Raw genomic sequence first — 56,162 nt, 5'->3', positions numbered from 1 at the left:
ACGCGCGTGGTGAAGGCCGGAGTGGCCACGTAGCGCGCGAGCACGCCTTCGACCTCGTCCGTGCGCCAGGTGGCGCGTAGCGCGGTGCGATAGGGCTCCTCGGCGATGCGGGCGCGCAGCCGCGCGATGTCGTGCACCATCGGCTTGCGGGTCGCCACGAGCAGCAGGTCACCGGAGTGAACCTGCCAGGTCTCCACGGCCTCGAACTCCGAGGCCAGCGTCGCATAGGCGCTCTGCACCGTGAGGGCGTCCACTTCGTATGCCTGGAGCCACTGGACGAAGATGCCGCCCTCCGCCATGCGCTCCTTCACGGCTTGATAGAAATCACGCGTGAAGAGGCTGGAGATGCCCGCGCGATAGGGATTGGAGGGCTCCGAGAAGATGATGTCGTAGCGCTGCCGGGTGGTCAGCAGCACCTCTCGTGCATCGGCGATGACCGTGTGGACCTTCGGGTTGTCCATCACGTTCGAGTTGACCGCATGGCACCGCCGGGCGACCTCGAGGATGGCGGGCTCGATCTCCACCACGTCCACCCGCTCCATGTTGGGAATGGCGCCCAACCAGCCCGCCGTGCTGCCGGTGCCCAGGCCAATGACGAGCGAGTTCTTCGCGTCCGCGTGAAGCAGGGCGCCGAGCAACCCGCTCATCACCTGCGTGGGGGCGTCTCCAATGGCGTTGCCGTCCACCTTGCCGTTGACGATGAAGGAGAGGCCATTCGCGGAGTTGAGCGCGACGCTGCTTTCGACGCCGTCCTTCTCCCAGACGATGCCGCGGGCCTTTTCGCGCACCCAGGCATCGATGTGGTTGATGGTCGGGTCCTTGAGCCCGGAGCGACCCGCGCCGACGCTGCCATGCCGCCACGCCGCGGTGGGGCCGTGGGCCGTCAGCAGCACGAGCGCGAGCGCGGCTACGGAGATGGGTATCCACAGGCCCGCTCGCAGTCGCTCGACACGCAGCGAGAGCGTGGCCGAGGCGAGCCCCAGCACGGCGAGGATGCCCGCGACGAGCTGCCACGTCACCGGCGCCGTCAGGAGGGGAATCACGCCGAAGCCACCCGCGAGCGAGCCGACGATCGAGCCCACCGTGTTCCAGGCGTAGACCTGACCCACCTGCTTGCCCACGTCGTGACTTCCCTTGCCCACGAGCGCGAGGAGCAACGGGAACTGGATGCCGGAGACGAACGCGGCGGGAAGGATGACCACCGCGCCCACCAGCGCCCAGCCCATCATCATCCCACCGAAGCCGATGCCTCCCAGAGGGCGCAGCAGCGCGGCGACGACTGCCAGGCGATCTCCCATCGCGAAGGGCAGGGCGATGAACAGCGCCTCCGCCGCGCAGGTGAGGGCGAACCCGGACAGCGTGGCGGGGCGGTGACGGAAGACGATGGAGTAGGTCGCGCCACCCAGGCCGATGCCCAGGAGCGCCATCGCGAGGATGAGGCCGAAGGTGAAGGTCGTCCCGCCGAGAATCGGGCCGAGCATCCGGTACCACACCAGCTCCATCAGCAGGAACGCGAAGCCGACCAGCATCGCGGACACGAGCGCGAACTGGGGCGCGTAGCGCGTGGCGGAGAGGGGAACCGTGAGCGGTGCGGCAGGGCTCGCGGCCACGGGGGCGACGACCTCGGTCGACGGGGCCTCCGACTTCGGGGGCGCGGTGCCCTCGGCGGGCTCCATCGACCGGCTCACGCTGCGCGCGGTGATGGCGACGGCGGCATTGAGGAGGCAGGCGATCCACAGGGTGGTGCGGTTGCCGTAGACCTCCAGCAGGAAGAAGGTGGAGAGCGCCGCGCCGGTGACGGCGCCGAGCGTGTTCACGCCGTAGAGGACGGCGAGGTGGCGGCGGGCCGGGTCCTCATCCGACTGGACCGCGCGAGCCGCGGCCGGAAGCGTTCCGCCCATCAGCACCGTGGGCACGGCCAGCACGAGCGCGGAGAGCACCAGCCGGACCACCGTGCCCCCCGCGATGCCGAGGATGGTGGTGCCGCCGACGCCGATGTACACCGCGCGCGCCAGCTCGACGAGGAAGGGGCTCAGGGCCGCGGTGCCGGCGATGAGCAACTCCAGGTTGGCGTAGAAGTTCAGGGGACGCGGCTGCCGGTCCGCGCGAGCGCCGAGGAGGACTCCCCCCAGGCCCAGGCCCGCCATGAAGATGGCCAGGACGGCCGCCGACGCCGCCGTACTGGCGCCGAAGATGAGACGAAACTCCCGCAGCCAGACCGTCTGGTAGACAAGGGCGCACAGGCCCGAGCCAAACAGCAGCGGGGCCACCCTCGACACACGCGAAATCATCAAGCGGTTCTCTCGTCGGACTGGGCTGCCTCGAGAAGTGAGGCAGGCCGGGCGCGACGAAGTGTCGCAGAGATCACAGCGGCTTGGCCACAATGCCCGACCCCTCGTCCGCTCGGGGGGCGTCCGCTCGGTGGCTCCGAGGAGGGGAGGAGGCCCGACGTGAGCGGCCTGACTACCTCGCGGGCGCCGGGGCCTGCTCGACCCCCGCCTGGGTTCCCGTTTCGGGGGCGCGGCCCCCTTCGGCGGCCCGACGCTCCTCGCGACAGAAGGCCAGGCGCTCCTGGATGACGGCCAGGGGGACGGCCATCTCCAGCGTGAAGGAGTCTCCGTCGGGCTTCACCTTGGCGAAGTCGAGCAGTTGGGCCAGGTCCTTGTCCTCACCCGCCTGGGCCTTGATGCGCGCGAGCGAGAGCGCGGCGCCCAGGGACTTGCCCAGGTCCGTCACGTCGTCGGCGCTCGGGCCCTTCACCTCCGCCACCAACGCCACGTCCGAGCTGGCGTCCAGGTGCAGCTCCACGTTTTGGGCCACGTCGCGCAGCCGCTGGGCCAGCGCGGCCTGCTCCGGAGGAAACAGCCGGGCGATCATCTCCACGGAGAGCACGCCGTACATCTCGCCATACGTGCTGCTCTCGGAGATGGCGGGGGGCTCGTCCGGCCCGCGCCCCTCCACGCGGTCGATGGCCGCCTTCACCTCGTCTGGCGACTTGCCCACCACGAGCAGTTGGTTGTTCCACGTCGCGATGGCGGACGTGTCCCGCCGCTTCACGGTGGTGCCGTCCGGGTTGGTGACGCTGGACTCGCCCGCCTCGTACACCCTCGCGCCCTGGCCGTAGTCGGCGGACACGCGCTCGCCCAGCAGTTCCTTGAACCGCGCGTTCTCGAAGTTGCCCGACAGCATCATCCCCTCATCCGTGACGACCAGCCGGTCCAGGTCCTGGAGCGGGTCCACGCCGCTCTTCTGGCGGAACTCCTCCAACTGCTTGCCGCCGTCCCGCATCAGGCAGTCCAGCAGCAGCCCGCCGATGGGCGAGTGCCTCAGCGCGTTCGCCTCGATGATGACCGCCGTCTTGCCCGGTCCACGCGGCAGCGCCGCGAGGAGCGGGTCCCTGGGACGCGAGGGCTCGGCCGCCGTCCCCGAGTCCGTCGGTGCCAGCGTCGGAAGCACCTGGGTCCTCCGGCGCTCCGCGCGCTCGCGGTCCGGCGCGCGCATCCGTCGGGGAAAGTCCACCTCGAGGGCCGCGGCCCCTTTCTCTTCGCCCTGGCCCAGGAACATCAGCAGCGCGGCCACGACGAACAGCAGCGCCGCCATCACCAACCACACCCGCCGCTTCTGGCGCTTCTCCATGTCAGTAATCCTTTCCTTCAAACCGCCAGAAGCCCACCGCGAGCGCCCCCAGCCCGAACACGAACACGCCCAGGAGCAGTGTCCCCAGTGAGCGCACTTCCAGGGGCGTGGAAGACGCGATGTCTCCCGCCGCTTCCGCCAGCGCGGACAGTCGGGGCAGCACCAGCGTCACCGCCAGGAAGGCGCTCCGGCTCAAGCCCTCCTCGAAGAAGGTCGAGATGTCCTGCCGGTGTCCGGCGATGATGCCTCCCACCATGAAGGCGAAGCCCGCGGCCGCGCACAGCGCCGCGCTGCGCACCAGCGTCGCGGTGGTCAACATCACCGCGTAGACCGCCGCGAAGCCCACGCACGCCATCAGCCCCGCCACCAGCGGCCCCACCGTCCAGTACCCCGCCTTCACACCGAAGATGAGCACCAGCCCCGTGGTGCCATACAGCGTTCCGCCCAGCGCGAGCGTCATCACCCCGAGGAAGGTCCCCGCCAGCAGGTGCCAGCGCTGGATGGGCAGCGCGAGCAGGTGCTCGATGCGCCCCGGCGACATCAACCCCGGCGCGAAGTCCGAGCACGCGACGATGCCGAACAGGATGCCGCCATAGAACACGATGAACGCCGCCGCCTGGTACACCGGGCGCAGCGCCACGTCGATGGACTGGATGTTCCCGCGAAGCTCCTTGCCGAACAGGCGCGAGGCCGCCAGGGCCCCGTCGATGACCTCCAGGCGCAGGCTCACGGCCACCACCGCCAGCACCAGGGTGATTCCCACCATGAACGCGAGGATGAACTTGCGCGACGCCGCCTCGCGCAACACGTACCCGGCGATTCCCAGCACCGGTCTCATGCCGCCACCTCCACCCGCGACGCCCCGGCGCCCACGGTGCCCAGCAACACCGACTCCAAATCCATGCCGTCTCGCCGCAGCTCCACCAGCAGCGCCCCCGCAGCGCGCGCCCGGTCCAGCGCGACATTGAGCACCGCGGGGTCCCCCGCGTCCACGTGGTACACGCCGTCGGCCCGGCCCTGCACGAAGCCCGCCTGCGTCAGCGCCTCCACGCTCACCCCGGGCGCGAAGCGCGCCAACCACCGCGACTCGCCCCTCACCAGCTCGTCCAGTCGCCCCTCACGCAGCACGCGCCCGTCCGCGAGGATGGCCACCCGATCACAGACGCGCTCCGTCTCCGCCAGCAGGTGCGAGTTCAGGAAGAGCGTCGTGCCCCGCTGGACCTCTTCCTGGAGGATGCGCCGCACCTCCATGCGCCCCATGGGGTCGATGCCGTCCGTGGGCTCGTCCAGCACCAGCAAGTCCGGCTTCCCGATGAGCGCCGCCGCCAGACCCAGCCGCTGACGCATGCCCTTGGAGTACCCACCAATCTTCCGGCCCACGGCATCCGACAGGCCCACCCGCTCCAGCAGGCGCAGGTTCCCCGCCGAATCCGGTGCCAGCCCCTTGAGCCGGCCCACCGTGGCGAGGAACGCCGTGGGCGTCCATGCGTGGGGCAGGTGCAGGCGCTCGGGCAGGTAGCCGATGCGCGCTCGGATGCGGGCGTCCTCGGGGGAGCCCCCCAGTACGCGCACGGTGCCCTCCGTCGGCTGGACGATGCCGAGGATGCTCTTGATGAAGGTCGTCTTGCCGGCGCCGTTGGGGCCAATCAACCCGAAGGCACTTCCTTGGGGAACCGACAAGTCCATGCCCTTGAGGGCAACGGTCCCTGTCTTCCGGAAGGCGCGGCGATACGTCTTGCTCAGGTTCGTCACTTCGATGGCGGGTGTGCTGTCTGTCACGGTCACGAATGTAGACGAGCGGGGCGGGCGGCGATTGCTTCCGAGCGGACGGTCGGAAAGGGCGGCCGGGCGGGCGCACGCCGCTGTCTTCCGCGACGGCGTTTTCGCGGCCCTGGGAAATGGGTTTCGCACGCCTGCCGTCCCTGCCGCGCCGCGACACCTCGTCGTTTCGCCAGCTTGCGGTGGGGTTGCGGGTGGTCCGTCCCGTGCAATCCCCCACGGCACACCCCAGGCAGGAGGAATGATGACGTACGAAGAACGCGTGGAGCAGCAACGGGACGAAGCCCGTCGGGAGCTGGTGGCCGCCGAGCGCGGCCTGTCGGCGGGCACCGAGGCGGCGCGGGTGCGCTACGCGAGGGCGCTGCACGAGGCGGACATCGCGGAGGTGCGGGCCCAGCGCCACGCCCGGGAGCGGCTGCGCCATCAGTACAGCTGGCGGCCCGCCGCAGGGTGAGCGGCCGGGCGGCCCCACGGAAACGATGAAGGTCGGGCGTCGTCGGTTTATATCGGCGTCCACCATGGCCCATCCCGTCCATCGCCCCCGCCGCCTGCGCCGTTCGCCCGTCCTGCGTGAGATGGTCCGCGAGACGCGCCTGGACCCGGGGGACTTCATCTACCCCCTCTTCGTCGTGGAAGGCCGGGACGTGCGCCGTCCCATCACCTCCATGCCGGGCATCTTCAACCTGTCCGTGGAGCACGCCGTCGCCGAGGCCCGCCAGGCGAAGTCGCTGGGCGTGCCCTCCGTCATCCTCTTCGGCATCCCCGACCACAAGGATGCCCTCGGCTCCCAGGCTTACGCGCGCGACGGAATCGTCCAGCGCGCCATCCGCGAAATCAAAGCCGCCGAGCCCGACCTCCAGGTCATCGCCGATGTGTGCCTGTGCGAGTTCACCGACCACGGCCACTGCGGCGTGCTGGAGGGGGGCCACGTCGTCAACGACGCCACGCTGCCCCTGCTCGCGCAGATGGCCGTCACCTGCGCCCAGGCGGGCGCGGACATCATCGCGCCCTCGGACATGATGGACGGCCGGGTGGGCGCCATCCGCCGCGCGCTGGACGAGGTGCGCCTGACCGACATCCCCATCCTCTCCTACGCGGCCAAGTACGCCTCCGGCTACTACGGCCCCTTCCGCGAGGCCGCCCAGAGCGCTCCCAAGTCCGGTGACCGCCGGGGCTACCAGATGGACCCGGGCAACGTGCGCGAGGCCCTGCGCGAAGTGGCGCTGGACGTGGAGGAGGGCGCCGACATGCTGATGGTGAAGCCCGCGCTGGCCTACCTGGACGTCATCCGCGCCGTGCGCGAGCGCTTCGACTTGCCGCTGGCCGCCTACAACGTCTCCGGCGAGTACGCCATGCTCAAGGCCGCCGGGCAGAACGGTTGGATTGACTACGAGCGTGTCATGCTGGAGACGCTCACCGGCATCAAGCGTGCCGGCGCGGACCTCATCATCACCTACCACGCGCTGGAAGCCGCGAAGCTCCTGTAGGCAACAGCCGCCGCCCCCGCGCGCGGGTTGCCGCTTGATCCGCCGCGGGTGTTGCGTCCAAATAGCTCGCGCACGATGCCCACCAAGAAGAAGCGTCCCAGACGCAAGTCGGAGAAGCCCCCGCCCCAACGCAGGCGCGGCTCGGCTCGGCGCCCCGGTACCGGGCGTTCCCCCGTGGTTCGTACTTCTGTTTCGTTGCAGTACAAAGTGGTGGAGCTGTCCACGGTGGACGAGGGAGCGCTGGAGCGCACCCTGAATGAGTGGACGGCGAAGGGCTGGAACCTGGACGGCGTGCAGTTCGCGATGCGCGAGTCCTCCAAGCGGCCAGCCATGGCGTTCCTCTTCTTCACTCGTGAGGGTGTGGCGGCGGAGCCGGACGTGGACGCCGCGCGCTCCAAGCTCTTGCGGCTGTCCGAGTCGGGACCGACGGCGGCGGGGAATGCCTGGGCGCCCGCCTCGGGTTCCCACGCTCCGTTCCATCCGTTGAGCGCGCATGAGCGGCTCGCGCGGCTGGCGGGGTTGGACGAGCCGGAGCCGCACGAGGAGGGTCTCACCTTGGAGCCCGAGGAGTGAGCGCGCAACGCGAGCGGATCTTCATGGCCTCCAGCCGGGGAGGTGGGCGTGCGCTGCGGCTGGTGGTGGAGGACGCCGCGCCGGGTTCGCCGTATCCCAAGGCGTCGCTGTGGCTGCGGCTGGGCGCGCGCGTGGTGGACGTGGGCGTGGCCTGGGGCCTGTACGTGGTGTGTGGCGCGGCGGGCGCCGTGGTGGCGCTGCTGTTCCTCCTGCTCGCGGACGGGATGATTCAGGGCCAGAGCGTGGGCAAGCGCATCTTCGGCGTGAAGGTGATGCATCTGCCCACGCGCTCGGCGGCGCGCCACCGGGACAGCACGCTTCGCAACGCACCGCTGTCGCTCATCGTCCTCCTGGGGATGATGCCGGCGCCGCTGGGCGCGGTGGCGGCGGTGGCGGGGCTCGTCGTCATTGGCGGCATCGAGGCGTGGCGCGTGGTGAGAGACCCGCTTGGCTGGCGGCTCGGTGACACCTGGGCGCAGACGCAGGTGGTGGATGGGAAGGTTGTGGCGGGCGCAACCGTTGCAGCCCGCGACCCCGTGGCGCACCAGCGTGCACCGGGCAGACTCATGTCCGCGGCGAAGATGCGCCGCGGTCGCTCGCTCAAGAAGAGAAGGGGGCTCCCGTGCGCATCGCGCTGACCCACAACCTGCGGCTGTCTGATTCGGAAGAGGAAGCGGAGTTCGATACCCAGGAGACGGTCAACGCGTTGGCGGCGGCCATCGAGCGGCTGGGGCATCGGCTGGAGCGCTTCGAGGTGAGTGGTCCCGCCTCGCGCACCGTGGCGCGGCTGGAGGCCTACAGCCCCGACCTCATCTTCAACACCGCCGAGGGACGCCGGGGGCGCTTCCGCGAGGCGTTCTATCCCGCGCTCTTCGATGAGCTGGGCTTCCCGTACACGGGCTCGGACGCGTACGCGCTGGCGGTGACGCTGGACAAGCAGCTCACCAAGCTCGTCCTGGCCAAGCAGGGCATCCGCACTCCGGGCTGGCAGTACGTGGAGAAGCTCAGCGAGCTGACCGCGGAGAACCTGCGCTTCCCCGTCATCGTGAAGCCCAACTTCGAGGGCTCCTCCAAGGGCATCACCCAGGACTCCATCGCGGAGACGCTGGACGAGGTGCGCGCCAAGGTGGCCATCGCGCTGGAGAAGTACCCGGCGGGCGTGCTGGTGGAGGAGTACATCCCCGGCCGCGACCTGGCGGTGCCCTTCCTGGCGGCGGTGGACAACGACTACGACGGCGTCCTCACGCCGGTGGAGTACGTGGTGGACCCGGCCGTCACCGCGGGCCGCCGGTACGCCATCTACGACTATGAGCTGAAGACGAAGAAGGACAACGCCGTCACCGTGCGCGCTCCGGCGCAGATTCCGCTCCGCACGGCGGAAGACATCCGGAAGATGGCGCAGAAGATCTACCAGGCGCTCGACTGCCGGGATTTGGGCCGCATCGACTTCCGGCTCAGCGACGCGGGTGTGCCGTACTTCCTGGAGATCAACGCGCTGCCCAGCCTGGAGCCGGGCGCGGGCATCTACGCGTCGGCGGAGCTGGACGGCCTGCACCTGGATGGCGTCATCAACTCCATCATCCAGAGCGCGGCGAAGCGGTACAAGATCAAGGACTCCGCGCGGCGGCAGGGCAAGCCCGCTCGCAAGACGGGGCCCTTGCGCGTGGGCTTCACCTACAACGTCAAGCGCGTGAAGCCCATGGCCAACGCGGAGGCGGTGGAGGACAGCGAGGCGGAGTACGACTCGCCCAACACACTGCAGGCCATCCGCGAGGCGATTGCGTCCTGGGGCCACGAGGTCATCGACCTGGAGGCCACCGCGGAGCTGCCCACGGTGCTCTCCAGCACGCCGTTGGACATCGTCTTCAACATCGCCGAGGGCTTCAAGGGCCGCAACCGCGAGAGCCAGGTGCCCGCGATGCTGGAGCTGCTGGACATCCCGTACACGGGAAGCGATCCGGCCACGCTCTCGATTGCCTTGGACAAGGCGCTGGCGAAGAAGATCGTCCGTCAGGCGGGCATCCTCACGCCCAACTTCCAGTTGATGGCCACGGGCAAGGAGCGGCTCAACAAGGAGTTCACGTCCTTCCCGCTCATCGTGAAGCCGGTGGCGGAGGGCAGCTCCAAGGGCGTCGTCACCAAGAGCGTCTGCCACAGCGAGGCGGAGCTGCGCGAAGTCGTGCGCGAAATCGCCGGCAAGTACCAGCAGCCCGCGCTCATCGAGGAGTACATCGGCGGGCGCGAGTTCACCGTGGGCCTGCTCGGCGAGCGCCGTCCGCGCGTGCTGCCGCCCATGGAGATCGTCTTCCTGGACAAGGGCGAGAAGAACCCCGTCTACAGCTTCCAGCACAAGCTCGATTGGACGGACCGCATCCGCTACGACGCGCCCGCCAAGCTGGAGCCCTCGCTGCTGGAGAAGCTGCGCACGGCGGCGCGAAGCTCGTTCATGGCGCTGGGGTGCCGCGACGTCGCGCGCATCGACTTCCGCATGGACGACAAGGGGCGCATCTACTTCATCGAGTGCAACCCGTTGCCGGGCCTCACGCCGGGCTGGAGCGACCTGGTGCTCATCGCGCAGGGCGCGGGCATGGACTACCGCGCGCTCATCGGCGAAATCATGGCCCCCGCCATCCGCCGCTACAAGGAGCGCGAGGCCCGCCGCGCCGCGACCGAGCACGCCTCCACCGTGCCGCACCACCACCACAAGGCCCACCCGCTGGACGAGCCCGGCGCGCTCGTCCCGGCGCCTGTCGCGGCTCCTGTCGTCACCACGCCCAACGGCAACGGTGGCAACGGCAACGGGGGGAACGGCAACGGTACGACTTCGCAGCACGGTGACGCGCCCCCGCGCATCGAAGCCAAGGCCTGACGACAGCGCGTGAAGCCCCGGATGTTCGGGGCCTCGCGGACCTGCACGCGGCCCGCTCCCGTTTTCACGCGGAGCGAGGCCGCGTTTTCATTCGTGCGCCTGAAGTTATTACGCGTTCGGAGTGGTTGACGGTGGGTGATGGTCCGCTAGTGTGCCCGGCATGGTGCACATCCCCGAGTACAAGGGACCGCGGGTTCGCGCTCGCGAGCTGGGTCTTCCGCTGGGCCGCTTCAAGCCCGGGAAATACAACGCCATCACCGACGTGGAGGGCGTGCTCGTAGGCCATTGCACGCTCATCAAGGGCGAGGGCCCGCTGAGACCGGGCCACGGTCCGGTTCGCACGGGTGTGACGGCCATCATGCCCAACATGGGCAACATCTTCATGGAGCGGATGACGGGCGGAGGCTTCGTGCTCAACGGCGCGGGCGAGGTCTCCGGCATGACGCAGCTCATGGAGTGGGGCCTCATCGAGACGCCGATTCTTCTCACCAACACCATGGCGGTGGGCGCGGTGTCGGACGGCGTGGCGCGCCACCTGGTCGAGCGCTACCCGGGCATCGGTGACGAGCACGACGTCATCATCCCCGTCGTTGGCGAGTGCGACGACTCCTGGCTCAACGACATCTCCGGCCGGCACGTGCGCGAGGAGCATGTGTTCGAGGCCATCCGCAACGCCGCCTCCGGCCCGGTGGCCGAGGGCAACGTGGGTGGCGGCACCGGCATGGTGACGTGCGACTTCAAGGGCGGCATCGGCACGTCCTCCCGCAAGCTTCCGGAGGTGCTCGGCGGCTACACGCTGGGGGTGCTGGTGATGTCCAACTTCGGGAAGATGCACAACCTGCGCGTGGGCGGCCTGCCCGTGGGGGAGGTGCTGGCGGAGAAGTTCAAGGGCGCCCCCACCCGAGGCAAGACCTACGGCTCCATCATCGCGGTGGTGGCCACGGACGCGCCGCTCTTGAGCCATCAGATCAACCGCCTGTGCAAGCGGGTGGGCCTGGGCATCGGCCGGGTGGGCAGCTACGCGGCGCACGGCTCGGGGGAGATCGTCGTCGGCTTCTCCACCGCGAACATCATCCCGCGGCGCACGCAGAAGATGGTCTACAAGCTCAAGCTCCTGCTGGATCAGCGGCTGGATCCGCTCTACGAGGCGGTGATGGAGGCCACCGAGGAGGCCATCCTCAACGCCATCTGCATGGCCACCTCCATGACGGGGGCCAACGGGAACCACTGCCCGGCGCTCCCCCTGGACGAGGTCCGCCGCTTCGTGGACGCCTGCAAGCCCATCTTCGCCTCGGTGAAGAAGCGGCCCCAGCAGAGCAGCGCCCCCGCCTCACGGGAGAAGCCCACCGACGAGGACCGGGAGGGGGAGGTGACGGTGTCCACCGCCCGACCCACCCAGGTCCGGGGGGCGGAGGGGATTCCCTTCCCGACCCGGCCCGCCCCGGAGGTCGATTCCGGGGGGGAGCCGGGGGCCGAGCAGGCCCCTTCCCAGCCTTCGGAGGGTTCCTCTTCCGGCAGCCCCTCGGGTTCTGATAGTTAAGCGCCTCTTTTCACGTCTCCACACCGGAGCACAGGAGTCAACGATGGCCCGCAGCAAGAGCAAGCACCGCCGCGTGCAGATGAAGATCAAGCAGGCCTGGAAGAAGCGGGCCAAGAAGAACAAGGCCGAAGCGAAGGCCGCCGAGAGCAAGAAGAAGTAGGCCCGTCCTCCGTTGGCGGCCCGTGGCGCTATTCCCGGGTCGCCGAAAACGGAACGATGACGCTGCACCGCTGGGGCGCCGTTCCGCTCGGGCGAGAGTAGTTACCGGTATACGTCCCATCGAGTCGCGCCGTGCCGCCGTCCCCCTCGAAGGACGTGTAGCGACCGGCGAGGCTCAGGGTGTCCATCCTCCCGCCATCCATGGCTCCGCCCAGGGAGCCGGCGAGGGTGAATGAGCCCTCCGCGGACACGTTCCCCAAGAGTCCCACGCCCTCCAGGTTGCCAATGAGCCTGTCGCCGGAGCGGGTGATGTCCAGCGGCCGTCCCCGGGGCAGCTCCACGCCCAGCAGGGTGCAGTCGGCTGGTACGCCGCCGTCGCCGAAGGCCATCCGGTAGCGACCTTCCAGGGGCGGACACTCGGTGCAGGGGGTGGCGCCGTCTCCACAACCCGGGGCGGCCAGGCCCATGGCAAGGGCGAGGACCGCGACGCCAGTCAGGGTGAAACGTCCAGAATTCAGGGTCGGTGTTTTCATGTGCGGGATGTCGGACTTCCCGTCGGGAAGCGCGATTCCTAGGTTGGGGGTGGTCGGTGGGCTCGTCGGGCGGGGTGGGGTGGGGCGGTGGCTGATTCGCGGCGGTGGTCGAACTACGTGTTCGCGGCGCTGTTTGCGCTCGCGCTGATTCTGTTCTCCAGGATTCTGTTGCCGTTTCTGATGCCCGTGTTGCTGGGCGGCTTCCTGGTGGTCCTGTTCATGCCGGTGCAGGACTACCTGTGTCAGAAGCTGCGGGGCCGCAAGCCCCTGTGCGCCGGGTTGTCCACCCTCACGGTGTTCTTCCTCATCCTCGCACCGCTGGCGCTGGTGGGGTGGATGGTGGCGCGTGAGGTGTTCCAGTTCGTGGGGCAGGCGCAAGATTTGTTGGAGCAGGTGGACCTGCGCCACCAGTTCGCGTCCAGTCTGCCCCGGGGTTTGAGCCGTTACATCCGGTTGGATCTGGAGAGCGCGGAGACGGAGCGCACGTTGATGGCGGCGGTGACGGGCGGCGCGGCGCTCCTGAAGGACGTGGTGGGCGCGGGCACGGAGCTGATCATCAACATGTTCCTGATGACCGTGGCCATGTACTACTTCTTCCTGGATGGTCGCCGGCTGGTGGCGGAGGTCATGCGGTTGATTCCGCTGGACCGCCGCTACTTCGAGGCCTTCGCGCGCGAGTTCACCGACGTCGCCTACGCGATTGTCTACGGCAACACCATCACCGCGCTCATCCAGGGTGCGGTGGGCTTCGTGGGCCTGCTCATCGCCGGTGTGCCGCATGCCGGGGTGTGGGGCGCCGCCATGGTGCTGGTGGCGCTGGTGCCGGTGGGCGGCACGGCGCTGGTGTGGGGCCCCATTGGCGCGGTGCTCATCGCGGTGGGCCAGGTGAGCGAGGGCGTCTTCCTGCTGGCCTGGGGGACGTTCCTGGTCGGGAGCATCGACAACGTCATCCGTCCCCGGCTGTGCGGCTCTCGCATGGCGCTGCACCCGCTGCTCGTCTTCCTCTCCATGTTCGGCGGGCTGGCGGTGTTCGGGATGATGGGCCTGCTGGTGGGGCCGCTCATCGCCTCCATCTTCATGGCCATGGTGCGCATCTACCGCCGCGACTTCCTGGGCATCGGCCGCGCTCAATACGTCGCGGAGACGGATCGCTCGGAGGACCTCGGTGGGTTGGATTCGGAGCCGTCCTCCGCGTCCGGCCAGACGGTGGTGGGAGCTCCGGCGCACCTCAACGCCTGACCGGACGGCCGGGCAAGCCTGGACTTCGCGTGCGGGGTGGGTGAACCTTCCACTCCTGAATGATGAACACCCAACACGCGATGGTTCGCTGGGGCCTGGTGCTCTTCGTGGCGGTGGCGCTGGCCTCTCCGGGGGCGTCGGCGCAGGTCGTCAAGAAGAAGCGCGCGGCGCCAGCCCAGGTGGTGGCGCCCAAGGCGAAGGCAAAGCCCAAGGCCGCCAAGACTCGCAAGGCGGCCGCGCCCAAGGAGGAGCCCAAGCGCCTCGTCGTGCTGACGGTGGAGGGTGATCGTGGCGGCAAGGTGCGCGGACAGCTCGAGTCCGCCCTTCGCCGCGCGAAGCAGGTGAAGGTGCAGTCGCTCAAGCAGTACGCGACGCTGGCGAAGAAGGACGGGCTGAAGGGCGCCGCCCTCTTCACGGATGCAGGGCTCGTCGCCGTGGCGCCGAGGATGAAGCTGGACGCGGCCGTCACGGGCACGGTGGGCCCCTCGGGCCTGACGGTGCGAGTGCTGGATGCGAGCGGCGCCGTGCTCGGTGAGAAGGACGTGAAGCTGACCCGAGGCAAGCTGTCTTCCTCCGAGGCGAAGAGCGCAGTGCTCGCCGTTGTCGAGTCGCTGTCGGGCGCTCCCCGCGCCTTCGAGCCGCCCGCGAGTGTCACTCCGACCGAGCCGATCCAGCCCGCCGAGCCGGTGGCGCCTCCTCCCGTCGTGGCCGAGGCCCCGCCGCCGAAGACGCCGCCGCCCGCCCCGGGCGAGGGCGGCTCCATCATGATTCCCAGGCCGGAGGTGCCCGCTCCCGTCGCGGAGCGCCCCGTCGAGTCGCCGAAGCCGCTTCCCCCGGCGGAGCGCCCCGCGAAGGTGCCTGAGCAGACGCCGGAGGTCGTGGCCATCGGTCCGCAGCCGACGGACGGTCCCCCGCCGATGGACGAGGATCCGGAGTCGCACACCACCACGGACCCGTTCCTCGAGGTGGCGCTGGATACCGGCTCGGGTGGCACGGTGGGCAATGAGCCCGTGCGACCGCCGCTGGCCCGGCTCACGCTGGGTGGCACGACGACGTGGCGCAAGTACTGCGCGCGTCCGGGCGTGAAGTCCTGCGACGAGTTCGACCGGAAGAGCGAGGACGAGCAGCTCGGGGACCGCTCGGACTACGAGTCGACGGTGCCGTACCTGGGCATCTCCGCGGAGCTGGAGCTGCTGCCGCTGGCCCGACACGCCTCGCCGCTGCGGGGCCTGGGCGCGGTGCTGGGCTATCGGCGCGGGTACGCGTCCACGAACGTGACGCTGTTCAACGACGCGGGCCAGTCCGTCACGCGCGAGGTGGTGGCCACCGACTCGGTCCTCACCGCGCAGGCGATGTATCGCTACTACTTCGGCCTGGGCTCGTCGCAGTTGCTCGGCTACGCGGGCGCGCGTGCGGGCCTGCTCACGCGCTCCTTCGACGTGGACGAGTCCGCGGACAGCCCGCTGTCGGGCACCCATCGCCTGTACCCCGCGGTGGGCCTGGAGGTGTCGGTGCCGTTGATTCGCCAGGTGCGCCTGGAGGCGGCGGGACAGCTCTTCATCAGCCCTCAGCCCGGCCATGGCTTCGACGACGAGGGCGGAGCGCTGGACCTGGAAGTGAGTGACTACGGTACCTCGGTGTCGACGTTCGGCTGGGAAGCGGAGCTGGGCGTGGCCGGCGAGCTGTGGGGCCCGTTCGGCTACCAGGTGCGCTTCAAGGTGTCGCGCTACAAGGACACCTTCAGTGGCCCTGGCACGCGGACGGGCTGGGACAACGGGGGAGTGGCCGAAGACACGTACTCCAGCATCCACTGGGGCCTCACCGCGTCGTACTGACACGGCGGGCGACTTCGGGGCGCGAGGGCGGTAGTGCTCGCGCCACCTCCCACACGGGGCGCAGCGCCTGGGCGACGGCTGTCACCACGTCCGCGAGCTGCTCGGGGCGTCCCTCCGGTTCACTGGCCCGGTAGCGCGCCCACTTCTCCAGGCTCCACGGGCTGCGACCGAAGTCGTTGTCGACCAGCCGCTCCATCAGCGCCAGCGAGTCCCCGCGTGCGTCGAACGCGAGGCGCAGCGCGGGAGGCAGGAGCGCGGCGTCCAGGGGCGCGTACCGCGTGAGGAGGTACACGTCGAAGAGGTCCTTCGGGCGGAAGCGGCCCTTGCCGCGCTCGAAGAGGCCATGCACCTTCCACGCGAACAGTGTCTCCGCGCGACAGGCGAGGACGTGTGCGGGAACCGCGTCCGAGGACTCGTAGTCGATCCACTCAGGGGGAGGCTCCATCGGGTCGCCGAAGCCCAGGTCGATGCGCAGCTCGAAGGGTGACTGCACCCCGGGCAACTGAGTCTCCACGTGGACGCGCACGCCGGGAAACTCCGTCTCCTCCCAGATGACCTCGGAGCGGAGGGCGCCAAAGGTGAAGCCGTCTCCGGTGTCATCCCGCAGCAGTCGCTCCAGCCGGTCGACGGACTCGCGTGTGTCGAAGGGGAAGCCCGCGAGGAAGTCGAGGTCCTCGACGGGGCGAGGCACCGGGCCACTCCAGCGGCGCATCATCAGCCCACCCCGGAGGACGAGCTCAGGTGCGTCGGGCGAGTGCGCGAGGCGGCGCAGGACGGCGATTCCCGCGCGCAGGGGAAGGGTGTGTGCGCTCACGGCGCGGTCTCCAGCCAGCCCCGGTCGAGCCCGAGGTTGGAGTCGTAGACGGTGAACTCCCGCAGTCGCTGCGTCAGCGTCAGGCCCAGCCCGGAGAGGTCTTCGAGGAGTGCGTTGAAGCGTGCGTCGGCGTTCGCCTTGCCCATGTGGTGGACGCGGAGCGTGACGAAGCGCTCGCTGGCGCCGTCCTCGCGAAGCTTGCGTGCGTTGCGTGACAGGTGGGCGCCGTGCCTCGTGCAGCGGGCATGCAGCGTGTCCAGTCCCTCGCCGCTCGCGGGGATGAGGGCCTTCACGTGGAACTCGAAGTAGTTGGCGGGCTGGGCGCGCGCGGTCTCATCGTCCTCGGGCATGTCGCGGCTCTTGCCGAGGGCCTCCAGCTTCATGCGCGTCACGTCGAAGCCCTCGCTCGCGAGCGCGCGCGCCATGCCCCTGACTTCCTCCAGCGCCTGTCGGAGCGTGCCGTGGTGGTAGGAGGCCGTCATGGGCTGGAAGGGCTCGGCGCCTCGACCCAGCTCGATGAAGATGCACTTCACCGAGGCCGCGTCGCAGAACGCGCGGAAGCGCTGGAGGTCCTCCTCGGTGCGGGCGGAGACGGTGAGGTGCGCCTCGTAAGCGCCACCCGGAGATGCGATTCGCAGTCGGTCGGCCAGCTCCAGGTAGGGGCGGTGCCGCATGTTGAGGAAGAACTTGTTGCGCGCCATCTCCCCGAGCGTGCGCTGGTAGCCGTCTGGCAACCACGCGCCGTCCCAGCCGTAGCCACCGGCGCCCCGGGGCGCGGTGAGCAGCATGCCTTCGATGGCGTCTTCGAAAAGGGTGACGCGGTCCGGGCCCCCCTCCTCGGAGAAGGCCACCGCCACGCGGGTGCGGCCCCGACGGCCGCCGTGCTTCGCGAAGAAGGCGCGCTCACCCAGGGCCAGTAGCTCCTTCTTGAAGCGGGCGCCGGTGAAGCACTCTCCGTCGTCCAGCTCCAGGGCGGTGGTCTCCACGAAGCAGGGCACGCCGAGGTGTGCATGGGCGGCCAGCACCTTGCGCTTCGCGATGCCGCCGAGGTCCAGCGGGGCGGAAGTGCCGTCCTCCGCCGAGGTGAGCCCCGGCAGGGCGAGCTTCTTCCAGGTGATGTCGAGGCCGGCCAGCAGGCGGGAGACCTCGTCGGCTTTGTATTGGTTACCGGTGACGAAGAGGGCCCGAGTCACGGGAGCACGTCCTTCGATGGGAGCGCCGCGGGGCGCCAGTTCCAGATGGCGGGACGCCCGGTGTTCTCCGGCAGGAGGCTCCCATCCACCTTGTCGCGACGGACATACTTGGTCAGCAGCTCCACCCTGACACCCGCGCCGTCCTGGCGCTCGAGCCTCCACACGGCCCCTTCAACGGGGTCCAGGGCGTGGTGGAACCCGCCGGGTGGAAGCAGTGCCATCGCTGTGTCGATGTTCAGGGGGCCACCCTCGTGGATGACGCCCGGCGTGGTGAATCCACCCGCTCGGACGCGCGAGGTGAGATCGGCCCAGGGCAGGCGAGCACCCTGGCGCATCAAATCGAAGGCGACGAAGGGCTCGTGCGCCAGCGCATAGCGGGTGCCGTGGGCGAGCGCGAGCCACTCGCCCACGAGCCACTCGCCGGGCTGGAGCACGGCCTTGAAGCGCTCGGCGTGGGTAGAGACCCACGAGGACCAGAGTTGACGAGCCTCGTTGGGAGAGTGGGCGGCGAGCCGACCCTCGCGTCCCAGCGCGATGACCTCGTCTCCCAGTCGGGCCGCGGCGACACACGAGCCGTCCAGCTTCTCCAGGACGATGACGGAATCACGCGCATCGCGGAGGCGCTCGGTGCAGATTCGCGCAAGCTCCAGCGACAGGTGTTTGTCCGCGGGGCCGGTGCGGGAGCCGGGCAGGTGGGGAATCGAGCCGTAGGCCTTTCGACCCAGCGGGCGCGGAGCGTCGTCAGGGGATGTCACCACCCCCTGACTATGCCCTCGGCGTCGGACTATTGCTGGTAGGTCGGAGCGAGCACTCCACCCAGCGCGGAGTCCCGGACTCCTGGCACCAGGTCGAACGTGTTCTCGAAGGCCCCGTTGTTCGTGGGCAGGAACGTGGTGCCCAGCGCGCCCTCGAGCTGCGTCTCGTCACTTCCCAGCTCGTACATGAACTCGAGCGCGGCGCTCCGCTCCTGGGTGGTGGAGAGCACGAAGGCGCCCGTCACGATGATCTCCGGTCGGTGGCCCTCGATGACGGCGGCTTGCAATCCCGGACGGTGCTCGGACAGGAACGCGAGTTGCTCGGAGGGGACGATGAAGATGTTCGCATTCTCCCAGGGGTCTGGAAGAGGGCCACCCACCCACCCGGGCACCTTGAATCGGTAGGGCACGGTGCCGCAGTACTCACCATCCAGGTCGTAGGCGTGGATGCCGCTGGCGTGGGACTGGGTCTCTTCCGCGTCGGGAATCGTCGCGGGCATCTCGAGGCCCATTTGCTCGAGCCAGCTCAGGTCCACCGCGTAGGCGAGGTGGCTCCACCAGGCGGGCCTGCCAATGGGGAACACCCATTCCCATTCGTCGTTCCACACCGCGAACCCCGCCTGCAAGATGTCGAGGTTCGAGGACCGATGGATGTAATCGCAGTACAGGGGGCGAGCGATGCCTGTCGGGGTGGGGGCGGCGCACTCCGCGCAGTCCTCCTGTACGCAGCGGTTGGAGTCGAGCTGAAGCGCTGGAATCATGCTCGCCTCGAAGCCTCCATAGTCGCTGTAGGAAGAGTAGTCGTTGTAGATCCCATTGGAGGCATAGGCGCACCAACGGGGAGGATTCGCCGACTCGCACTCGGGGCACTCACCGGGGATGCAATAGGGCGCGACGATGCCGGCTTCCAGGAGCGCGGGCGCCATCGTGTGATTGCCCACCACCACGTCCGGGGCGTTGCCGCCGGCCACGGCGACCACGAGGCTCGTGTAGAGGTCCTCCTGGCTGGAGAACTGGGACACCGCCACGGTGTGGCTGGGATTGTTGTCCTCGAAGCGCTGGACCGTGCTGTTGAAGGCTGCCTCTGTCTGTCCATTCAAGGCATGCCAGACGGAGATCTGCGCCTGCGCCGAGGCCAACGGGCCTTGAAGGCAGGTGACCAGCAGCACCCACTTCAGGATGACGGTTCTCATGGACTCCCCCGATTGCGTTCAGCCTCCGCCACGGGCACGTCCCACCGGCGCGGAGGCCCCTCCGATGGAGTGGCAAGGGAGTATGGGTGAGTCCTGACCTGCAATTCATCTTAATTTGATAATCCAGGAATTGTCGCCCTGGCTTGTCGCGGTGCTGGCTATTGCACGCGATGCGTTCCCGGCACGGTCCGCTCGCGGTCCTCGCGGTGCTGGCGGGCGGCGCGTTGCAGGGCCCACCGGGGCTCCAGCTCGTCCGGGAAGAAGAGGTCTTCGCCCAACCCGTCGACACGCACCTGGATGAGCGGGTCGGAGGGGTACTGGAGGCCAGGGTCGTCGTAGACGAGGGCCACGACGGTGCCGGTGCGACCGAGGAAGCCCGGGCTGATGGTTCCGTCCGACGACGCGCTGATGACCGTGACGGGCTCTCCGATTCGCACCGGCGCTCCGTCCACGTCAGTGCTCACGATGAGAGAGGGGTCCAGGGTCATGGGGCGTAGGAGCGGGGTTTGAGGTGACGTGACAGGACGAGGGCCATCACACAGATGAGCCCCCAGGCGAACAGGTGGTAGCTGGCGACGTGACGCCAGTCCTGCTCGCAGGCCAGCTCGCCGACGAAGGCACCTGTCGTCCCAACGGACAGCCCGGCGCTCAGGGCACGCAGGGGCTGGAAGGCCGCGCCGCGCAGCATCCACAGCGCCACCACGAGCGGAGCGGCGCCGACGGCCAGGTGGCTCACCGTGCAGACCCAGGCTGGCAGCGAAGGTGTGGTGCTGGGAGAGCCCCGCGCGAGCACGAGCGTCGCCGCGCAGGCCATCGCCAGCCCCACGCCGCCTCGACGCAACCCGTGCCCTCGTGGAGACAGCGCGCCCCAGGCGCACACGGCACTCGTCGCCAGCAACAGCAGCAGCAGGGGAACACGCTCCAGCAGCGCGGAGCCCGTGAGCGCGCCACTGGCGAGCATCACTCCGGCGACTCCCATGGCCAGGCCTCCGGACGAAGCCATCAGCCACGCGGCCTGCGTGCGCCAGCGACGCACGGGTTCGCGCAGGGCCAGCTCTCCGCGCGCGCTCGCGAGGGCGCGTTCGAGCGAGGCGCCGTCCGTGCGAGGCGTCTCGTTGAGCAGGGCATCGATGTCGATGGGCGCCTTCATCACGCCTCTCCCAGCCCGCTGAGGAGCTCACGGAGCTTTTCGTAGCCCCGGTGTGCCCGCAGTCGTGCCGCGCCCGCGCTGATTCCCCGGAGCGCGGCGATCTCGTCGAACGACCAGCCTTCCACCTTGCTGAGCACCACGGCCTCGCGGTGGTCGGGGGGAAGTCTTTGTAGCGCGTCCAGCAGGTGCCGGCGGAGGGAGGGGTCCCCGGAGGGTGGGGGAGCGGATGTGGGGCCCGCTGTGCCCTCGCCCGAGGAGTAGGACTCCACATGCTGGCGATGACGCAGGGTGTCTCGCGCGGCGTTGGCGGCGATGGTCATCAGCCAGGGGATGAAGCGGGTTCCGGGCTCGTAGCGGCCCCGGGCTCGGATGACGGACAGGAACGTGGTCTGCAAGAGGTCCTCGGCGAGCGGGCCGTCGCGAACCATCCGCGTCAGAAAGCCCTGCACCCGGCCGGAATGCCGAGCGAAGAGGGCCTCGAAGGCGTCTGGTGCTCCGTCGCAGAACCGTTCCATGAGCTCTTCGTCCGAGGGACTCCCCATCACCCGGCTCATGGACGGCCCGCCCTGAAATGTGTTTCCAGCGCGGAGTTCGCGCGGTCCTTCACTCTCAACCCGGCGGAATCACGGACGATGTCGAGCGCCGCGCCGGGAGTGTTCACCCGGGCAGCAGCACCAGCCGAGCAATCTCCGGCGGTGCTCCCACGCGCATCGGGGGCCCGACGAAGCCGCAGCCCCGGCTGACGTAGAGCTGGGAGTCGCCGGTGCGGCTGAGGCCCGCGTTGCGGCTGCCCCAGATGGCGTCGCCCACGAGGTTGCCGGGGAACATCTGCCCGCCATGGGTGTGGCCGGAGAGCTGGAGTCCCACGCCGCGCCGGGCGACCTCGTCGAAGTTGGACGGCTGGTGCGCCAGGAGGACGGAGGCCCGGTCCGGGCTCACTCCGCGCAGGGCGGCATCCAGGTCGTACCCGGGCTCGCCCATCCGGGCCGCGCTCCAGTCGTCCACGCCCGCCAGCATGAAGGACGCACCCGTGTCGCCGATGGACACGGCGCGGTTGCGCAGCACGGTGATGCCCAGAGTCTCCAGGAAAGCCACCCATGACGATGCGCCAGAATAGTAGTCATGGTTGCCCGTGACGAAGAACACTCCATTCCGGGCACGCAGCCTTCCGAAGCCGGCGACAAAGGCACCCAGGCTCTCAACGGACCCATCCACCAGGTCGCCGGTGATGGCGATGACGTCTGGCTTCAGGGCGTTGGTGCGCGCCACCAGCTCGTCCACGAAGTGGCGCTGGAGGACGTCTCCGACATGGATGTCGGTGAGCTGCACCAGGGAGAACCCATCCAGGGCCCTGGGGAGCCGGGGCAGGCGCACGGGGGTGTCGCGCACGTCGGGTGGGTGGAACGCGCGCCACGCCCCGAACGTGCTCACGCCGGCGCCCGCGAGCCCCGCGCCCACGGCCAGGCCTCCGGTGAGGATGGCCCGGCGCTCGGGAGAAGGGGGCTGTGAGGGCTGCTCCAGGGGCGCCGCGGCGCGACGGACGCGCCACCGCACCGCGCGCTGGACCAGCTCCACGGCCAGCGTGAAGAGGAGCAGGTACAACACCAGCCCCATCCACACGAGCAGGCCGATTCCCAGGATGCGCACGAACTCGGAGGGAAACAGCGCGCCGAGGAAGCGAAAGCCAACGGCCCCCAGGAAGCCGAAGCCGAACAGGGCCTGGGCGCCGAGGCGCAGCCCCCGTCGCGCGGTCTGGTCTCGGACAAGGCGGCGGTAGAGGTAGACGTGCGCGGTCGCCAGCAGCGAGAGGACCGGGACGAAGAAGACGAGGAGGCTGAGCCAGCGTGGCATCGCGCTCCTGCATAGCGGAAGCCTGTCGGGGGCGCCCGTGCATTTCGCGACGGGTGTGGTGCCCGTGTCGGCAGGCAGGCGGTCACGCTTCTGCTTTCGCGGGCCGCCGCTCCGGGGCAGGCTGGGGCTCGTTCATCGCCGGACTCCGGCCTTCTTCTCGAGGACCCCCATGCTTCGCTCCCTCCTGCTCTGCGCCTTGCTCCTTCCCCTGGTGGGCTGTGGAAGCGAGGACCCCAATACGCCGCCGCTGGGCAACCCGGACAATGGCGACCCCACCAAGGTGACGTACGCGGAGAGCCTGAACGTGGACCTGGCGGCGATGACGCTGCTGCCCAGCGGCCTCTATCTCCAGGACCTCGGGGAGCCGGGCGCGGGCGACGCGGCCACCGCGGGCCGGCGCGTCTATGTGCACTACACGGGCTGGCTGCCGGACGGTCAGAAGTTCGACTCGTCGGAGGGCAAGTCCCCGCTGGACTTCATCCTGGGGCAGGGACGGGTCATCGACGGTTGGGACCAGGGCATCGCGGGCATGCGCGTGGGCGGCAAGCGGCGCCTCGTCATCCCTTCGTCGCTGGCGTACGGGGCGGAGGGCAGCCCCGGCGCCATTCCCTCGTATTCGGTGCTCATCTTCGACACGGAGCTCATCGTCGTCCGCTGAAGCCCGCGCCGCCGTCGTCGCGCGCGGACCCCATGAACCCGCCTCTCCGGGGCACCACGAGGGGTGATATAGCCGGCGCACGTCTGCCGGGACGTCGGGGCCCTTGGGTAGGGTCGTCGACGTGGGGGTCTCATCTCCCGGCCAGGGGGACGCGCAATGGCGGGGTCCGAGTCGGAAGTGCCCGAGTCGAGCGGGGAACGAGCTGGTGCGGAGGGCACGCTCCAGGCGCTGCAATCCCTGATGGGGCTGGAGTCGGCCGCGACGGCCGCGCGGCTCTACGAGGAGCTGGGCGCGGCGCAGCGGGAACGCCTGCTGCGTGACGCGGCGTTGACGCCTCCGGAGGTGCGCCAGCGGTTGGCGGAGGTGCTGCGGTGGGCTCGGGATTTCTCCGGTGCCGCGCGGCTCCTGGTGGGCTGTGGCGAGGATGCGCGCATGGCGGCGCTCTACGTCCAGGGAGGCCAGTACGTGGACGCGGCGGAGGCCTTCCTGCGCGCGGGTGACGCGGACCGGGCCGCCGCGGCCTTCGAGCGCGGTGGCGCGCTGGAGCGGGCGCTGGAGGTGTATCGGGGCCTGGGCTCGCGCGAGGCGGTGGCCCAGTGCCTGGTCCGCCTGGGTCGTCCGTACGAGGCCGCGCTCATCTACCGCGAGCTGGGCCAACCCCACGCGGAGGTCGAGGCGCTGGGCAGCGTGCCGGCGGGGGACGCGCGGCACGTGGAGTCGGTGCTGCGCATGTGCATGTTGCTGGACGCGGAGGGCTTCACGCGGCGGGCGCTGGCACTGCTCGCGGACACGATGCGGGGCTCGGAGGTCGCGCGAGGCGACCCGGCGCTGGCCGCGGAGAAGGCGCGCCTCTTGCGTCGAATGGGCATGGACGCGGAGGCGGAGGCCGTCATCGCGCGGCTGCCGTCCCAGAGCTCCTCACCCGAGGCCAACGGGTACGGGTATCTCAAGGCGATTCCCATCTTCGGCGAGCTGTCGCTGGACGACATGAAGGACCTGTATCGCGTGGCCCGTCAGGTGCTCATCCCCGCGGGCGCGGTGGTGCTGGAGAAGGGCGCCGCGGGCGTGGGCCTCTTCGTGCTGCTGGAGGGGACGGTGGATGTCTTCAGCGGCACCGAGGACGACGCGCGCCGGCTCAACACGCTGGGGCCCGGGGCGTACCTGGGAGAAATCTCGCTGGTCCAGGACGCGCCCGTGTCCGCGCGGGTGAAGGCGCGCACGGCCGTGCGAGCGCTGCGCATCACCCGGGCCGGCTTCCAGCACTACCTGGACACGCACGAGGCCGCCGCGCTGCGCATCTACCGGCTCTTCACCCAGAACCTCGCCGCGCGCGTGCGGGCTCTCAGCATCTGAGGGGCACCCCCGCTGGTAGGTAGGGTTGACCTCGGCCAATCTTGCATCAGGAGCCGGAGACTTCGAAACTCGCGAATGTCGCTACTTCAAGGAGAGACACCGCATGTCTTCGAAGCTCGTGTTCGCTGTCGTGACCCTGCTGTCGATGTCCGCTTTCGCCGAGGAGGACCTGAAGCCCGCGCAGGAGGAGGCCAAGGCTTCCTTCGAGGAGGCCACCGCCGAGGCGCTGAAGGCCGCCAACGAAAAGTGCGGCACGAAGCTCGCCGTGAAGACGGACTTCCAGAACTTCAAGCCGGAGGACTGGTCGGGCACGAGCTTCAGCTCGTACTGTGAAGCGGCGATCAACGGGGTGACGAGCCTTTGTGAGCGCCCGGCGTACAAGAAGTCGATCGCGAAGAAGGTCACCAGCCTGTCGTGCCTGTTCGCTGGCGTGAAGCCCGCGGACAAGAAGGACACCAGCGTCAACGGGGCGACGCAGGCGAACATCTCGCTCGACAAGGGCACCCTCACGTACCGCATGGGGAAGGACCACACGAACATCGAGGACAACACCAAGGCCGTGCTCGAGAAGGCGCTGAACTGAGTATGGCGCGGAAGCTGGCGATGGTGCTCACGCTGCTCCTGTCCTCTGGGGCCGTGGCGGCGGAGTCCCTGGATGCCTTGTCCCTCAAGGTGTACCGGGGCAAGGATGGTCAGACGCTGGATGTCGTCGCGCTGGCTCCGCGCGAGTCGTCGGAGGCGGTGCTCCAGGTCCGGGGCGCCGACTCCGAACATGACGGCCTCGCGGTGCGCTGCCAGGTGCGCGGCACGCGCGGTGGTGTCGACTACGTGGCCCGTCATCGCGGCGCGGACTGGGTGCTGGCGTCCGAGCGTGAAAGCGGTGTCTACGACGTCTTCCTTCCGGGCAAGCCTGCCTTCCGCGTGCGGTTCAACCCGGAGGCGACGGAGCGCGCGTCCGCCTCCGAGGTGCTCACCGCGCATTCCCTGCAACGTGAGTCGGGGAGGCTCGCCGCCTTCGAGAAGAAGGCGTGGCCCCACCTGGAAAAGAAGTACACCGCGCGCGCCGCCGAGGCCCTGACGGCGCTGCGCGGTGCGTGTGGCACGACGGCGACCTTCACCTTCGACTGGAAGACGTTCAGTGACGATGTGATGGCGGACGTGGATGTCTGGGCGGCCTGTGCGCCGCTGCTCACCCAGGCGCGGGCTCGCTGTGCCGCGCTGAAGGATGTCACGGCGTTGACGTGTCGCTTCGGTCCCGCGCTCGCGCTGGATCGCAGCGGGTCCACGCTCGTCTTCACCACCCACCGCGAGGGCGCGGCCGATGGGGCGGCGTTCCTCGGCAGGAGTCTCGGACGATGATTCGACGCGCGGTGGTGCTGACGTGTCTGGTGTCGACGGTGGGCGCGGCCCGGCCCCCGGCGACGCTCGCGGACCTCCAGGCCCTGGCCTCACAGAAGGCCTGGGCGGAGTTGCTCGAGCGCGCGGAGGATGTTCCCGCCGCGACGCGCACGGACTCGTGGCGGAATCTGGTGACGGATGCCGCGACAGCGGAGGTCGAAGCGGCGACGCCCACCGACGAAGAGCCGTTCGCCGCCGCGCGGAAGGCCCGGACCCTGGGGCAGCGGTATGCCTTCCTTGCCAAGGCCACTCCCTACACCGCCGCGCGTGACGCGAGCGCGGTGAAGGGGCTGGAGCGCTGCCTCGCGCAGGAGGGGCGCGACTGTGTCGAGACGTATCAGCAGCTCGCGGTGGGCACGGGGCCGGAGTCCGCGCTGAAGGCCGCCCGGCTCGTGAGACAAGGCCGCTTCGCATACGTGGCGATGCCCCTCTTCGCCATGGCGGTGGGGGAGCGGAAGGACTCCGGCGTCTGCAAGGACGAGGCGCTCGGGGAGACGGTGCTCGCGGCGCTGGACCTGCCCGTGGCGGACGCTCGCGCGGCGGAGGCGAAGAAGGTGGCCTTCGAGCGGTGCTGGGTGGCTCTGGGCGCGAAGCTCAAGGCGGCCACGGTGGGCGGCTCCGCCTACTTCCTGGAAAACACCTGCCAGCCCATGCGCGCCCGCAAGGCGCTGACCGAGTTGCAGGACGACCTCTGCAAGGACGCCGGGCTCTGAGCCAGGCCTCTTCCCCTGAAGTCGCCACGCCGATGCGCGGGCCGCGCGCGCGTTGCGCACGGGGCTTCAGGGGATATCGAGGGCCGTGAGTTGACAATGGCAGTCGTCTGTCTTAACTCATACGCATCATGAGGCCCGTCTCCTTCACTGCCCTGCTGATTGCGCGCTTCCCCGCGCCGGCGGCGGACGTGTGCCTTTCCCCCCGTCACGAGGTTCTGCTCGACATTTGAGCAGGCGGGCCGGAGTCCTTCCGGTGCGCGGGTCGCTGGTTCCCGCGTGTCGTGAAGCCCGGTTCCGCCCTGGCTCCGTCTGAGCCGTCGTGTGTCCTCACGCGTCCCTGAGCGGGCCTTTCGAGCCCCTCCGGCATGTCGCGCGTGCGTGCGCCTGACGGCTCCACGCCCGTCGTGTCTCCAACCGGCTCCTCTCTCATCCATCACCACCCGTGGGCCTCGCTGCCCGACGGGAACAGGAGTCTTTTATGTCCCGCAGCACTCGCATCGAGCGGTACCGCAACATCGGCATCATGGCGCACATCGACGCGGGCAAGACGACGCTCACCGAGCGCGTCCTGTTCTTCACCGGTCGCATCCACTCCACGGGAGAAGTGCACGATGGCTCCACGGAGATGGACTGGCTGCCGCAGGAGAAGCAGCGCGGCATCACCATCACCTCCGCGGCCACCACCGCGTTCTGGTCACCTCGTCACGGGCCCTCCGCGGGCACGCCTCATCGCATCAACATCCTGGACACGCCGGGACACGTGGACTTCACCATCGAGGTGGAGCGCTCCCTGCGCGTGCTGGATGGCGCGGTGGCCGTGTTCGATGCGAGCCAGGGCGTGGAGCCCCAGTCGGAGGCGGTGTGGCGTCAGGCGGACCGCTACGGCGTCCCGCGCATCGCGTTCATCAACAAGATGGACAAGGTGGGCGCGGACTTCGTCATGAGCCTGGAGTCCATCCGTGAGCGTCTGGGCGCTCGCGCCGTGGCGGTGCAGCTGCCGCTGGGCGAGGAGTCGGAGTTCCGTGGCCTCGTGGACCTGGTGCGCATGAAGACCCTCCACTTCGACGGAGAGGCCGGTGAGTACCGCGAGGAGCTGTCCGTGCCGGAGGACGTCCGGCAGCGGGCGGAGACGTTGCGGCTGCGGCTCATCGAGGCGGCGGCGGACGTGGATGACGCGGTGATGGAGAAGTTCGTGGACGGGCGTCTGGAAGACATCACCGAGGACGACCTGGTGCGTGCGCTGCGCGCGGGAACCCTCTCGCGCACGCTGGTGCCGGTGCTCGCCGGTTCGGCGTTCAAGAAGAAGGGAGTGCAGATGCTGTTGGACGCCGTCGTCGACTACCTGCCCGCGCCCTCGGACCTTCCGTCGGTGGAGGGACTCGTTCCGGGCACGGAGCAACGTGCCTCGCGCGAGCCAACGGACGACAGTCCTCCGGCCGCGCTGGTGTTCAAGATGATGAGTGACAAGAACGTGGGCAACATCGTCTTCCTGCGTGTCTATTCGGGCACGCTGCGCGCAGGCACCGTCCTGCTCAATCCCGCCACCGGCAAGCGGGAGCGCGTGGGTCGGCTGATGTTCATGCATGCCAATCGCAGGGAGGAGGTCTCGGAAGTCCATGCGGGAGACATCGCGGCGGCGCTCGGCCTGAAGAACGTGCGCACGGGAGACACACTGAGCGACCCCGAGGCACCCGTGGTGCTGGAGTCGCTCGGCTTCCCGGAGCCCGTGGTGCACCTCGCCGTGGAGGCGAAGTCACCCGCGGAGCTGCCGAAGCTGGAAGAGGGCCTGCATCGCCTGGCGGCGGAAGACCCGTCGCTGCGCGTGGGCGTGGACCCGGAGAGTGGCCAGGTGCTGCTGTCCGGAATGGGTGAGCTTCACCTGGAGGTGGTCGTGGACCGACTGAGGACGGAGTACGGCGTGGAGGCGCGCGTGGGACAGCCCAAGGTGGCCTACCGCGACACGCTCAAGCGCGCCGTGCGTCAGGAGTACCGGCACGTCCGTCAGACGGGCGGGCCCGGACAGTATGCGCGCGTGGTGCTGGACGTGGCTCCGGCGGCGCGTGGCGCGGGGCTCGTCTTCGTGGACGACACGAAGGGCGGCTCCATTCCGAGGGAGCTGGTGCCCGCCATCCAGAAGGGTGTGGCGGGTGCCATGGAGCGCGGCGTGCGGGACGGCGTGGCGCTCGTGGACGTGGAGGTCCGGCTGGTGGATGGAGACACGCACGTGCGCGACTCCACGCCCCAGGCGTTCTCCATGGCCGGTTCCCTGGCGCTCCAGGAGGCGGTGCGGCGGGTGGGCGTGCAGGTGCTGGAGCCCGTGATGGACGTGGAGGTCACCACGCCCGAGGAGTACGTGGGCGAGGTGTTGGGAGACCTGGCCTCGCGGCGGGGCCGGGTGCTGGGAATGGAGACGCGGGGCAATGCCCGCGTGGTGTCCGCGCGGGTGCCCATGGCCAGCCTCTTTGGCTACGTGACGGGCTTGCGGGGCAGGACGCAGGGCCGGGCCCAGGCCAGCATGCGGCTGGGGACGTATGAGCCCCTGCCAGAAGTGCTCCAGGCATCACTGTCCGAAGCACGGGCATGACGGAAGGGTGAGGAGGGCCCCGGGGCTGTACGCCTCGGGGCCCTCTTCGTTCGCCCGACACCCCACAAAAGCGGCTGTCAAGGGCTCGATTTCACGGGACATCCGTCCCGGGAGAGGGCAGGGTCCGCGGCCGAATGCGTGGAATGGGCGGGAGGACCCCCCTGTTCTCCGACATTCTCAAGCGGGTCGGCCGGCCGGGCCGGACCGCGCACCGCCAGGTGCCCTCGATATTGAACTCGATTGGGCTCGCTGCGCGGGCTTCCTTGCCTGGCGAGGAAGCAGACTCACTTCGACTAGGAATCCATGACTTTCGACGAATTGCAGCTTCACGACACCCTCCTGCGCGCGGTCAAGGCGGAGGGGTACACCACGCCTACGCCCATCCAGATGAAGGCGATTCCACACGCCCTGGCTGGGAAGGACGTGCTCGGCGTGGCCCAGACGGGCACGGGGAAGACGGCGGCGTTCGCGCTGCCGATTCTCCAGCGTCTGTCCGCCAAGGCGCCGACCGGGGGCGCGCGTCCCGTGCGTTGCCTGGTGCTCACTCCCACGCGAGAGCTCGCGGGGCAGGTGAGCGAGAGCTTCGCGACGTACGGCAAGAACCTGCCGCTGCGCCACGCGGTGATTTTCGGCGGAGTGGGCCAGGGCGCGCAGGTGCAGTCGCTCAAGAGCGGCGTGGATGTGCTGGTGGCGACGCCTGGTCGCCTGCTCGACTTGATGGACCAGGGTTACGTGTCGCTGCGCTCGCTCGAGGTGTTCGTGCTCGACGAGGCGGACCGCATGCTGGACATGGGCTTCATCCATGACGTGCGCAAGGTCATCAAGGCGCTGCCCTCGAAGCGGCAGACGCTCTTCTTCAGCGCGACGATGCCGCCGGAGATTGTCGACCTGTCTCGCAACATCCTCACGGACCCCATCCGGGTGGAAGTGACGCCGGTCTCCAGCACGGCGGAGACCGTTGCTCAGCAGGTGTACTTCGTGGAGCGCGAGCAGAAGCGCGGCTTGCTCACGCACCTCTTGAAGGACGGCAAGATTGAGCGTGCGCTGGTCTTCACGCGCACCAAGCACGGCGCCAACCGGGTGGCCAAGCAGCTCGAGGGCTCCGGTGTCACGGCCGCCGCGATTCACGGCAACAAGAGCCAGAACGCGCGTGAGCGTGCGCTGGACGACTTCCGCAACGGCGCGCTCCGGGTGCTGGTGGCCACGGACATCGCGGCGCGCGGCATCGACATCGACGGGTTGAGCTTCGTCGTCAACTACGACCTGCCCAACGTGCCGGAGCAGTACGTGCACCGCATCGGCCGCACGGGCCGCGCGGGAGCGACGGGCACCGCGGTGTCCTTCTGCGACGGCGAGGAGCGCGCGTACCTGCGCGACATCGAGCGGACCATCCGCCGCAGCGTGCCGGTGGTGGAGGAGCATCCGTACCGCTCGGGCCTCGCGGCGCCGCGTCCTGGGGCCTCGGCCTCGGTGGACGAGCCTGTCGCGCGCAGCTCGAATTCCGGTGGGCAGTCGCGAGGCGGGCAGGGCGGTGGTGGTGGCGGCCGTGGCAACCAGCCCGGTAGCTCGTCACGCCGTCGCCGGGGTGGTGGCGGAGGCCAGGGGCGTCCCGAGGCGGGCCGTTCGGCGCGGGGTGGTGGCGGCTCCTCTGGTTCGGGCCGTGGTGGTGGACAGCAGTCGCGCGGTGGCGGTGCTCCGTCGCGTGGGGGCAGCGCTCCGTCGCGGTCCTCGGGTCCGGCGCCGACTCCCGTGAAGGCGGCCGAGCCGCCTCCGCGTCGTCAGTCTCCGAAGTGGCTGTGAGCTGAAGCCCCTTTGAGGGCCCGTGATGCGCGCTCGACGTGCTCACGGGGCCCCGAGGGTGTTGGTTGGCGGTGACGGGTGGGCCGTTACGACAGGCCCGCCGTCATGGCCCCGAGGTGAACGGACTCGATTCGTTCGACCTCGAAATCCCGCACATGTTCGAGCTGGCTCCAGAGTCGCGCGTGGCCCTTGAGCCACCGGAGTCGTCGCACGCGTCGCGCGAAGCGCTGTTGCTCCTCGGGTGTGGCGCGTCGAGGAGGGCCGAGCACGTGCCCCACGAGTCGCAGCGCGGGTGGGCGGGCAAAGCGCCCCGCGAAGAGTGAGCGAAGCCAGAACAGCTTGCCGCTGTCCACGGCGAGGATGCTCACCCGGGCATCGCGCGCGAGGTTCGCCGGGAGCTGCCGCGCGAAGACCTCGAAGAAGATGCCGCGCCCGGGCTCACCCAGCAGCACGGAGCCAATGGGCGCGACGTGGGGTGCTCCTCGCGCATCGACGCTGGCGATGGCGAAGTGCAGGGAGCTGGCGAAGGCCCTGGAGAACAACTGGCGCACCCGGGGCCACTGCTCGTGAAGCGCTGGCGTTGTGCTCGGTGGGCCTTGCGGCACGGGCGCCGCTGCGGAGTTCATGACTCCTCGCGAGGCGCCATGGCGGCGATGGTGCCCTGGGCCACGGCCACCAGCGTCTCGCCCTTTTCCGTGACGACGAAGATCTCGCAGTGGCAGACGGACTGTCTGCGCCCGGCGTGCAGCGCGCGAGCCCGTGCGATGAGCATGGAGCCCTGGGCCGGACGGACGTAGTTGATCTTGAACTCCGACGTGATGACGGGCCCCGTCATCGCCGTGCCCCCGGCGAAGGTGAGCGCGTTGTCGGCCATGTAGCTGAGCACGCCCCCGTGCACGAAGCCGTACTGCTGACGCAGTTCCTCGCGCAGCGGCAGCTCCAGAACCACCTCGCCCTTCGTCAGATGCACCAACCGGGTCCCCATCAGCGTGCTGAACGCCTGCTGCTTGAGCACCTGCTGACCCATCTCCATGAGTGACTCCACGGCGGCCTCCCGGCTGTGTAGAATATCGTTCTAGATCGATGTTCTAATGTAGGGTAGAGGGATGCGCAACCCGGGTCACCGGAGAGAAGAGGTCCTCAAGGCGGCGCTGGAGTGTTTCCTGGAGCGGGGCGTCGAGGGGACGACCCTGGCGGCCATCCGCGAGCGCTCGGGGGCCAGTACGGGCAGCATCTACCACCTGTTCGAGAGCAAGGACGCCATCGCGGCGGCGCTCTACATGGACGTCCTGGGCGAGTACCAGTCAGGGGTGGTCGAGGTGCTCAAGACTCAGCCGGGAGCCCGGGAGGGCGTCGAGGCGCTCGTTCGCCATCACCTGGAGTGGTCGCTGGCGCGGCCGGATGCGACGCGCTTCCTCATGGGCGCGCGAGGCGTCGCGGCGGTTGTCGCGGCCGAGGCGAGCATCCGCGAGCAGAACAAGGGTTTCTTCCGGCAGATGAAGGACTGGTGGCAGGCGCACGTCCGGGACGGCGCGTTCGAGGAGATGTCCTTCGAGCTCTTCCTCGCCATCCTTCGCGGGCCCGCACAGGAACTGGTGCGCGACTGGCTCGCGGGACGGACGAAGACGGACTTGCGTGCGGCCATCCCGGTGCTTGCGCGTGCTGCATGGCAGTCCGTCGAAAAACGGCCCACGCGCTCCAAGAAGTGAGCGGAGGGCAGGGGCCCCGATTCGCGCGGGGCCCCTGAGGCACTACATGTTCCGCCGGTACTGCCCACCTACTTCGTACAGCGCGCGGGAGAGCTGGCCGAGCGTGCAGACCTTACAGGCGTCCATCAGGGCGGAGAAGATGTTGCCGTTGTCGAGCGCCGCGCGCTTCACGGCCTCCAACGCCGCCGGAGCGGTCGCCGCGTTGCGCTTCCAGAAAGCGTCCCTCGCGGTGATGGAATAGTCCTTCTCCTCCTTCGTCGCGCGAATCACCTCCGGCGGCGTCACCGTCGGAGAGCCCTTCGGGTCCAGGAACGTGTTCACCCCGATGATGGGCAGCGTCCCGTCGTGCTTCTGCATCTCGTAGTACAGCGACTCCTCTTGAATCTTGGACCGCTGGTACATGCGCTCCATCGCGCCCAGCACGCCGCCGCGCTCGGAGATGGCGCGGAACTCCGTGAGCACCGCCGCCTCTACCAGGTCCGTCAGCTCATCGATGATGAACGCACCCTGGTTGGGGTTCTCGTTCTTGGAGAGCCCGAACTCCTTGTTGATGATGAGCTGGATGGCGAGCGCGCGCCGCACGCTCTCCTCCGTGGGCGTGGTGATGGCCTCGTCGTACGCGTTGGTGTGCAACGAGTTGCAGTTGTCGTTGAGTGCCAGCAACGCCTGGAGCGTGGTCCGGATGTCGTTGAAGGCGATCTCCTGCGCGTGCAGGGAACGGCCCGACGTCTGGATGTGGTACTTCAGCTTCTGCGAGCGGTCATTGCCGCCGTACTTGTCGCGGATGGCCTTGGCCCAGATGCGGCGCGCCACGCGGCCCAGCACCGCGTACTCCGGGTCCATTCCGTTCGAGAAGAAGAACGAGAGGTTGGGCGCGAAGTCGTCGATGTGCATCCCGCGCGACAGGTAGTACTCGACGAAGGTGAAGCCGTTGGCCAGCGTGAAGGCCAGCTGGGAGATGGGGTTCGCCCCTGCCTCCGCGATGTGGTAGCCGGAGATGGACACCGAGTAGAAGTTCCTCACCTTCTTGTCGGTGAAGTACTGCTGGATGTCGCCCATCACCCGCAGCGCGAACTCCGTGGAGAAGATGCAGGTGTTCTGCGCCTGGTCCTCCTTCAGGATGTCCGCCTGCACCGTGCCGCGCACCTGCTGGAGCGTCGTCGCGCGGATCTTCTCGTAGACGTCGCGCGGCAGCACCTCGTCGCCCGACACGCCGAGCAGCAGCAGGCCCAGTCCATCACTCCCCTGCGGCAGGTCACCCTGGTAGCGGGGCCGAGGCACCCCGCGCTCCCGGTAGATCGCGTCGATCTTCTTCTCGACCTCGTCGACCTTGTTGTTGGCGCGAATCCACTTCTCGCACTGCTGGTCCACCGCCGCGTTCAGGAAGAACCCGAGCAGCATCGGCGCGGGGCCGTTGATGGTCATCGACACCGACGTGGCCGGGTCCGCCAGGTCGAAGCCCGAGTAGAGCTTCTTCGCGTCGTCCACGTTGGCGATGGACACGCCGGAGTTGCCGACCTTGCCGTAGATGTCCGGCCGGTGGTCCGGGTCCTCGCCGTACAGCGTGACGGAGTCGAACGCGGTGGACAGGCGCTTCGCGGGCAGGCCGCGTGACACGTAATGGAAGCGCTTGTTGGTGCGCTCCGGGCCGCCTTCACCCGCGAACATGCGCGCCGGGTCCTCACCCTCGCGCTTGAGCGGGAAGACGCCGGAGGTGAACGGGTACGCGCCCGGCGCGTTCTCCCGCAGCAGCCAGATGAGGATGTCGCCCCAGTCCTCGTAGCGGGGCAGGGCGATCTTCGGGATGCGCAGGTGCGACAGCGACTCGGTGAACAGGTCCAGCTCGATGACCTTGTCGCGCACCTGGTACTGGTACTTGGACGCCGCGTAGCGCCGCTTGGTCGCGGGCCACTCAGTCAGCAGCCGACGGCAGTCGGGGTCCAGGCGGGACTCCAGGTCCTTGTACAGCTCCACCAGCTCGCTCAGGTACGCGGGCTCGCCCTCGACGCGCTCGGTGACGTGCACCACGTCGGACGTGTCCTTCGGCTCGACGATCTCCAGGCGCTTCTTGCCGACGTTCTGTCGCAGCGCCTCGATGGTGCCGTGGAGCTGATACATCCGCCGCGCCACCGCAGCCTGGGAGCGGGCGAACTTGTCGTACGCCTCGCACGTCTCGACGATCTCCGCGAGGTAGCGGGTGCGATCAGGCGGGATGATCCACTTCTTCTCGCTCATGCCCGGCGTCGGCTCCAGGTGCGACTGGAGCGGGGCGCCTGTCTTGCGAACCACGGTGTCGACGATGGCCCGATAGAGCTGGTTCATCCCCGGGTCATTGAACTGCGAGGCGATGGTGCCGTACACGGGCACCGAGTCATCCGCCGTGGTGAACGCGTTGTGGTTGCGCTTCCACTGCTTGCGCACGTCGCGCAGCGCATCCAGCGAGCCGCGCTTGTCGAACTTGTTGATGGCGATGACGTCCGCGAAGTCGAGCATGTCGATCTTCTCGAGCTGCGTCGCCGCGCCGTACTCGGCCGTCATCACGTAGAGCGAGACGTCCGAGTGCTCGATGATCTCCGTGTCGGACTGACCGATGCCGGAGGTCTCCACCACGATGAGGTCGAAGCCCGCGGCCTTGCACACCTCGATGGAGTCACCCACGTGCTTGGACAGCGCGAGGTTGCTCTGCCGGGTCGCCATGGAGCGCATGTAGACGCGCTGGTTGTCGATGGCGTTCATGCGGATGCGGTCACCGAGCAATGCGCCGCCCGACTTGCGCTTCGACGGGTCCACGGAGAGCACCGCCAGCGTCTTGTCCGGGAAGTCCGCGAGGAAGCGGCGCACCAGCTCGTCAACGAGGCTGGACTTGCCCGCGCCACCGGTACCAGTGATTCCCAGCACGGGCACGCGCGGCTGCTTCGCGCTCAGCTTCGTCATCGCGTCGCGCAGCGCGTCTCCGGCGCTCGCGAAGTTCTCCGCGATGGTGATGAGCGAGGCGATCTTCATCGAGTCGCGCACCGGCATGGCCGCGACGGCCGGCCCGTAGTCCGCGGGGCGCTTCTCGAAGTCACACTCCGAGATGAGGTGGTCGATCATCCCCTGGAGGCCCATGGAGCGGCCATCGTCCGGGGAATAGATGCGCGTCACGCCGTAGGCATGCAGCTCTTCGATTTCCGTGGGGAGGATGGTGCCGCCACCGCCGCCGAAGACCTTGATGTTCGCCCCGCGCTGTTTCAGCAGGTCGATCATGTACTTGAAGTACTCGACGTGGCCTCCCTGGTAGGAGGTGATGGCGATGCCCTGGGCATCTTCCTGGATGGCGCAGTCGACGATTTCAGAGACCGAGCGGTTGTGTCCCAGGTGGATGATTTCGGCGCCCGAGGACTGCATCAGCCGGCGCATGACATTGATGGCCGCGTCATGCCCGTCGAACAGGGAGGCGGCCGTCACGATTCGCACATGGAATCGCGGCTTGTAGGGCCCGGGGACCGGGGTCAACTGGACGTTTCGCACGCCGCGTACAGTAGGAGCGCGGTGGGTGTCGGGCAAGCGATTGAAGCGGGGACGGCCGAGGCTCGACGCGGACTGTCAAGCCCTCGATTCCGGGAGGAATGCACCCAGGACGCGCAGTGCGGCGGACGTCGCCGTGGCACGGCCCTCACGCACGTCATGTTCCAACTGGGGGAACAGGGCGGCCACCGTGGGGTTCGCATGCAGGGCCGCCCGCAGGCCGTCCTGCACCATGGACCACATCCAGCCCACCTGCTGAGCGTGCCGACGCTGCTCCATCGCTCCAGAAGCCACGCGCTTGTCCAGTTGCGCTTCCAGCGAACTCCACAGCGAAGCGATGCCCGTGCCCTCCATCGCGCTGCACGTCGTCACCACGGGCTCGTTGCCGGGACGCATCAGGTGAAGCGCGGCGCGGTACTCGGCGCGAGCGCGCTCGGCGCGGGGCTGGTTGTCACCATCCGCCTTGTTGATGGCGAGCATGTCCGCCACCTCCAGGATGCCGCGCTTGATTCCCTGGAGCTCGTCCCCCGCACCCGCGAGCATCAGCACCAGGTAGAAGTCCACCATGTCGGCGACCACCGTCTCTGACTGGCCCACGCCCACCGTCTCCACCAACACCACGTCGAAGCCCGCGGCCTCGCACAGGAGCAGCGTCTCGCGAGTCTTGCGTGCGACACCGCCCAGCGTTCCGCTGGAGGGACTGGGACGGATATAGGCCGCCGTCTCACGCGACAGCCGGGCCATGCGCGTCTTGTCGCCCAGGATGCTGCCGCCGGAGATGGTGCTCGACGGGTCGATGGCGAGCACCGCGACGCGCCTTCCCTCGCCCACCAGGTGCATGCCCAGCGCGTCGATGAAGGTGCTCTTGCCCACGCCGGGCACGCCGCTGATGCCCACCCGTCGGCTGCCACCCGTGTGAGGGAGCAACCGGGTGAGCACTTCCTGGGCGAGCGACTGGTGGCGCGGGTGCCCGCTCTCCACCAGGGTGATGGCGCGAGCCAGCACGGACCGGTCGCCCGAGCGGACGCCTTCCACATAGGCCTCCGCCGTCAGCAGTTTCACGCCTCCTCCTGCGCCGCCGAGAGCTTCTCCAGCAGCTCCACCGCGGCCTTCGAGATGACGGTGCCGGGGCCGAAGATGGCGGCGGCGCCCGCGGCGCGCAGCTCGTCATAGTCCTGCGCCGGGATGACGCCGCCGACGACGACCATGATGTCCTCGCGGCCCAGCTCGCGCAGGGCGCGCTTGAGCTGTGGCACCAGCGTGAGGTGGCCCGCGGCCAGGGAGCTTGCGCCCACGACGTGGACGTCGTTCTCCACGGCTTGGCGCGCGGACTCCTCGGGCGTCTGGAAGAGCGGGCCGATGTCCACGTCGAAGCCCAGGTCCGCGAAGGCCGTGGCGATGACCTTCTGTCCCCGGTCATGCCCGTCCTGCCCCATCTTCGCGATGAGGATGCGCGGCCGACGGCCGAACCGCGCGAGGAACGTGTCCGCGGCGGCGCGCGCCTGGATGATTCCCTGGGAGTCCTTGCCTGCTTCGCTCGAATACACGCCGGACACGCTTCGCACCGTGGCCTCGTAGCGCCCGAAGACCTTCTCGAGCGAGTCGCTGATTTCGCCCACCGTGGCCTTCGCCCGCGCCGCGTCGATGGCCAGCGCCAGGAGATTCCCCTCGTTGCGTCGGCCCGCCTCCGTCAGCGCGTCCAGCCTCCGCCGCACTTCCTCCGCGTTGCGCTCCGCGCGCAGCTCCTTGAGCCGGGCGATCTGCGCCTCGCGCACCGCGGAGTTGTCCACCTTGAGGATCTCGATGTTGTCGGGGCGCTCGGGCGGGTACTTGTTCACGCCGATGATGGCCTGACGGCCGGAGTCGATGCGCGCCTGCGTGCGGGCCGCCGCCTCCTCGATGCGCAGCTTGGGGAGGCCCGCTTCAATCGCCTTCGTCATGCCACCCAGCGCTTCGACCTCCTGGATGTGGCCCCAGGCCTTCTGCGCGAGCTCGTGGGTGAGCCGCTCCACGTAGTAGCTGCCGCCCCACGGGTCGATGACGCGCGTCGTCCCGCTCTCGAGCTGGAGATACAACTGGGTGTTGCGGGCGATGCGCGCGCTGAAGTCGGTGGGCAGCGCAATCGCTTCATCGAGCGAGTTGGTGTGCAGGCTCTGCGTGTGGCCCTGGGTGGCGGCCATCGCCTCCACGCAGGTGCGCACCACGTTATTGTACACGTCCTGCGCGGTGAGGCTCCAGCCGGAGGTCTGCGAGTGGGTGCGCAGCGCCAGGCTCTTGTCGCTCTTGGGGTTGAAGCCCTTGATGAGCCTGGCCCAGATCATCCGGGCCGCGCGCATCTTCGCCACCTCCATGAAGAAGTTCATGCCGATGGCCCAGAAGAACGACAGTCGGGGCGCGAAGGCATCCACTCCCAGGCCCGCCGCGAGACCCGCGCGCACGTACTCCACGCCGTCCGCGAGCGTGTAGCCCAGCTCCAGGTCCTGCGTCGCTCCCGCCTCCTGCATGTGATAGCCGCTGATGCTGATGCTGTTGAAGCGCGGCATCTTCTCGGCGGTGAAGCGGAAGATGTCGCCGATGATGCGCATCGACGGGCCCGGCGGGTAGATGTACGTGTTGCGGACCATGAACTCCTTGAGGATGTCGTTCTGGATGGTCCCGCTGAGCTGCTCGGGCTTGACGCCCTGTTCCTCGGCCGCGACGACGTAGAGCGCGAGGATGGGCAGCACCGCGCCGTTCATCGTCATCGACACGCTCATCTGGTCGAGCGGGATGCGGTCGAACAGGATGCGCATGTCCTTGATGGAGTCGATGGCCACGCCCGCCATGCCCACGTCGCCCGCGACGCGAGGATGGTCGCTGTCGTAGCCCCGGTGCGTCGCGAGGTCGAACGCGATGGACAGGCCCTTCTGACCGGCCGCGAGGTTGCGCCGGTAGAAGGCGTTGGACGCCTCGGCCGTGGAGAAGCCCGCGTACTGGCGCACCGTCCACGGCTGCTGCACGTACATGGTGGAGTAGGGGCCGCGCACGAAGGGCGGCAGGCCCGGCAGCGAGCCCAGGTGCTCGACGTCCGCCAGGTCCTCGCGCGTGTACACGGGCTTGACCGGGATGCCCTCGGGCGTGTCCCAGTGTTCGGCGTCGCGCCGGCTGGTGGCGGCCTGGCTTCCCTGCGCATTGAGTGCGGGCGTGGGCGCCTGCGTCTCGGGCGCGTCGAAGTCGATGCCGGAGAAGTTCGGGACGTGGGTGCGCATCAGGCCACTCCGAGCTGCGCGTGCAGCGAAGACAGAAGCGAGAACAGGTCCGCTCCCGCGTAGATGAAGAGATCCACACCAGCCGCGCGGAACGCGGCCTCGTTGTCACCAGGACGACCCGCCACGGCGACGACCCGCGCGCCCTGGGCCTTGAGCTGGCTCGTCAGCACGGGCACCCACTCCGGATACATCGCGTCCGGTCCGGAGATGACCGCGAGGGACGCGCCGGACTCCGCGAAGGCGGCCACGGCGGCGGCGGGGTCGGCGAAGCCGTGCTTCTCTCGCGACTCGATGCCTCCCGCGGCCAGCGCGTTGACCACCCACATGGACCGTGTCGTGTGCTCCGCCACCGCGCCCAGGCTCGCGAGGAACGCGGTGGGGCGCTGGCCCTTCGCCGCGAGCGTGCGATCACTCGCGTCGCGCAGCAGCTCGAAGGGCTCCGAGATGCGAGAGGGCTTGAGGCCCACACTCCTGCTCACCTCCGCGCTCTCCTTGATGCCGGGGACTCGCCCTGATTCCTCGGCGCCGAAGGCCTTGCGGGCCTCGCGCTTCACGGGCGTCTCACCCAGGAAGGGGAACTCGCTCACTCCGACGATGGGCTGCTTGCGCGTGCGCACGGCCTTGTCCCGCGCCGCGCGCGTCTCCGTGAGCACGCGGGCGATATCGCCTTGAGTGAGTGCCTTCTCCATGCCGCCCAGGCCTTCGATTCGCTGCAGCTCCGTCCAGGCCGCGCGCGCGATTTCGGTGGTGAGCTGCTCCAGGTAGTAGCTGCCACCCGCCGGGTCCGCGACGCGGTTGAGGCTGGACTCGTCGCGCAGGATGAGCTGTGTGTTTCGCGCGAGCCTGCGCGCGCCTTCATCGGGAGCACCCAGCGGCTCGTCGAAGGGTGACGTGCTGACGCTGTCCGCGCCCGCGACGACCGCTGCGAAGGACTCGGCCGTGCCGCGCAGGATGTTCACCCACGGGTCGCGCTGTGTCTTCGTGGCGCTCGCGGTGCGCGCATGCAGCCGCATGGCCTGCGCCTCGGGGGATCCGCCCGACGCGGCGACGACCTTGGCCCAGAGCAGCCGCGCGGCGCGCAGCTTGGCGATCTCCGGGAAGAACTGTCCGCCGACGGACAGCGCGAACTGCACCGAGCGCGCCGCGACCTCCGGCGACACGCCCGCGCGCTCCATCCCGCGCAAGTACTCGACGCCCGTGGCGATGGCCCACGCCAGTTCATGCACCGACGTGGCGCCAGCGTCCGAGTACGCCCGCGTCGAGATGAGCAGCGCGCGCAGCTCCGGCGCGCTCCCGCTCAGCGAAGTGACGAGCGGCGCGGCCTCGGTGAACATCGCGTCGACGCCACCCGGCAGCGCGCCGGTGCGAGCGAGGATGCCCAGTGGGTCGATGCCCAGCGAGCCGCTCAGCGCCTTGCGCGACACACCCGCCTTGGTGGCGACGTCCAACAGCAGGGACGCCATGGAGACGGGCGCCGCCTCGGACTCCAGGTGCACGGGAGTGCGGGCCAGGAGCACCGAGGCCAGCAGTTGCTCCATCGAGGCCTCGTCCTTCACGGGGATGCCGCGAGTGGGGCCCAGGCAGAGCCAGACCGCCAGCGTGCCGCGCTCCAGGTCATTGCGGATGGCCTCGGCGGCGACGGCGATGTCGGGCTCGGCGTACTCCTGGCACACCAGCCATCCACCCTCGGTGTGGCCCAGGGCCTGCGTGCCTCGCACGTACGGCGCGACGCCCGGGGGCGGCGGCGCGGCGTCCTGGGAAGCGTAGAGGGGTTGGAGCGTCAGCCCGCCTTCCAGCGGCGACTGGAGCGACGTGAAGGGCTTGCCCTTCAGGTCCTTGTCCACGAGTCGGCGCCACTCGTCGAGCGAGCGAGCCGGGAACTCGGTGGCGATGTGAAGAGGCACTTGCGACATGCTGTGTCCTCGCAGGGGAGTGGCACCATGGGACGGGCCGTTCCCGTCCCATAGGCGCAAAAACGGGCCGCGGCAATGGCGAGGTGAAGCCGGTCCTTGTTGGCGGGCACCGGAAGTCCCTTATTGGCACCGGTGGCCATGCTAAGGCGTCAACAAGGCGTGTCTTCGGAGGGTGCCGCATGACCACGCAAAGCCCCCATGCGCGAGTGGTCCGGCAGGCCTCCGAGCAGGGTGGTTGGGAACTGGTGTTCGGCACGCCCGACGCCCGACTGCGCGAGCACGTCCACGACTACTGCGGCTATCGTGAATCCACCCCTGGCCCGGTGCGTCGACGCGAGCTTCCCGCGCCGCAAGTCGTGCTCATCATCGACTTCGGCCCGCCGCTGCGCATCGTCGACCCGAGGACGGGGCGACCGCTCGGCCGACATCCGGTCGGCTTCGTCGCGGGGCTGGATGACGGGTACTCCATCACCGAGACGGCCGGGTCGATGAACGGCATGCAGGTGAACTTCACGCCCGTGGGCGCACGACGGTTCTTCGGCATACCGCTGCATCACCTCGCGCGGCAGGTCGTCGGACTGGAGTCGGTGCTCGGCGCGGAGGGGCCGCTGCTCACGGAGCGGCTCGTCGAGGCGCCGTCCTGGGAGGCCCGCTTCGCGCTGCTGGACCAACTCCTCCTCTCACGCATCCTCACTGCGCCCGAGGCTTCACCCGTCATCGCCTGGACGTGGCAGCGGCTGCGCGCCAGTGGCGGACAGGTGGAGATTGGCGAGCTGGCCCGGGAGCTGGGCTTCAGCCAGAAGCACGTCATCGCGCGATGTGGTCAGGAGCTGGGCCTGACGCCCAAGCTGCTCGCGCGACTCATCCGCTTCGAGCGTGTCATCCAGGTGCTGAAGTCCGGCGCGGCGGAGAGCCAGGCCCGCCTCGCGTTGGAGCAGGGCTACTTCGATCAAGCCCACCTCATTCGCGATTTCCGGCAGTTCACGGGAGGTCCTCCTGGAGAGTTCCTCCGTCGGCGATTGCCCGCGCTGGGTGGAACGCGCGCGGACTGAGGCACGGCCCGTGTCCGGGGTTGCATTCACGCACGAGTCACGCGATGGATTCGCGAAGCGCCGAGGCCACACACCATGACGGAACAGCAGTACGAGCTGACCAAACTCTTCCGACAAGTCCAGAGCCATAAACACCTCGAGGACCATGTTCAGGTCTACGAAGCGGACAGCTTCGACGAGCGCTTGGCCAAGGAGCGTGCGGAGAACGAGGTGGCGCTCGGGAAGATCCGCCAGATGCTCGTCGGGGGTGTGAGCCTGGACTTCGTTGACCAGAACCAGCACACGCCGGTGCTGCTCGCCGTCACCCAGAACAACGTGGAGCTCCTCCAGCTCTTGAAGGAGTACGGCGCCAACCTCCTCGCGCCATACCGCTACGACACGCCGCTGCACCGCGCGGCGGAGTTCGGCGCGGACCGCGTGGTCCGGTTCCTCATCGAGCAGGGCGCGGACCCGCGTGGTCTGACTCCAGGAGGGCAGAGCGTGCTGGGCGCGGCACGAACCTCGCGACACAGCCGCAAGGTTCCGGCCCTGCTGGTGGAGCTGCTGCTGCCGACGAAGTCCCAGAGACCGCCTCCGCCCAAGAAGCCCAAGGGCCTGTCGGAAGAGAAGGTCGTCCGCTATCTCCAAGGCGCCGCGCCGCCGGGCGTGCGACCCGCTTCGTGGGAGAAGCTCCGCCTCATCATGGACGCGGTCTTCGTGGAGGCGCACTTCGTCACCATCGATGCGTTCTTCGAGGGCATCGAGGAACAGTCCTCGATGAACCCGGACCTCGTCTTCGCGGGCATCGGGCTCATCCAGGCGGCCATCGCGGAGCCGCCCAAGGACAAGAAGGTGAAGAAGGTCTCCAAGTCGAGCTACGTCCATCACGGCAACCTGGAGGTCGAAGGCCCGCTGAAGGTCGGCGCGTTGATGGTGACGGGCAACCTGACGGTGAAGGGTGGGGCCGCAAACCCCCAAGGCGCCTCGCTGTTCGTCGGCGGTGACTTCACCTGCGAGACGCTCAAGTCCCAGGGCCCGGTCATCATCGGCGGCAACCTGGAGGCCACGCACGTCACGGCGCAGTACAACGACTACGCCCTGGAGGTCCGGGGCACCCTGCGCGCCGCGAAGCTCGTCGTGGAGAACAAGCACGTCGTCACGGCGGGACGCTTCGAAGTCTCTGAGCGGGTGGATTCCTAGCGCGCCTTCGGGAGCCGAGTGAGCGGGGCCTCGCTGCTGTCGGTCGAGGGTGGGGCGAAGGTCAGCCCACGTCTTGAACCACCGCGTCATGACCGGATGACGCGGCTCCCCTAGGGTGTCGCCCCACATGCCGACCGAGGTCAGAGTCCAGTCCACGTTGTTCGAGTCGCTGGTCCGCTGTGCGAATCCCGACGCGGCCATGCGCGCCGAGTTCCTCGCCGCGGGCTACGACGTGGACAAGCCCCGGGCCATCTATCCCAGCTCCGTGTTCCTGGCCTGTCAGGCGCTGGTGCTGCGCACGACGTATGGGGGGCTCGCGTCCAAGCAGGCGCAGCGGGAGATGGGACGGGATTTGCTCCGCCAGTACTTCGACACGCTGGTGGGGCGCGTGGTGGGGATGGCCCTCAAGGTGGCCGGGCCGGAGCGGGCGATGAAGCGCGTGGCGCTCAGCTTCAGCTCCGTGTTCGAGCCGGTGAACATCCAGACCGCGCTGCTCGCGCCCCAGGACTATCGGGTGAAGTTCCGCGACTACCCGTTCCCCGCGGAGGCCGCCGCCGGCACGTGCGAGGGCGCCCTGAAGCAGGCGGGCGCCCTGAGTGTCACCGTGGACGTCGAACGGTATGAGACGGAGGGCTTCGACCTGCGCATTCGCTGGTGAAGCCCTCGGAGGTGTTGCTCAGGGCTGGGTGGGGCTCCCCAGCGCGAGCGTCGCGGCCACCTTGGGCTCCGTCACGTTGTCCTGTGACTGGCGGTCGATGAGCTTGTTGAGGGGATCCACGCCGACCTCGGCCGGTTGCACCGGCACGGTGAAGGTGATCTCCGATTCCCCCTTGCCCACCTTGCGCTTCTCCAGGAACAGCGCCTCGCCGTTGCTGTCGAGCGCGCCCACGTCCATCCAGTCGGAGAACTCCAGCTCCGTCTGGTTGCCCTTGTCGTCGCTGCGGAACTTCTTCGCGATGACCTTGAGCGTGACGTCCCAGGTCCCCTGGGTGTTCTGCCGCATCGTCGCGGACACCGCGCGGTTGTCGTAGAGGGTGATGGTCTCGAAGAGGTCTTCCAGGAGGTACTGATACTCCGGCGGCGTCTCCTCCCGCAGGAAGCCGAGCAGCTCCGCGGAGCCCGTGTACGGCGGCCCCTGGAAGCGGACCTTGTCCACGTAGCGCTTCATGGCGCGGTTGACGCGCTCCTCGCCGATGAAGTCCTGCAGCGCGTACATGGCGAGGCTGCCCTTCTGGTAGTGGATGTACATCTGGTTCTCCACTCGGGACAGCGGCACTTCCTTCTTCCGCTCCAGTGCGCGGCCCATGAGGTAGCCGTCCAGCTCGAACTTGAGGAAGCGCTTCATCTTCGTCGCGCCGAAGCGGTGCTTCATCACCATCAGCGCGGTGTACTGGGACATCGTCTCCGACGTCATCGTGCTGCCCTGCGCGCGCGCGCCCACCACCTGGTGGGCCCACCACTGATGGGCAATCTCGTGCGCGGTGACGTAGTACGGGTAGTCCACGTCATCGGGGCTGCCGTCGCGCACGCGGGCGATGAAGCCCAGTGATTCCGAGTACGGAATCGTGTTGGGGAAGGACTGCGCGAAGGCACCGTAGCGGGGGAACTCCAGGATGCGGGCCTGCCGGTGCTGGTACGGCCCGAAGTTCTCCGTGCAGTACTCCAGCGTGTCCTTCATCCCCCGCATCATCCGGTCCAGGTTATAGACGTGCGTGGGGTGGTGGTAGATCTCCAGCGCCACGTTCTTCCACGTGTCGCGCGCCACCGCGTAGCGCGCGGACAGCACCGAGTAGAACTTGAGGATGGGCTGGTCCATCTTGTAGCGGAAGAAGCGCCGGTTCCCCTCGGTCCACTCCTTCTCCAGGTAGCCGGGGGCGATGGCGATCTGATCCGCCGAGGTGCTCACCGTGGCCTGGAAGCTGACGAAGTCCGCGTCCTGGGTGATGTAGTTGTTGGCCTTGGCCTTCGGGTCATCCCGGTCCGGCAGGCGCTCCTTGGGCGCGAGGCCGTACTCCTTGCGGTCACCGTCCTCCACCAGCTCCGCGTCCTCCTGATAGCCCAGCGTGGGGAGGTTGCCGCTGTTGAAGAAGGTGCCGTTCTCGACGATGTCCGTGCGCGTCGAGCCATGCCTCATGCCGCGCGGCGCGTACTCCAGGTCGAACACCAGGTCCGCCTCGCCGCCGGGAGCCAGCGGCGTGGGCAACTGGAAGACGAAGAGGCCGAGCGACTCGTCGCGCTTCGCCGGGGTGTCCACGCCCGCCAGGGAGAGCTTGCGCACGCGTGCGTCGCGCGGCAGCTCCATGAGCACCTGGGAGATGGGCTGCTCCGTCTTGTTGCGCACGCGATAGGTGCCCAGCGCCTCCATGCGTCGCTCTTCCGGGTGGATGTGGAAGGTGACGTCCACCGCGGTGACGCGCGGATGGGGCAGGGCGGCGAAGGACTTGTAGTCCTTCTCGTAGCGAGCCAACGCGCGCTCGCTGTCCTTCGCCGTGACGTACGGATTGAGGATGCGCGTGTTGTAGGTGATGAACGCGCCAGTCCCCACGAACACGAGCGCCGCGAGGATGGCGGTCACCGTCCAGGCCGGGGTGCGGCGGGCCCGCGCTTCAGCGAGCCGCTCCTTCCAGGCCGTTCCACGTCCCCGAACGACGAGCAGCGCGCCCGCGGCCACCATGAGCGTGGCCAGGCCGTACCAGTACAGGCGGTGCCAGGCGACCGAGGCCAGGAAGTGGCCATAGCCGTTCAGGTCCGAGTAGGGCGCCGCGGGCTCCGAGCCATAGCGCACCAGCGGCTCCTCGATGCCCAGCAGCCCCAGCGCGGCCTGCGAGGCGAAGTAGAGCACCATGACCAGGTACGCGACGTACTTGTGGTGGATGAGCACCTGCGCGAAGAAGGCGAGCACGCACAGGAGGATGTTGTGCGTGAAGTCGAGCAGCAGGATGTCCGTGAAGTACAGCCACCACTCGATGTCGAAGAAGCCCCGGCTCACCTGGGAGATGACCGTCGCGAGCGCGACGACGCCCTTGAGCGACAGCACCACCAGCAGCAGCGCCCCGAACTTCGCGGAGTATCCGACCCACGTCGGAGCCCGCGTCGCGTCGACGATGTCGCCGAGGCCCGCGTCCCGCTCCTTCCACACCAGCTCCCCCGCGTAGAACGTCAGGGTGATGAGCACGAAGGGATGGAAGGTGGACGTGGCCATCTCCAGCGCCTGCCACGTCACGGGCAGGGTGGCGGTGCCGAAGATCTGCTTGGAGATCAGCGAGGCGATGGTCACGAAGGCCAGGCCCGCCACCACGAAGGACCAGTACACCGGCGAGCGCAGCACGTCGCGGAACGCCAGCCACGCGGAGGACAGGGCCGTGCGCACCCAGCTTCCGAATGTGGGCGCGGGCCGCGTGGTGGGGATGGCCACGGGCACGGCGGGCACCTCCTCGCGTGCCGCGGGGCGAGCACCGCTGTGTTCCTCCACGGTGGTCCGGAAGCGCGCCACCGTGAGGCCCAGCAGCAAGGCGCCCACGGCGCTCCACACGAGCCGGTTGATGAGCAGCCAGCCGGTGAACGGAATCAGGTCCCGATTGCGCTCAGCGGGCGTCCAGTACCGGGTCACCGTCTCGATGGTGGTGAACCCGAACGGGTCCAACAGCGAGCCGAGCTCCTGGTTGGCCACGTCCGACATGGCGGAGCTGATGACCACGTAGCCCAGCACCAGCACCACCATGCCCACGTACACCGGGGCCATGCGGCGCGTGAGCGCGGCCAATGAGAAGAACACCGTGCCCGCGAAGAACAGCGTGGGCCACACGCCCACCAGGTACGGCCACACGTAGGCGAGGGTCTGGTGCGGCGCGAGCTGCGTCTTGTCGACCAGCCACACGACGCCGGCGCCCACGAGCAGGCCGGGAATGATGGCCAGCATCAGTCCGGCGCTGAAGAGATACGCGCCCAGGAAGCGGCCGAGCAGGTACGGCGTCTTCTTCACGTTCTTCGTGAAGATGAGCATCCACGTCCCGTGGCCGAAGTCCTGGTGCGCGGCCTGTCCGAAGATGGCCGCGACCATGAAGAGGCCGAACAGGGCGATGGTGGTGGTGAAGCCCAGGAGCGTGTGCGGGCTGTTGGCCAGCACGCGCTCGGAGCCGGAGCTGGCGGAGACGCTGCGGAAGACGCCGCCGGTGGCCATCATCAACAGCATGCCGGCGCCCGCCAGCACGGCGGCGTAGATCCAGGTCGAGAGCATCTTGACCCGGCGCCGCAATTCGAATGTCACGAGAGCGCTGAACATGGGGTGTCCTCGCTCACGCCTTCTTCGACGCGCGTGAGAGCGCGTGGAAGTAGACGTCTTCCAGGTCGGGGCTCGCGGGCTCGAAGCCCGCCGGTGCGCTCTCCGCGTGGACATGCACCAACCGCTGGCCGGCCACGCGTCTTACCGCGATGACCTCCAGCTCCTTCGTCAACGCGTCCAGCTCCTCCTGCTTCGTGACGAAGCGCTTCCACACGCGCCCTTGCAGCGCGTCCACCAGTCGCAGCGGGTGTCCGCTGGCCACGACGTTGCCCTGGGCGAGGATGGCCATGTTCTGGCAGAGGTCCGCCACGTCCGAGACGATGTGCGTGGAGAGGAGCACCACGACGTCCGCGCTGATCTCCGCGAGCAGGTTGTGGAAGCGGAAGCGCTCGGCTGGGTCCAGGCCGGCGGTGGGCTCGTCGACGATGAGCAGCTTGGGGTCTCCCAGCAGCGCCTGGGCGATGCCGAAGCGCTGCTTCATGCCGCCGGAGAAGCCGCCGAGCCGGCGGTCCCTGTGCTCCCACAGGTTCGTCTTGGTGAGCAGCGCCTTCACCGCGTCATGGCGCGCGCCGCGCTGAGACAGGCCCTTGAGCTGCGCGAGGTGGTCCAGCATGTCCCAGGCCGTCACCTTGGGATACACGCCGAAGTCCTGGGGCAGGAAACCCAGCACATCGCGCAGCTTGTCCTTGTCGCGCCGCACGTCGATGCCGTCGAACGTCATCGTTCCGCCGTCAACGTCCTGCAACGTGGCGATGCTGCGCATGAGCGTCGACTTTCCGGCACCGTTGGGGCCGAGCAGTCCGAACATGCCGCGCGGAATGGTGAGGGAGACGTCGTGCAACGCCCGCGTTCCATTGGGGTACGTCTTGGACACGCCTTCGAGTCGGAGCTCCATGTCGGGCATCAACCTAGCCCATCCGTTACCATGCGCTCCATGTTCTCGCCGCGTTGGAGTCCCTGCCTCGCGCCCGTCCTCTTGCTGTGCGCGTGTGGCGAGGGGGAGCCGGTGATGTTGGAGGCAGCGGCGGCCGACTGTGGGAGCGCCGAGCCCCTGCGCCTGGATCGCCTGCCGGTGGGCAGCATGGTGCTCAACTCCTATTTCCTCCAGGAGGAAGCCGCACGCGACGTGCGCCGTGGGTTGCATGAGTCACCCATCGTCGAGGAGGTGTTGGCCAAGGCGGCGGCGCTCGGCGCCGTGGCGCTGCGGACCAATGGCCACAACGAAGCGCCGGAGAAGGTGGGCGACAGCACCATCCAGGTGGGGCCGCTCCAGTACGACGAGGTCGCCCTGCGAGGGTTGGACCGGGTGCTCGCCCGCGCGCGAGTGCATGGCGTCAGGCTGGTGCTCACGCTCGGCAACTACTGGGATGCCTACGGTGGCACTCGCCAGTATGTGACGTGGGCGGGGCTGCCTTCTCCCATTCAGGGCGACCCGCGCTTCTTCACCGACCCCGTCGTCGTGGCGCTCTACAAGGAGCACATCGCGCGGATGTTGGAGCGGGTGAACACGGAGGATGGCATCCGCTATGGCGATCATCCGGCGGTGCTCGCGTGGGAGCTGCTCAACGAGCCTCGCGGCCGGGGCCTGGACGCGGAGGGCGCGAGCATGCGGGCGTGGGTGGATGAGGTGGCGCGCGAGGTGAAGTCCCGCGCGCCAGGTCACCAGGTGGGGACGGGAGAGGAAGGCTTCGAGCCGTCCTCGGAGGGCTACGACGGCGCCTTCTGGGCTCGCGCGGGCACGACGATGCTGCGCACGCCCGGCTCCAGCTTCACGCGCAACACCGCGTCGCCGTACATCGACTTCGCTTCGGTGCACTTCTATCCGGAGTCCTGGGGCCTGGACGACGCGGACATGGCCGAGGCGGGAGCGCGGTGGATTCGCGAGCACGCGGACATCGCCCGGGGGCTGGGCAAGCCGCTGTTCGTGGGCGAATTGGGGCTGCGCAACGAAGGGGCCCTGGATTTGTCCCAGCGCCGCGCGCTGTATCGCGGCTGGCTGGAGTGCATGCGCAAGTCAGGCGTGGGCGCCGGCGCGCTGTGGATGTTCGCCAACGACGCGCGGCCCGACGCGTGGGACGAACACACGTTCTACTTCCGCGATGGCACGCGGCCGGAGGACCCGGCCAATCGCTATGCCGACCTCGTCGTGGAGGCGGCGGGCGCGGCGAGGCCCTGACACACGAAGGCCCGGTTGGGAGTCGTGCTCCCACCGGGCCGGAGGTGTCACGAGAGTGACGGGGACTCAGTACGCGACGTGCACGTGGTCGCCGTGGCCACCGATGGCGCCAATGGGCGTGCCGTTCTTGATGCCGCCCTTCGGGTCATAGAACAGCTCGGTGGGCTTCGTGCCCGCAAGGCGCGTGTAGTACTCGGCCATCTTCGCCGGGCTTCCCGCCACGTCGATGGCGCGGCCCTTGTAGTGGTACGAGCCCGGCGTGTGCTGGCCACCCGTGGTGGAGGTGATGGTGAGCCCCATCTGCCGGGCCAGGTTCGACGCGAAGTCGAGCTTCTGGCGGTTGGTGCCGTTCACCGGGAAGTTGCCCGGGACGCCGCCGGGGCCCTTGGTGCCGTCCGGCTTGCCGTCCCACATGTCCTGGTTGCGCGAGTTGAAGATGGAGCGGCCCGTGTTGTTGCCCACGACGCCGTCCGCCTTCAGCCCGTGCTGCTTCTGGTAGGCCGTCACCGCCGCCTTCGTCTTCGCGCCGTAGATTCCGTCCGCCGTGCCGGGGTTGTAACCGGCCTTGGCCAGGGTCTTCTGCAGCCGCGTCACATCCGAACCGCGCGTACCGACCTGGAGCATGGAGGGCCTCTTTCTCTCGCCGAAGGCGGAAGGCTTCGTACAAGAGGGTTATCGGTGCCCATGTCCGTGAGTTGCGGCTTAAGTGGGATAAAGCAGGGAATGTCTGTTTTTAGGCCCTGCTTGAAAATGTCGCGTCACACCGAAATGAGGCCCTTGCGGATGCCCTCGGTGACGGCCTCGACGCGGTTGGTCACCTCGAGCTTCCGGTAGATGTGCTCCAGGTGGGTGCGGATGGTGGCCTTGCTGAGGCTGAGGAGGCGGGCGGCTTCGCTGTTGGAGACGCCCTTGGCGATGAGCTGGAGGATTTCGCGCTCGCGGTCCGACAGGGGCTTGAGCAGGGGCTCTTCAAGGGAGGGGTTCGCCGCGGCGGGAGTGGGGGCCGCGGGAGGGGGCGACGCGGGCTCGGAAGGGATGGGCGTGGCATCCGGGTCGACGCGGAAGTGACGCAGCAGTCTGCGCGCGAGGTTGGGCTGGATGACGGTGCCGCCCGCGCGGACTTCCTTGATGGCCTCGATGATCTTGTCGACCGGCGAGCCCTTGAGCATGTAACCGGATGCCCCGGCCTTCACGGCCTCGAGGACTTTGTCCTCCTCGTCGAAGATGGTGAAGATGAGGATCTCCATCTTCGGGTAGACGGCCTTGATTTCGCGCGTCACGTCGATGCCGCTCATGCGGGGCAGGCCCAGGTCCAGCAGCAGGACGTCGGGCATGACGCGGGGGACTTCCTCCAGGGCGGCCTCGCCGGACAGCGCGGTGCCGACGATGTCGATCTCCGGGTGGCCCTCGAAGAGGCGCAGCTGGTTCTTGAGGATCTTGGTCTGGTCTTCCACGACGAAGACGCGGATGGGCGGCTGCGCGGGAGTGGAAGGAGGCTGCGGGGCATCCACGGGGGCTCCGGTCATGTCGGGGGGCTGGGGAGGGAGAAGGCCACCTGGGCGCCCGAGCCCGGTGACGAATCCACGATGAGCTGGCCGCCGAGCTTCATGGCGCGCTCGCGCATGTTCAGCAGGCCGTAGTGTCCGCGCGGGGTGCGCTGCGGGTCGAAGCCCTTGCCGTTGTCGTGGACGATGAGGTGCACGTGCTCCTCGGCGTAGTCGAGCTTCACCTGCACGAGCTTCGCCTCGGCGTGTTTCACCGCGTTGGAGAGGCACTCCTGGAGGATGCGGAAGAGGGCGAGCTGCGTGTCGGGGGACAGCTTGCGCTGCGGGCCCGTGCGCTCGAACTGGATGGACAGGCCCGTGCGCTCCTGGAACGTCTTGGCGTAGTCCTCCAGGCCCTGCGACAGCTCGAAGTCCTCGCGCATCATCTGGAGGCTGCGGCGCAGCTCGTCGATGGACTCCTCGGCGGTGGCCTTCAGCTCGCGAATCTCCGAGCGCAGTCCGTCCTCGTTCGCGAGGTTCAGGATGTACTCCGCCTGGATGATCATCGACGAGAGCGAGGCGCCCAGGCCGTCGTGAATCTCGCGCGCCAGCCGGTTGCGCTCCTCCACCACGGCCAGCTCCTTGAGGTCTCCCTGGAGGGCCACGACCTCGCGGTGCGCGGCGGCCTCGCGCTCGTTCAGGTACACGAGCACGTAGACGATGATGAAGTTGAGCGCCAGGTACCAGAGCAGCGTGAGCAGCTCCACCGCCGTCACGGAGCGGTTGAGGAGCAGGTCCAGGCGCGTCGTAATCGGCAGCGCCAAGAGTGGCGGCAGGATGGCGAGCGGCTTGGGGTAGAGGATGGAGAAGAGGGTGGTGAAGAGCAGCTGCGTGGCCAGCAGGGGGCTCTGGAGGCCACCTCCCACCACGGGCTTGGCGATGAGCACCACGAGGATGACCAGGTCGAGGCACAGCGTGGTGTACGTCACCCAGCGGCCGGCCTTCGGGTGGTCGATGACGAGCAGGTTCGCGACGCTGTAGAGCAGCATCGTGAAGTAGCCCAGGAAGGAGAAGGCTCCGGTGAGACCGAAGTAGCCGCTCCAGGTGGGCACCGCCAGGATGAGCAATCCCAGCGTGAGGAACATCATTCGCGCATAGAAGAGGGCGCGGGCCCGGGCGACGAACCGGTCCTGTTCCCAGGACGCGGTGGCCTGCTCCGTGGAGACGCTGTCCGTCAGCTTGCGGCGCAGGAGGACCTCGCGCACTCGCGCGCGGAGGTCATTGGCCGGGGTCTCCTCGCCGAGGGCGAGATTCGAATTCATTGGGTGGCAGCTTACGAGAGCCGCCGGGTGTGCGGGAATCCCTGGGGTACTTCGCCCACCTCCCCGGCGGGCGGGGAGGCATGCGAGACGGCGTTGTCACCGGGGAGATGAGGGCTGCATGCAGACCTTGCGGGCCTCGGGCTTGTGGTTGAACACGTAGGTCAGCCGGTCCGTGGATTCGCCGGTGCGCTCGTCGAAGAGGGGCGTGCCGCCCGCGTACATGGTGCCCTCGGCGTTGCCGTACTCGTCCAGCTTGTGCTTCTTGAGCCAGCGGTCCACGCAGGACTCGAGCGCGGCCCGGTGAGCCTCGGGGGTGCCGGTCTCCTTGAGGGTGCGCTGGGGAGGCGTGGCCGCGTCGGGCGTCCCGGACGCGAGCGTGCCGGAGTCGGCGGTCGCCTTCTCGGAGCCGATGGGCGCGGCCTCATGGAGCGCCTGGCCACTGTCGGAGGGGAACTTCGCCGCTTCGCTCGAGCCCTGGGCGTCAGCCGCGGGCAGGGATGCGTCCGCGGGGCCCTGGGCCTCGCCGGTGTTCTTGTGGCAACCGTGGACGAGCAGCAGGGTGGTGGAAAAGACGAGCACGCCGGTCAGGTTTCTCATATGTCCTGGCTGTGGAAAGGGCGCCTGCGCCCAACTGTTGACAGGTGCGACGCAGGGTCCCGCACGTTATTCGCATCCGCCCTCGCGGAGCAGCAATCGATGCACGGCCCAGAAGAGCACCACCATCCCCGGATTCCCCACGCCTCCCGCATCGAGCGCTCGCGGGTGCTCGTCGTGGGAGCAGGCGGGCTTGGCTGCCCGGCCTCGCTGGCGCTGGCCCAGGCCGGTGTCGGCCACCTGACGCTGGCGGACCCGGACCGAGTCGACGTGACGAATCTGCCCCGGCAGCTCTGGCACCGCGCGCAGGACGTGGGGCGCAACAAGGCGGAGTCCGCGGCGGCGGGGCTCATGCGGGCCTTCCCCGCGCTGACGACGGACGTGCTTCCGGAGCGCGTGGACGCGGACAATGTGGAGGGACTGTTCCGCGCGCATGACGCCGTCATTGATGCCACCGATGGCGTGGGGACGAAGTTCTTCCTCTCGGACGTGGCGGTGCTCACGGGCGTCCCGCTCGTCTACGGAGGCGTGCTGCGGATGCAGGGGCAGGCGATGCGGGTGGAGCCCCAGGGGCCCTGTCTGCGCTGCCTCTATGAATCGCCGCCTCCACCAGATTCGGTACCCACGTGCGCGCAGGCGGGAGTGCTCGGCTCGCTCGCGGGGCTGGTGGGTTCGGTGCAGGCGCTGCTGGTGCTGGAGTTGCTGGCCGGCGCCGCGCGCCGTGTGCCAGGTGAGGCCACGCTGCACGTGCTGGATGGGAACACGCTGCTGGGACGGCGTACGCGCGTCGAGCGGGCCGAGGACTGTCCAGGCTGCCGCATCACCGCTGTTCCGACGTTCCCCGAGGAGGGCACGGCATGCGCGCGCTGAGGGCGGAGGCACGGCCATGAGGCCGGCGACGGCGATGTCGGGCCTCCTCGATGTTCTCCAGGTACAGCGCTCTGCTCGTCGGTGCGCGGAGACACGGCCATGAGCGAGGTGACGGCGACGCTGGACATCACTCGCGAGGTCTGCCCGATGACCTACGTGCGCACCAAGCTGCGCCTGGAGGCGCTGGAGTCGGGGGCGTTGCTGGAAGTGTTGCTCCGGGGCACCGAGCCGCTGAAGAACGTTCCCCGCAGCGCGCGCGAGGAGGGGCATGAAGTCGTCTCCCTCGAGTCGCGCGACGATGGAACGCACCGATTGGTGCTCCGCAAGCAGGGAAGGTGAGTGAGCCATGGCGACGATTCGGATTCCCTCGACGATGCGGACGCTGACGCGCAATCAGGCGGAGGTCAGCGCCTCCGGCGCCACCGTGCGCGAGGTGCTGACGGATTTGGACGCGCGCTACCCCGGCATCGGCTCGCGACTGCTGGACGAGCGCGGCGCCGTCCGGCGCTACGTCAACGTCTTCCTCAATGAGGAGGACATCCGCGCCCTGCGCGAATTGGACACACCGGTGAAGGACGCGGATCGGCTCACCCTCATCCCGGCGATGGCGGGAGGGTGACGTCGCATGGCCCTGCGTGAAGATCAGATCCTCCGTTACTCGCGGCAGATCCTCCTGCGCGAGGTGGGCGGTCGAGGCCAGGAAGCGCTCCTGTCCGGCGGCGCGCGCGTGGACGCCACGGGCGCTTCGGGGATGACGGCGGCGGCGTATCTGGCGGGAGGAGGATCACCCGTGGCCGGAGTGGGCTCGCTGACGCTGGGGCCATGGGCTCCAGGCTTCCTCATGTCGGCGACGGACGTGGGTCAGCCCGTGGCGGTGACGCTGGCCCGCGAGGTGGCGGCGCTCAACCCGGACGCGGCGAATCCGGAGCGTGGCGGCGGACTGCTGGCGGAACTGCCCACGGCGTGGAGCGGGGATGCCCCCTGGGTGGCGCTCTGCGGCGATGGCGCTCGGGCCGGCGTGGTGTTCCGGGGCGCGAAGGGCTGCGTCTGGTGCTTCGGAGAAACGGTGCGGCACCTGGGGCCGCCTCCGGATGGCGCGCTGGGCGTGGCGCTCGGGACGCTGGGGGCCATGGTGTTCCAACGTCTCCGGCTGGGCATGGAGCCGGCCCTGGGCGGCCGCTGGTTGGTGCCCCCGGGAGGGCTGGAGGAGATGGACGTACGCCAGTGTTCGCGCTGTGCCTCGCGAGCCGAGCCTTCTTCGCCGTGATGCCCTGGTCGGATCCGCGCTGGCCGGAGGCGGTCCGTCGCGAAGTCATCCAGCACCTGGAGTCGTGCTACCCGCTGGAGGGCTGCGGAGTGATCCTCCACGCTCCCGGGGACGGCTCCTGGCGGGTGTGCCCCCTGCGCAACGCGTCCCCGCGCCCGGTACACGCCTATGCCTTCTCCCCCGAGGAGTGGCTGGCGGTGTGCGTCCAGGCGGAAACACGGGGAGAGCAGGTCGTAAGTGTGTTCCACTCCCATGTAGACGGGCCTCCCACTTTTTCGAGCGAGGACCGCTCCCTGGCCGCCCCCGCCGGGCATCCGCTCCTACCGGGAGTTTCCTATCTCATCGCATCCGTACACCGAGGCTGTGTCTCCTGGGTGTCCGAGTACGTGTGGAGGGATGGAGATTTTCAGACGTGACGGGTCTGAAAAGACCATTGCAAGAACGAAA

Annotated in this window: 51 protein-coding genes (1 of these 51 only partly in view); 26 read left to right on the top strand and 25 right to left on the bottom strand. The window is 68.9% G+C overall.

What is annotated here, in order from left to right; all coding sequences use genetic code 11:
- From HUA74_RS25640 to HUA74_RS25625, 4 genes are all read right to left on the bottom strand, one after another.
- On the bottom strand, positions 1–2,291 hold the 5' portion of the coding sequence (locus tag HUA74_RS25640) for a fused MFS/spermidine synthase (protein WP_174456655.1). Its footprint begins 958 nt before the window's first position; the window shows 2,291 of its 3,249 coding nt (coding positions 1–2,291); it begins with the start codon at positions 2,289–2,291; its stop codon lies beyond the left edge, outside the window.
- 172 nt (positions 2,292–2,463) lie between these two features.
- Positions 2,464–3,636: a hypothetical protein gene (locus HUA74_RS25635; protein WP_254623825.1), complete on the bottom strand. Its 1,173-nt coding sequence runs from the start codon at positions 3,634–3,636 to the stop codon at positions 2,464–2,466.
- 1 nt (position 3,637) lies between these two features.
- The gene (locus HUA74_RS25630) at positions 3,638–4,474 is read right to left on the bottom strand and encodes a hypothetical protein (protein WP_174456654.1); all 837 of its coding nucleotides are present in this window, start codon (positions 4,472–4,474) and stop codon (positions 3,638–3,640) included.
- Positions 4,471–5,421, bottom strand: a complete 951-nt coding sequence (locus HUA74_RS25625) for an ABC transporter ATP-binding protein (protein ID WP_371817308.1) — start codon at positions 5,419–5,421, stop codon at positions 4,471–4,473. The genes HUA74_RS25630 and HUA74_RS25625 overlap by 4 nt, the downstream gene beginning before the upstream one ends.
- Positions 5,422–5,659: 238 nt before the next feature.
- Here HUA74_RS25625 and HUA74_RS25620 point away from each other — a divergent pair, with 238 nt between their 5' ends.
- The 7 genes from HUA74_RS25620 to HUA74_RS25590 all read left to right on the top strand — a co-directional run bounded on the left by HUA74_RS25620 (position 5,660) and on the right by HUA74_RS25590 (position 12,044).
- Positions 5,660–5,869, top strand: a complete 210-nt coding sequence (locus tag HUA74_RS25620) for a hypothetical protein (protein ID WP_141647261.1) — start codon at positions 5,660–5,662, stop codon at positions 5,867–5,869.
- A 64-nt stretch (positions 5,870–5,933) separates the two neighbouring features.
- On the top strand, positions 5,934–6,902 hold the full coding sequence (gene hemB / locus HUA74_RS25615) for a porphobilinogen synthase (protein WP_254623826.1): 969 nt from the start codon (positions 5,934–5,936) through the stop codon (positions 6,900–6,902).
- A 174-nt stretch (positions 6,903–7,076) separates the two neighbouring features.
- The gene (locus tag HUA74_RS25610) at positions 7,077–7,475 is read left to right on the top strand and encodes a hypothetical protein (RefSeq protein ID WP_246137646.1); all 399 of its coding nucleotides are present in this window, start codon (positions 7,077–7,079) and stop codon (positions 7,473–7,475) included.
- A gap of 23 nt (positions 7,476–7,498) precedes the next feature.
- Complete coding sequence (locus tag HUA74_RS25605) at positions 7,499–8,113, top strand: RDD family protein (RefSeq protein ID WP_141647270.1); 615 nt, start codon at positions 7,499–7,501, stop codon at positions 8,111–8,113.
- Entirely contained in the window at positions 8,098–10,344 is a 2,247-nt protein-coding gene (locus HUA74_RS25600) for an ATP-grasp domain-containing protein (protein WP_174456651.1), read from the top strand. The genes HUA74_RS25605 and HUA74_RS25600 overlap by 16 nt, the downstream gene beginning before the upstream one ends.
- A 160-nt stretch (positions 10,345–10,504) precedes the next feature.
- Positions 10,505–11,884 carry a P1 family peptidase gene (locus tag HUA74_RS25595; protein WP_174456650.1) on the top strand — a complete coding sequence of 460 codons (1,380 nt, stop codon included), beginning with the start codon at positions 10,505–10,507 and terminating at the stop codon, positions 11,882–11,884.
- 43 nt (positions 11,885–11,927) lie between these two features.
- Entirely contained in the window at positions 11,928–12,044 is a 117-nt protein-coding gene (locus HUA74_RS25590; RefSeq protein ID WP_141649535.1) for an aminopeptidase, read from the top strand.
- 28 nt (positions 12,045–12,072) lie between these two features.
- On the opposite strand, the gene HUA74_RS25585 is transcribed toward HUA74_RS25590, so the two are convergent.
- Positions 12,073–12,510 carry a hypothetical protein gene (locus tag HUA74_RS25585; RefSeq protein ID WP_141649536.1) on the bottom strand — a complete coding sequence of 146 codons (438 nt, stop codon included), beginning with the start codon at positions 12,508–12,510 and terminating at the stop codon, positions 12,073–12,075.
- Positions 12,511–12,663: 153 nt separating this feature from the next.
- Between HUA74_RS25585 and HUA74_RS25580 the strand changes: the two genes are divergently transcribed.
- Complete coding sequence (locus tag HUA74_RS25580) at positions 12,664–13,815, top strand: AI-2E family transporter (RefSeq protein WP_141649014.1); 1,152 nt, start codon at positions 12,664–12,666, stop codon at positions 13,813–13,815.
- 59 nt (positions 13,816–13,874) lie between these two features.
- Positions 13,875–15,650, top strand: a complete 1,776-nt coding sequence (locus tag HUA74_RS45860) for a hypothetical protein (RefSeq protein ID WP_254625251.1) — start codon at positions 13,875–13,877, stop codon at positions 15,648–15,650.
- Here the strand turns inward: HUA74_RS45860 and HUA74_RS25570 are convergent.
- The 8 genes from HUA74_RS25570 to HUA74_RS25535 all read right to left on the bottom strand — a co-directional run bounded on the left by HUA74_RS25570 (position 15,634) and on the right by HUA74_RS25535 (position 22,606).
- A complete protein-coding gene (locus tag HUA74_RS25570; protein ID WP_174456649.1) occupies positions 15,634–16,464 on the bottom strand; it encodes a nucleotidyl transferase AbiEii/AbiGii toxin family protein in 831 nt (276 codons plus the stop codon). The two genes, HUA74_RS45860 and HUA74_RS25570, sit on opposite strands and share 17 nt — an antisense overlap.
- Positions 16,461–17,657, bottom strand: a complete 1,197-nt coding sequence (locus HUA74_RS25565) for a non-canonical purine NTP pyrophosphatase (protein ID WP_174456648.1) — start codon at positions 17,655–17,657, stop codon at positions 16,461–16,463. The genes HUA74_RS25570 and HUA74_RS25565 overlap by 4 nt, the downstream gene beginning before the upstream one ends.
- Entirely contained in the window at positions 17,654–18,412 is a 759-nt protein-coding gene (locus HUA74_RS25560; RefSeq protein WP_174456647.1) for an RNA ligase family protein, read from the bottom strand. Before HUA74_RS25560 ends, HUA74_RS25565 begins: the two co-directional genes overlap by 4 nt.
- Positions 18,413–18,441: 29 nt before the next feature.
- Positions 18,442–19,605, bottom strand: a complete 1,164-nt coding sequence (locus HUA74_RS25555) for a hypothetical protein (RefSeq protein ID WP_174456646.1) — start codon at positions 19,603–19,605, stop codon at positions 18,442–18,444.
- 158 nt (positions 19,606–19,763) lie between these two features.
- Complete coding sequence (locus HUA74_RS25550) at positions 19,764–20,093, bottom strand: Carotenogenesis protein CarS (protein ID WP_174456645.1); 330 nt, start codon at positions 20,091–20,093, stop codon at positions 19,764–19,766.
- Positions 20,090–20,755, bottom strand: a complete 666-nt coding sequence (locus tag HUA74_RS25545; protein WP_174456644.1) for a DUF1109 domain-containing protein — start codon at positions 20,753–20,755, stop codon at positions 20,090–20,092. The genes HUA74_RS25550 and HUA74_RS25545 overlap by 4 nt, the downstream gene beginning before the upstream one ends.
- Entirely contained in the window at positions 20,755–21,297 is a 543-nt protein-coding gene (locus HUA74_RS25540; protein WP_174456855.1) for an RNA polymerase sigma factor, read from the bottom strand. The genes HUA74_RS25545 and HUA74_RS25540 overlap by 1 nt, the downstream gene beginning before the upstream one ends.
- 115 nt (positions 21,298–21,412) lie before the next feature.
- Positions 21,413–22,606: a metallophosphoesterase gene (locus HUA74_RS25535; RefSeq protein ID WP_141645611.1), complete on the bottom strand. Its 1,194-nt coding sequence runs from the start codon at positions 22,604–22,606 to the stop codon at positions 21,413–21,415.
- Between the two features lie 169 nt (positions 22,607–22,775).
- On the opposite strand from HUA74_RS25535, the gene HUA74_RS25530 reads away from it, so the two are divergent.
- The 7 genes from HUA74_RS25530 to HUA74_RS25500 all read left to right on the top strand — a co-directional run bounded on the left by HUA74_RS25530 (position 22,776) and on the right by HUA74_RS25500 (position 31,112).
- The gene (locus HUA74_RS25530; RefSeq protein ID WP_141645612.1) at positions 22,776–23,264 is read left to right on the top strand and encodes an FKBP-type peptidyl-prolyl cis-trans isomerase; all 489 of its coding nucleotides are present in this window, start codon (positions 22,776–22,778) and stop codon (positions 23,262–23,264) included.
- A gap of 156 nt (positions 23,265–23,420) precedes the next feature.
- Entirely contained in the window at positions 23,421–24,617 is a 1,197-nt protein-coding gene (locus tag HUA74_RS25525) for a cyclic nucleotide-binding domain-containing protein (protein WP_174456643.1), read from the top strand.
- Positions 24,618–24,720: 103 nt separating this feature from the next.
- Positions 24,721–25,200: a hypothetical protein gene (locus HUA74_RS25520; RefSeq protein WP_174456642.1), complete on the top strand. Its 480-nt coding sequence runs from the start codon at positions 24,721–24,723 to the stop codon at positions 25,198–25,200.
- Between the two features lie 2 nt (positions 25,201–25,202).
- Entirely contained in the window at positions 25,203–25,976 is a 774-nt protein-coding gene (locus HUA74_RS25515) for a hypothetical protein (RefSeq protein WP_254625250.1), read from the top strand.
- Complete coding sequence (locus HUA74_RS25510; RefSeq protein ID WP_174456641.1) at positions 25,973–26,728, top strand: hypothetical protein; 756 nt, start codon at positions 25,973–25,975, stop codon at positions 26,726–26,728. Before HUA74_RS25515 ends, HUA74_RS25510 begins: the two co-directional genes overlap by 4 nt.
- 478 nt (positions 26,729–27,206) lie before the next feature.
- Positions 27,207–29,312 carry an elongation factor G gene (fusA, locus tag HUA74_RS25505; RefSeq protein WP_174456640.1) on the top strand — a complete coding sequence of 702 codons (2,106 nt, stop codon included), beginning with the start codon at positions 27,207–27,209 and terminating at the stop codon, positions 29,310–29,312.
- A 303-nt stretch (positions 29,313–29,615) separates the two neighbouring features.
- Positions 29,616–31,112 carry a DEAD/DEAH box helicase gene (locus HUA74_RS25500; RefSeq protein ID WP_174456639.1) on the top strand — a complete coding sequence of 499 codons (1,497 nt, stop codon included), beginning with the start codon at positions 29,616–29,618 and terminating at the stop codon, positions 31,110–31,112.
- Positions 31,113–31,198: 86 nt separating this feature from the next.
- Here HUA74_RS25500 and HUA74_RS25495 read toward each other — a convergent pair whose 3' ends face one another.
- Entirely contained in the window at positions 31,199–31,738 is a 540-nt protein-coding gene (locus HUA74_RS25495; RefSeq protein ID WP_174456638.1) for a pyridoxamine 5'-phosphate oxidase family protein, read from the bottom strand.
- Positions 31,735–32,145, bottom strand: coding sequence for a PaaI family thioesterase (locus tag HUA74_RS25490; protein WP_141645634.1), 411 nt, complete (start codon positions 32,143–32,145; stop codon positions 31,735–31,737). Before HUA74_RS25490 ends, HUA74_RS25495 begins: the two co-directional genes overlap by 4 nt.
- A 73-nt stretch (positions 32,146–32,218) precedes the next feature.
- On the opposite strand from HUA74_RS25490, the gene HUA74_RS25485 reads away from it, so the two are divergent.
- The gene (locus HUA74_RS25485) at positions 32,219–32,821 is read left to right on the top strand and encodes a TetR/AcrR family transcriptional regulator (RefSeq protein ID WP_174456637.1); all 603 of its coding nucleotides are present in this window, start codon (positions 32,219–32,221) and stop codon (positions 32,819–32,821) included.
- A gap of 42 nt (positions 32,822–32,863) precedes the next feature.
- On the opposite strand, the gene HUA74_RS25480 is transcribed toward HUA74_RS25485, so the two are convergent.
- The 4 genes from HUA74_RS25480 to HUA74_RS25465 form a co-directional block, all read right to left on the bottom strand.
- Positions 32,864–36,331 (bottom strand): methylmalonyl-CoA mutase family protein, encoded by a 3,468-nt coding sequence (locus HUA74_RS25480; protein ID WP_141645619.1) that lies wholly within the window; start codon positions 36,329–36,331, stop codon positions 32,864–32,866.
- Positions 36,332–36,406: 75 nt separating this feature from the next.
- Positions 36,407–37,390, bottom strand: a complete 984-nt coding sequence (gene meaB / locus HUA74_RS25475; protein WP_174456636.1) for a methylmalonyl Co-A mutase-associated GTPase MeaB — start codon at positions 37,388–37,390, stop codon at positions 36,407–36,409.
- On the bottom strand, positions 37,387–39,576 hold the full coding sequence (gene scpA / locus HUA74_RS25470; protein ID WP_174456635.1) for a methylmalonyl-CoA mutase: 2,190 nt from the start codon (positions 39,574–39,576) through the stop codon (positions 37,387–37,389). Before scpA ends, meaB begins: the two co-directional genes overlap by 4 nt.
- On the bottom strand, positions 39,576–41,489 hold the full coding sequence (locus tag HUA74_RS25465; RefSeq protein ID WP_174456634.1) for a methylmalonyl-CoA mutase subunit beta: 1,914 nt from the start codon (positions 41,487–41,489) through the stop codon (positions 39,576–39,578). Before HUA74_RS25465 ends, scpA begins: the two co-directional genes overlap by 1 nt.
- Positions 41,490–41,668: 179 nt before the next feature.
- Here HUA74_RS25465 and HUA74_RS25460 point away from each other — a divergent pair, with 179 nt between their 5' ends.
- From HUA74_RS25460 to HUA74_RS25450, 3 genes are all read left to right on the top strand, one after another.
- Complete coding sequence (locus HUA74_RS25460) at positions 41,669–42,541, top strand: helix-turn-helix domain-containing protein (protein ID WP_174456633.1); 873 nt, start codon at positions 41,669–41,671, stop codon at positions 42,539–42,541.
- A 75-nt stretch (positions 42,542–42,616) separates the two neighbouring features.
- A complete protein-coding gene (locus tag HUA74_RS25455) occupies positions 42,617–43,720 on the top strand; it encodes an ankyrin repeat domain-containing protein (protein ID WP_174456632.1) in 1,104 nt (367 codons plus the stop codon).
- Between the two features lie 127 nt (positions 43,721–43,847).
- Positions 43,848–44,378 carry a DUF2378 family protein gene (locus tag HUA74_RS25450; RefSeq protein ID WP_174456631.1) on the top strand — a complete coding sequence of 177 codons (531 nt, stop codon included), beginning with the start codon at positions 43,848–43,850 and terminating at the stop codon, positions 44,376–44,378.
- An 18-nt stretch (positions 44,379–44,396) separates the two neighbouring features.
- On the opposite strand, the gene HUA74_RS25445 is transcribed toward HUA74_RS25450, so the two are convergent.
- Positions 44,397–48,002 (bottom strand): M1 family aminopeptidase, encoded by a 3,606-nt coding sequence (locus HUA74_RS25445; protein WP_174456630.1) that lies wholly within the window; start codon positions 48,000–48,002, stop codon positions 44,397–44,399.
- Positions 48,003–48,015: 13 nt separating this feature from the next.
- Positions 48,016–48,897 carry an ABC transporter ATP-binding protein gene (locus HUA74_RS25440; protein ID WP_141645627.1) on the bottom strand — a complete coding sequence of 294 codons (882 nt, stop codon included), beginning with the start codon at positions 48,895–48,897 and terminating at the stop codon, positions 48,016–48,018.
- A gap of 39 nt (positions 48,898–48,936) precedes the next feature.
- Between HUA74_RS25440 and HUA74_RS25435 the strand changes: the two genes are divergently transcribed.
- A complete protein-coding gene (locus HUA74_RS25435) occupies positions 48,937–50,178 on the top strand; it encodes a cellulase family glycosylhydrolase (protein ID WP_174456629.1) in 1,242 nt (413 codons plus the stop codon).
- A 66-nt stretch (positions 50,179–50,244) separates the two neighbouring features.
- On the opposite strand, the gene HUA74_RS25430 is transcribed toward HUA74_RS25435, so the two are convergent.
- The 4 genes from HUA74_RS25430 to HUA74_RS25415 all read right to left on the bottom strand — a co-directional run bounded on the left by HUA74_RS25430 (position 50,245) and on the right by HUA74_RS25415 (position 53,581).
- Positions 50,245–50,802, bottom strand: coding sequence for a peptidoglycan-binding protein (locus tag HUA74_RS25430; protein ID WP_141645629.1), 558 nt, complete (start codon positions 50,800–50,802; stop codon positions 50,245–50,247).
- 134 nt (positions 50,803–50,936) lie between these two features.
- The gene (locus HUA74_RS25425) at positions 50,937–51,704 is read right to left on the bottom strand and encodes a response regulator transcription factor (RefSeq protein WP_174456628.1); all 768 of its coding nucleotides are present in this window, start codon (positions 51,702–51,704) and stop codon (positions 50,937–50,939) included.
- Positions 51,701–52,984 (bottom strand): sensor histidine kinase, encoded by a 1,284-nt coding sequence (locus tag HUA74_RS25420; RefSeq protein ID WP_174456627.1) that lies wholly within the window; start codon positions 52,982–52,984, stop codon positions 51,701–51,703. The genes HUA74_RS25425 and HUA74_RS25420 overlap by 4 nt, the downstream gene beginning before the upstream one ends.
- A 96-nt stretch (positions 52,985–53,080) precedes the next feature.
- Positions 53,081–53,581: a hypothetical protein gene (locus HUA74_RS25415; RefSeq protein WP_174456626.1), complete on the bottom strand. Its 501-nt coding sequence runs from the start codon at positions 53,579–53,581 to the stop codon at positions 53,081–53,083.
- Between the two features lie 99 nt (positions 53,582–53,680).
- Between HUA74_RS25415 and HUA74_RS25410 the strand changes: the two genes are divergently transcribed.
- The 5 genes from HUA74_RS25410 to HUA74_RS25390 all read left to right on the top strand — a co-directional run bounded on the left by HUA74_RS25410 (position 53,681) and on the right by HUA74_RS25390 (position 56,131).
- A complete protein-coding gene (locus HUA74_RS25410) occupies positions 53,681–54,448 on the top strand; it encodes a HesA/MoeB/ThiF family protein (protein WP_174456625.1) in 768 nt (255 codons plus the stop codon).
- 99 nt (positions 54,449–54,547) lie between these two features.
- Entirely contained in the window at positions 54,548–54,787 is a 240-nt protein-coding gene (locus HUA74_RS25405; protein WP_174456624.1) for a sulfurtransferase TusA family protein, read from the top strand.
- Positions 54,788–54,794: 7 nt separating this feature from the next.
- Positions 54,795–55,067 carry a MoaD/ThiS family protein gene (locus HUA74_RS25400; protein WP_174456623.1) on the top strand — a complete coding sequence of 91 codons (273 nt, stop codon included), beginning with the start codon at positions 54,795–54,797 and terminating at the stop codon, positions 55,065–55,067.
- A 6-nt stretch (positions 55,068–55,073) separates the two neighbouring features.
- The gene (locus HUA74_RS25395; protein ID WP_174456622.1) at positions 55,074–55,715 is read left to right on the top strand and encodes a ThiF family adenylyltransferase; all 642 of its coding nucleotides are present in this window, start codon (positions 55,074–55,076) and stop codon (positions 55,713–55,715) included.
- Complete coding sequence (locus tag HUA74_RS25390) at positions 55,715–56,131, top strand: Mov34/MPN/PAD-1 family protein (protein WP_174456621.1); 417 nt, start codon at positions 55,715–55,717, stop codon at positions 56,129–56,131. The genes HUA74_RS25395 and HUA74_RS25390 overlap by 1 nt, the downstream gene beginning before the upstream one ends.
- The last annotated feature ends 31 nt before the right edge of the window (positions 56,132–56,162 follow it).

The organism is Myxococcus sp. CA051A, from assembly GCF_013336705.1.
In the GTDB taxonomy this organism is placed as follows: domain Bacteria; phylum Myxococcota; class Myxococcia; order Myxococcales; family Myxococcaceae; genus Myxococcus; species Myxococcus llanfairpwllgwyngyllgogerychwyrndrobwllllantysiliogogogochensis.
The sequence above is the reverse complement of the archived record's forward strand: the minus strand, read 5'-3'. Positions and strand labels throughout refer to the sequence as shown.

Excerpts from the sequence above, each read along its gene's own strand:
- HUA74_RS25545 (WP_174456644.1), bottom strand. The coding sequence starts at position 20,755 with ATGAAGGCGCCCATCGACATCGATGCCCTGCTCAACGAGACGCCTCGC.
- HUA74_RS25395 (WP_174456622.1), top strand. The coding sequence starts at position 55,074 with ATGGCCCTGCGTGAAGATCAGATCCTCCGTTACTCGCGGCAGATCCTC.
- HUA74_RS25405 (WP_174456624.1), top strand. The coding sequence starts at position 54,548 with ATGAGCGAGGTGACGGCGACGCTGGACATCACTCGCGAGGTCTGCCCG.
- HUA74_RS25435 (WP_174456629.1), top strand. The coding sequence starts at position 48,937 with ATGTTCTCGCCGCGTTGGAGTCCCTGCCTCGCGCCCGTCCTCTTGCTG.
- HUA74_RS45860 (WP_254625251.1), top strand. The coding sequence starts at position 13,875 with ATGATGAACACCCAACACGCGATGGTTCGCTGGGGCCTGGTGCTCTTC.
- HUA74_RS25485 (WP_174456637.1), top strand. The coding sequence starts at position 32,219 with ATGCGCAACCCGGGTCACCGGAGAGAAGAGGTCCTCAAGGCGGCGCTG.
- HUA74_RS25455 (WP_174456632.1), top strand. The coding sequence starts at position 42,617 with ATGACGGAACAGCAGTACGAGCTGACCAAACTCTTCCGACAAGTCCAG.
- HUA74_RS25535 (WP_141645611.1), bottom strand. The coding sequence starts at position 22,606 with ATGCCACGCTGGCTCAGCCTCCTCGTCTTCTTCGTCCCGGTCCTCTCG.
- HUA74_RS25445 (WP_174456630.1), bottom strand. The coding sequence starts at position 48,002 with ATGTTCAGCGCTCTCGTGACATTCGAATTGCGGCGCCGGGTCAAGATG.
- HUA74_RS25510 (WP_174456641.1), top strand. The coding sequence starts at position 25,973 with ATGATTCGACGCGCGGTGGTGCTGACGTGTCTGGTGTCGACGGTGGGC.
- HUA74_RS25430 (WP_141645629.1), bottom strand. The coding sequence starts at position 50,802 with ATGCTCCAGGTCGGTACGCGCGGTTCGGATGTGACGCGGCTGCAGAAG.
- HUA74_RS25400 (WP_174456623.1), top strand. The coding sequence starts at position 54,795 with ATGGCGACGATTCGGATTCCCTCGACGATGCGGACGCTGACGCGCAAT.
- HUA74_RS25555 (WP_174456646.1), bottom strand. The coding sequence starts at position 19,605 with ATGAGAACCGTCATCCTGAAGTGGGTGCTGCTGGTCACCTGCCTTCAA.
- HUA74_RS25630 (WP_174456654.1), bottom strand. The coding sequence starts at position 4,474 with ATGAGACCGGTGCTGGGAATCGCCGGGTACGTGTTGCGCGAGGCGGCG.
- HUA74_RS25605 (WP_141647270.1), top strand. The coding sequence starts at position 7,499 with ATGGCCTCCAGCCGGGGAGGTGGGCGTGCGCTGCGGCTGGTGGTGGAG.
- HUA74_RS25390 (WP_174456621.1), top strand. The coding sequence starts at position 55,715 with ATGCCCTGGTCGGATCCGCGCTGGCCGGAGGCGGTCCGTCGCGAAGTC.
- HUA74_RS25620 (WP_141647261.1), top strand. The coding sequence starts at position 5,660 with ATGACGTACGAAGAACGCGTGGAGCAGCAACGGGACGAAGCCCGTCGG.
- HUA74_RS25500 (WP_174456639.1), top strand. The coding sequence starts at position 29,616 with ATGACTTTCGACGAATTGCAGCTTCACGACACCCTCCTGCGCGCGGTC.
- HUA74_RS25450 (WP_174456631.1), top strand. The coding sequence starts at position 43,848 with ATGCCGACCGAGGTCAGAGTCCAGTCCACGTTGTTCGAGTCGCTGGTC.
- HUA74_RS25415 (WP_174456626.1), bottom strand. The coding sequence starts at position 53,581 with ATGAGAAACCTGACCGGCGTGCTCGTCTTTTCCACCACCCTGCTGCTC.
- HUA74_RS25490 (WP_141645634.1), bottom strand. The coding sequence starts at position 32,145 with ATGGAGATGGGTCAGCAGGTGCTCAAGCAGCAGGCGTTCAGCACGCTG.
- HUA74_RS25420 (WP_174456627.1), bottom strand. The coding sequence starts at position 52,984 with ATGAATTCGAATCTCGCCCTCGGCGAGGAGACCCCGGCCAATGACCTC.
- scpA (WP_174456635.1), bottom strand. The coding sequence starts at position 39,576 with ATGCGCACCCACGTCCCGAACTTCTCCGGCATCGACTTCGACGCGCCC.
- fusA (WP_174456640.1), top strand. The coding sequence starts at position 27,207 with ATGTCCCGCAGCACTCGCATCGAGCGGTACCGCAACATCGGCATCATG.
- HUA74_RS25515 (WP_254625250.1), top strand. The coding sequence starts at position 25,203 with ATGGCGCGGAAGCTGGCGATGGTGCTCACGCTGCTCCTGTCCTCTGGG.
- HUA74_RS25440 (WP_141645627.1), bottom strand. The coding sequence starts at position 48,897 with ATGGAGCTCCGACTCGAAGGCGTGTCCAAGACGTACCCCAATGGAACG.
- HUA74_RS25635 (WP_254623825.1), bottom strand. The coding sequence starts at position 3,636 with ATGGAGAAGCGCCAGAAGCGGCGGGTGTGGTTGGTGATGGCGGCGCTG.
- HUA74_RS25550 (WP_174456645.1), bottom strand. The coding sequence starts at position 20,093 with ATGACCCTGGACCCCTCTCTCATCGTGAGCACTGACGTGGACGGAGCG.
- HUA74_RS25465 (WP_174456634.1), bottom strand. The coding sequence starts at position 41,489 with ATGTCGCAAGTGCCTCTTCACATCGCCACCGAGTTCCCGGCTCGCTCG.
- HUA74_RS25540 (WP_174456855.1), bottom strand. The coding sequence starts at position 21,297 with ATGGGGAGTCCCTCGGACGAAGAGCTCATGGAACGGTTCTGCGACGGA.
- HUA74_RS25595 (WP_174456650.1), top strand. The coding sequence starts at position 10,505 with ATGGTGCACATCCCCGAGTACAAGGGACCGCGGGTTCGCGCTCGCGAG.
- hemB (WP_254623826.1), top strand. The coding sequence starts at position 5,934 with ATGGCCCATCCCGTCCATCGCCCCCGCCGCCTGCGCCGTTCGCCCGTC.
- HUA74_RS25590 (WP_141649535.1), top strand. The coding sequence starts at position 11,928 with ATGGCCCGCAGCAAGAGCAAGCACCGCCGCGTGCAGATGAAGATCAAG.
- HUA74_RS25495 (WP_174456638.1), bottom strand. The coding sequence starts at position 31,738 with ATGAACTCCGCAGCGGCGCCCGTGCCGCAAGGCCCACCGAGCACAACG.
- HUA74_RS25425 (WP_174456628.1), bottom strand. The coding sequence starts at position 51,704 with ATGACCGGAGCCCCCGTGGATGCCCCGCAGCCTCCTTCCACTCCCGCG.
- HUA74_RS25530 (WP_141645612.1), top strand. The coding sequence starts at position 22,776 with ATGCTTCGCTCCCTCCTGCTCTGCGCCTTGCTCCTTCCCCTGGTGGGC.
- HUA74_RS25410 (WP_174456625.1), top strand. The coding sequence starts at position 53,681 with ATGCACGGCCCAGAAGAGCACCACCATCCCCGGATTCCCCACGCCTCC.
- HUA74_RS25525 (WP_174456643.1), top strand. The coding sequence starts at position 23,421 with ATGGCGGGGTCCGAGTCGGAAGTGCCCGAGTCGAGCGGGGAACGAGCT.
- HUA74_RS25460 (WP_174456633.1), top strand. The coding sequence starts at position 41,669 with ATGACCACGCAAAGCCCCCATGCGCGAGTGGTCCGGCAGGCCTCCGAG.
- HUA74_RS25520 (WP_174456642.1), top strand. The coding sequence starts at position 24,721 with ATGTCTTCGAAGCTCGTGTTCGCTGTCGTGACCCTGCTGTCGATGTCC.
- HUA74_RS25585 (WP_141649536.1), bottom strand. The coding sequence starts at position 12,510 with ATGGGCCTGGCCGCCCCGGGTTGTGGAGACGGCGCCACCCCCTGCACC.